Source organism: Streptomyces lacaronensis (genome assembly GCF_047337785.1).
In the GTDB taxonomy this organism is placed as follows: domain Bacteria; phylum Actinomycetota; class Actinomycetes; order Streptomycetales; family Streptomycetaceae; genus Streptomyces; species Streptomyces lycopersici.
Genome location: NZ_JBLHDK010000003.1, coordinates 57,672 through 114,070 on the forward strand (window position 1 = coordinate 57,672; position 56,399 = coordinate 114,070).

A 56,399-nucleotide genomic window follows, 5' to 3' on the forward strand; every position below is an offset into this window, starting at 1 on the left:
GCAGTCGGCGCGGTGTCCAGGTGCTGACCCGGGCCTCAGAGGGTGGGGTGCTGGTCGCGGACAGGACTGAGCGACTCCAGCAGCGAGGCGATGTGCAGGAGGGTCGACTCGGCATGCCAGTTGACTGCCAGTTGTACGCCGATGGGCAGGCCGTCGCTGCTGGTGCCGAACCGCATGGACAGGGCCGGGAGGCCGGTCAGGTTGAACGGAATGGTCGCTGTCTGGATGTGGGTGGCGTCCACCGTCTGGCCGTTGAAGGTGAACCGGGTGAGCCCGTGTTCGTGGGCGGGGATGGGCAGGACCGGGAGGAGGAGTGCGTCGTACCGCTGGAAGAACTCGGTGAAGGCGTCCCGGAGACGCTCGATGCCCTGTTCGGCCAGGACGTAGTTTTCCACGGAGGTGTCGGGCCCGGCGAGCATGGACGTGGAGACCTTGGCCATCTGGTCCTCGTGACCATTGGTGACGTCCCGGAAGGCCGGCTTCACCTCCATGACGTGCTGCCGGTTGAAGAGGTCGAGAGGGTTGTCCCGCTCGAGCGCCGGGATGCTCACCTCTTCGACCTGGACCCCGGTGCCCTTGAGGGCTTCGGCCGCCGACCGCACGGTGGCGGCGACCTGCGGGTCGATCGGGCCGAGTCCCGAGTCGACCAGCCAGCCCACGCGCACGGGCCGGTCCGGCGACGTGCCCAGTCCGGTGTCGAATGCACGCGGGACGGTGGCGAATCCGTCGGCGCCGTCAGGGCCGGAGAGCACCGAGTAGGCCAGTGCGAGGTCGCGGACGGTGCGGGCCATCGGGCCGACGTGCCAGTCACGGCGCGGCACCCGCGGCCAGACCCCGGTCATCGGGATGCGCCCGTGCGTTGCCTTGAGGGCGACGATGCCGGTGTGCGCGGCCGGCCCGCGCACCGAGATGGCCAGGTCGCTGCCGAGCCCGAGCGGCGACATGCCGGCCGCGATCGCCGCCGATTCCCCGCCCCTGGAACCGCCGGACGTGCGGTCGAGGTCCCAGGGGTTGTTCGTCCTGCCCGTGAGGAGGTTGTCGGACTCGGTCGAGTACGAGAACTCCGGGAGATTGGTCTTCGCCAGGAGGATGCTGCCCGCGTGCTTCATACGGGCCACGCTGGTGGCGTCCGTGTCCGGGACGCGGCCCGCGAAGATCGGGGAACCGCGCTGGGTCAGCACCCCGGCGGTGTCGAACGAGTCCTTGACCGTGAACGGCACGCCGTGCAGCGGTCCGACCTCCACGCCGGCCGCCACCGCGGCGTCCGCTGCCTTCGCGGACTCAAGAGCCCCGTCGGCGAGCGTGACGATGGCATTGACCTTCGGGTTGGTGGCCTCGATGCGATCGAGGTGCGCCCGCACCACCTCGACGGAAGAGACCTCTCTGGTGCGGATGAGCTCGGCGAGTTCGCTCGCGTCGCAGTGGATGAGGTTGGTGGTCACGGTGATGGCCTCCTGTTTTAGACCGGTCCACTAGGCGATGGGACCCGCCGCCTGGACCGGTGCGTCGCAGACGGTAGGGGGCTTGTCAGGTGTGGAGGACCTGGCGAGTGACAGTCATGGCCCGGTCGAGATGGTGCGCACTGCGATGAATCTTCGCCATCATGCTCGCCCCGAGCCACAGGTCGTAGAGAGCCTCGGCCGTCATGCGAGGGCTTTCGCCGACGGACACGGACCCGTCCGTGATGCCGTCGGTGATCATCTGCTCCAGGCGGTCGACGATCGCGGCGGTCCCGGCTTTCGTCGCCGCTCTCATCACCTCGGAGAGGTCGGAAACCTCCGCGCCGAGCTTGACGACCAGGCATCCGCCCTGGCAGTCGTCCGCGGCCTGCGTGTCGTAGAACCTCTGCCAGTAGGTCATCAAATGCTCGGCGGAGCTCTTGCCCTTGTCGGCGAGGATGCCGTCCATGGTCGCGAGGTAGTCGTCGAAGTAGCTCTTCATCATCGCCTCGCCGAAGGCGTCCTTGGAGGCGAAGTAGTGGTAGAACGACCCCTTTGGGACACCGGCCGCGGCGAGGACCTCGTTGATGCCGACCGCGGCGTAGCCCTTCGCGGCCACGATCCGTCGGGCGGCCTCCAGGAGGCTCTGGCGCGTCTCCACCTTGGTGACTGACATGTGTAGACCGTAGCAGCAGATTAGACCGGTCGTCTAGAGCGCTGAAGTCGCTCTATGAAGAGCTGCTGCTGTTCGGGAGCGGAGGGCTCGTCCCTCTGTCGAGATCGCCCGGATGCGGCATACGCCGTGCTCATGCCATAACCCGGGCGAACCCCGAACGCCTGACCGGCGGCGATGCCCCCATGACGCGACAAGGAGCGATCACAAGACCGGCGGAACGCCGGATCCCGCCCCTAGGCCCTGTCTCCTCGATCTAGCGAGCCTGAGTTGCCACAGGTCTGCCTTCTGGGTTACTTTCGATACGCAACCGTAGCGTATCGAAAGTAGGTGTAGGCGTGGCCAGTGCATCGAGTGGCTCGGGAAGTGTTGGCATGGTTCGGCCGCCCGTCACGGGACGGCCGCGTGACACCAGCCGTGACCTGGCCATTCTTGATGCGACGCTGACGCTGTTGACCGAGGTGGGCTACGAACAGCTGTCCATGGAAGCGGTTGCGGGCCGTTCGGGGGCAGCGAAGACGACGATCTACCGTCGCTATCGTGACAAGGCCGCGCTGGTCGCGGCCGCGGTCGAGCACCGCTCGCATGCCATGCCTCCTGAGCCTGACGCAGGTGACCTGAGAGGAGACCTCCTCGGGCTGGTCACCTGGCTAGGCCAGCAGATCGCGGGGCAGGAGATCGGCCTGCTGGGGGCGTTGTTCACCGGGATGCGCAGCGATGCGCGTCTCGCGGAGGAGATGCGCCGCATTCTGCGTCGCGACGAGGCCGCGATGACCGACGCATCCCTGCGGAAGGCGATCCGGCACGGAGACCAGCTGCCCCCCCGGGCAGCCGAACTCTTCGCCGAGGTCGCCCCGGCCGTGATCGTCCACCGCATCGTGATCGCGGGCGAGCCGTGCGACGAGGCGTTCATCGAGCACCTCGTCGACGACATCCTCCTGCCGCTCCTGCGCAGCCACTGACACCACCCCGCCTGCCCCAGCGCACCGCGGAAACGGAAGGAAGACCCTTATGATCGTCGTCACCGGAGCGACCGGCGCCCTCAACGGCGCCACCGTCGAACACCTCCTCCAGCGCCTGCCCGCCGAGCGGATCGGCGTCAGCGTTCGCGATGTCGCCAAGGCACAGCACTTCGCCGACCGCGGCGTGCGGGTACGGCAAGGCTCCTACGAAGACTCGGCCGCGCTGCAGCACTCCTTCGAGGGCGCCGAGCAGGTCCTGCTCGTCTCCTCCAACGACCCGCACGCCGATGCCGTCGCCCTGCACCGTGTCGGCATCGAGGCCGCTGTCGCGGCCAGAGCCGGGCGCATCCTCTACACCAGCCACCAGGGCGCCGGCGCCGACAGCCCCTTCCACCCGGCCCGTGACCACGCCGCCACCGAGCAGCTCCTGGCCGACTCGGGCGTCGCCTGGACGGCACTGCGCAACGGCTTCTACGCCCACAGCCTCGCCTGGCTGCTGGGCCCCTGGCAGCAGACCGGCACCATCGCCGCCCCGGCCGACGGACCGGTCTCGTGGACCGACCGCGCCGATGCCGCCGAAGCGGCAGCGGTCATCCTGGCCGGCAACCGCACCTTCGACGGCCCGGTCACGCTCACCGCCGGCCAGGCCGTGACATTCGACGACGTCGCCGCGATGGCATCGGCGGCCAGTGGCCGTGAGGTCACGCGCGTGACGCTGGACGACGAGGCATGGATCGCGGACAAGGTCGCCGCCGGTACTCCGGAGGCGATGGCGCGAATGACGCTCACCACCTTCCAGGCCGCCCGCGAAGGCCGCTTCGCGGGCGTCGATCCGTTGCTCGCCGAGCTGCTGGACCGCGAGCCCCGCAGCGTCACCGACCAGCTGGCGGACACGAACGCCGCCTGAAAGAGGAGGCAGTGGCGTGCTCAGCAGGGGGGATCTCACCGATGACGAGTGGGCAGTGCTGGAACCTCTGCTGCCCAAGAGCAACAACCGCTGCGGGCCGCTGGCGGAACCACCGACAGGTGATCAACGGAATCATTCACCGGTTGAGTACCGGCTGTCAGTGGCGTCAGCTGCCCGCTCGCTTCGGCCCGTGGCAGACCATTCACAAACGCCACAGCCGGTGGTCTGCCGACGGCACCTGGGAGCGGCTGCTCCAGCACGCCCAGGCGATCGCCGACGCAGCCGGTGACATCGACTGGAACATCAACATCGACTCCACCTCGATCCGGGCCCACCAGCACTCCACCGGCGCCCCGACCAATCCGCCACCAGTACCTCCGGCTGCCTCAAAAGGGGCCCTGCAAAGATCAGTTCACCTGCGCGCGCACATGCGCCTGTCCCTGGCGGAGGCGGCGCGGCAGGCGAAGCACTCGGCCGTTCCCGCGGCGGCCTGACCACGAAGATCCACCTCAGCGCGGACGGCAAATGCCGCCCGCTCTCCCTGGTCCTCACGCCCGGACAACGCGCGGACTGCACACATTTCGAGCCCGTCATGAACAAGATCCGCGTCCCCCGGCTCGGCGCGGGACGGCCACGGCGACTGCCGGACAGTGTCGGCGCCGACAAGGCATACAGCAACAGCCTGATCCGTTCCTACCTGCGACGACGCGGCATCCGACACGTGATCCCGGAGAAGAGCGACTCCAAAACCGCACGCAGACGCCGAGGCTCGGACGGCGGCCGGCCTCCCGCCTTCGACAAGACCCGATACAAAGCCAGGAACACGGTCGAGCGAGCGATCAGCAAGATCAAACAGTTCCGAGCCGTCGCCACCCACTATGACAAACGCCGATACATCTACCTCGGCACCGTCACAGCCGCCGCGCTCCTCATCTGGCTCCGCTCATGATCGAGGAGACAGGGCCTAGGCGTCGGAGCCGAGTACCCGCTTGAGCTCGTCGAGTGTCTCGTCGACGAGTTGGGGCAGCTCCCGGTCCGGGTGCTCGCCCCAGTACTCGAACGCGACCCTGAACGCGGCGAGCGCGGCCTCCGCGGTCACGCGCGCGACACGCTCCTCGGCCCCGCGTTCGCTCAGCGCGCCGGTGACGGTCCTGGCGACCGAGGCGAACGCCATCAGTTCGCGTTCGCGCAGTTCAGGGGTGGTGTTTATCAGTTTTCGCCGATCCCGCGCCTCGTCGCGGCGCAGTTGCAGAGCGGCAGCCGCGATGTTCATCCCCGAGGCGGCGGCCTTGACCGCGGGCCAGGCGGCCGGCGCCGCCGCGATGGCCTTTGCGACGCGTTCCGTGAGCTCGTCCATGCCGACGAACAGCACTTCGCGCTTGTCCGGGAAGTGGCGGAAGAAGGTGCGGGTGGTGAGGCCTGCGTGCCGGGTGATCTGCGCCACGGTGGTCTGGTCGAACCCCTGCTCCAGGTAGAGCTCGATAGCCGCCCGTTCCAGGCGGCCGCGGGTGTCCGGCTCCCATCGTCCCATCTGCGGCTCCTCGCCTCTGTCGCTGCCCGCCACCCCGTCCCTCCGGGTGCGCCGACGTCACGACGACACTCACTGTCATAGCGTAGCGGCGGGTGGGGCCTTTCCCCTAATGGGCAGCTCGGCGTGGTGGGTGAAACCGGCGACGGTACGGATCGCCTGGCACCCCGAGCGGCAGCCTTGCGTGCATGATGACATCAAGTGTCATCGTGGCTATGGTGATGACATCGGATGTCGTCGCCCTGGATCTCCGGTGCGTGCGGCTGCGTACGGACTCGGTACGGCCATGCCCTGCCAGTCAGTCGGGAAGGGAGTCCCCTCATGCGTGTTTTCGTGACCGGCGCGACCGGATTCATCGGTACGCCCCTCGTGAAGGACCTGCTGGACAACGGGCACGAGGTGCTCGGCATGGCCCGCACGGACGACGGTGCCGCGAGGCTGGCGGCGGCGGGCGCCGCGGTGCACCAGGGCAGCCTGGCGGACCTCGACAGCCTGCGGAAGGGCGCGGCCCAGGCGGACGGTGTGATCCACCTGGCTTACCTGCACGGCATGGGGCACATGCCGTTCGGCACCAGGCTCGGGATCCTGCTGGGCGGCAGCCCGCGCGCGATCACCGGCCGGTTCGCGGCGGCGGGGGCGGGCGCGGACCGCAAGGCGATCGACACGTTCGGGTCCGTCCTCGCGGCCACCGGCGGACCTCTCGTCGTGGCGTTCCCGACAATGACGCTCGCATCCGGCTCCCTCATCACCGAGCGCGAGGCACCGGACCCGACCTCGCCCGGCGCGGCCCGCATCGGCTCCGAGACGGCGACACTGGCCCTGGCCTCACAGGGGGTGCGGGCGTCGATCGTGCGGATTCCACCGACGGTGCACGGCGACGGGGACAAGGCCATGGTTCCGCGGCTGATCACCGCGGCCCGCAAGAAGAACATGGCCGGCTATGTGGACCAGGGCTGCAACCGCTGGCCCGCCGCGCACAAACAGGACGTCGCGCGGCTGTTCCGGCTGGCGCTGGAGGACGGGGCGGCCGGATCGAGGTACCACGCGGTGGCGGAGGACGGCGTGCCGATGCACTCGATCGCGGACGTCATCTCCAAGCGCCTGAACGTGCCGGCGCGGTCGCTGGCGAATGAGGAAGCGGCCGGCCACTTCGGCTGGCTCGCGGCATTCGTGGCCCGGGACAACCACGTCTCGAGCGAGCTGACACGCAAGGAACTCGGCTGGCGTCCGACCGGCCCCGACCTGCTCACCGACCTGGACCGGCCCGAGTACTTCACAGTGCGTTGAGACGCCGCCGGCGGCGTGCGGCCCAGGCCACGCGCCGCCAGGAGCTCCGGCCGGGAAAACCGGAGGGAAGCGCGCACGAAACGACAGAGTCGGTGACTGAACGTTCCCTCATGGAGACCGTGTCCGGAGGGATAGTCGACCTCGAGCGACCACCCGGCCCCGGCGTGCCGGACGGCGCGGCCACCAGCAGATCATGGACGTGTTCGAGCGTGAACGCCGACCGCTACGCGCCCGCGACCTGCGCCTCGCGCCGGATCCACCCGTGATGCCCAAGCACGTCGCAGGCACCCGCGCGAAACTCACAAGCCTGGTCAGCCTCGGATTCCTCGACGAGACCGAACCCGGACTGTTCGTACAGCCCGGCATTCAGGCTCCGGCCGTCCCCGCCGACCGGCAATCCTGATCCAGCCCAACGGGCAAAACGGAAGGCTCGCTTCTTGTCCGCTGGGCTCGCGCGTTGGCGTCAGGAACGAAGGGTGCGCAGGCCGGTGCGGATTTCGCTGACGAGGGTCTCTGGCTGTTCCAGGGCCGCGAAGTGCCCGCCCTTGTCGGCCTCGCCGTAGTGGATCAGATTGCTGTAGGTGTCTTCGATCCAGCTGCGCGGCACGCGTGGGATGTCCTTCGGGAAGACGGTCACCGCGACCGGGAGCGTCACCTTCGGGCCGGCGAAGGTGAGCGATCTGTTCTCCCAGTAGATGCGGCCGGAGGACGCCGCGCTGTTGGTGAACCAGTAGAGGGAGATCGTGTCGAGGATGTCGTCGATGCTGAGGGCGTCCTCGGCGAGCCCGTGGTTGTCGGTCTTGGACTGGAACTTCTCGTAGATCCAGGCCGCCTGGCCGGCCGGGGAGTCCGCCAGGGCGAATCCGACGGTCTCCGGCTTCGTGCCCTGAAGGTGGTTGGACCCTCCGAGTTCGCCGGTGTAGAGGGCGAGGGTCTCGACGGCGTCGCGCTGTTCGGGCGTGAGGGTGTCGGGCATCTGCGCGGGAAAGGCGTACTGGGTGTTCAGGTGGATTCCCGCAAGCCCCTCAGGTCGCGTGGCCCCGAGCTCGGTGGTGACGACGGCGCCCCAGTCGCCGCCTTGCGCGGCCCATCGCGTGTAGCCGAGTCGCTTCATCAGCTCCGCCCACGCGCTTGCGATGCGCGAGACGGTCCACCCGGTCTGCGTGGGTTTCTGGGAGAACCCGAACCCGGGGAGCGAGGGGACGACGACGTCGAATGAGTCGGCGGCGTTGCCTCCATACGAGACCGGATCGGTCAGCGGGCCGATCAGATTCAGGAAGTCGAGGATCGAGCCCGGCCATCCGTGCGTGAGGATCAGCGGCATCGCGTGGGGGTTCTTGGACCTGACGTGGATGAAGTGGATGTCCAGCCCGTCGATCTCGGTCAGGAACTGGGGGAAGCGATTGAGCTCGGACGTGAGGCGCCGCCAGTCGTAGCCGCGCTCCCAGTAGTCGACGAGAGCTCTGGCGTTCTCCACGCGAACCCCTTGCGACCAGTCGCCCACCGTTTCCGGATCCGGCCACCGGGTTCTGGCCAGTCGCTGCTTGACGTCGTCGATCTCCGATTCCGGGATCGAGACGGTGAACGGGCGGACGAGGGCCGAGGCAGGCGGCGTCGGTGCGGTCATGGCCTTCTTCTCCTCTCCTGAGCTTCGAGGCGTGGCGCAACTCTTCACTGCACACGGGTGTACAGTCAATCTCACTGTACACCCGTGTGCAATACTGGTGCCGTGTCCGCCCAGTCCGCCCGCGTGCGCTCGATGATCGAGACGCGCGATCGCATCCTCGACGTGGCCCTCGATGTGCTGGGCGAGAACCCCGACGCCGGAATGGGGGAGATCGCCTCCGCTGCCGGCGTCGTCCGTCGTACGGTCTACGACCATTTCCCCTCGCGCCTCGACCTGGTCCGGACCCTCACGGAACGGGCCGTCGCCGAGATGACGGCCGTACTCGACGAAGTCAACGCCTCCGGCGCGGAAGCGGACGCGACATGGGTCGAATTCGTCGCCCGCCTATGGCCGGTGGCGCACCGGTACCGAGTGCTGCTGGCGCTGCGCCGTGGCGAGTACGGCGAGGCGATCCACGCCCTGCTCGGGCCGGTCGACGAACTCCTCGCCGACCTCGTGAAACGGGGCCAGGACGGCGGCGTGTTCGCACAGCACCTGCCGGCGGGCCTTCTGAGCCAGGTCGCCTACGGCGTCGTGTTCGCCATCGCGGACAGCGACCGGTCGAACGGGACCCATGGCGCCCGAGCGGCGACGATCACGAGCCTGCTGATGCTGGGAGTTCCCGAGACACGCGCCATCGCTCTCGTGGGCGACCGGCCCTGACCCGCGGCACGTGAGCGGAGTCGCGGATTGTCCCGCTCCGGACACGACCCGGCACCGCACCCCACCAGGAATCCGGTGAGAACAGCGTGATCGCGACGATGCCGACGGGCCTGCACCGAGGGTGTCCGCCGCTCGGCCCGGATCGCGCTCGTTTCACCGGTGACGGCGGTGTCCTGCCGCTCGGCGGGGCCCGTTCGGGTCGCCGCCGAGCGGCATGAGGTGGTCGAAAAGCCAGGCGGGCTCGATCTGCGGGATGCCGTCCGCCTCGTGCCGGACCCGCAGGACGTCGACAAAGGTGACCTGCGCCGGGACGGAGAAGACGACGACGGGCAGATTGCGGCCGGTCGTCGGCGCCGTGACCCGTACCTGCAGGTCCTGGCCGCGGTCCGGGGCGGCCAGTGCGATCGGGCTGACAGAGACCACCGGGGTGGTGAAGCCGTTGCCGCCGGCGGCCGACGTGGTGTCACTCGTGAGTGAATGCCCATCTCGGACAAGCCCAGTGGGCCGTGCTGCGCGATGTCTGGCATCATGGCAATCGGAGCGCTGCTCCGGATCACGATACGGAGCAGCGCTCCGATTTGCAACTGGGGAGATTCTCACGATGTCCACGGCCGACACGCCGCCAGCGCCTTCAGGCCGCCAGCGATCCGACGTCCGCCGAAACGAGCAGAAGCTCCTGGACGCCGCCGCGGCCGTGTTCGTCCGTATGGGGATCGACGCTCCCGTGCGGGAGATCGCCGCCGAATCGGGCCTCGGCATGGGCACCATCTACCGCCACTTCCCCACCCGGGCGGACTTGGTGGTCGCGGTCTTCCGACACCAGCTCGACGCGCTCGCCGCTGCCGCCGACAATCCCGCTGCCGCCGACACGCCCTATGAGGTCTTGCGGCGGTGGGTTCACCGGTTCGCCGACTTCCTGGTCACCAAGCACGGCCTCGCCGAGGCGCTGCACTCGGACCAAGCCGGATTCGAGGCCCTGCACAACGAGTTCGTCGAACGCCTGCTGCCCGTGCTCGACCAGCTGTTGAAAGCCTCTGCCTGCGCCGGCTGCACACGCGCCGACGTACGGGCCTACGACTTCATGCTCGCCATCGGCAACCTGTGCATCGGAGTCGAAACTTTCCCCGACTACCAGGCCCGCCACATGATCGACCTGCTGCTCGCCGGCCTCACCCAGACCGCCCCGGCACCGAGCTGACTTAGCGTCAGCGCGGATCGGCGCGGTGGTGCACCTCGTGCTCGACCGGATCGCCGTCGATGGCTCCGTCACCAAGGCACCAGGGGCGGTGAGGTCGCCGGACGTTCACATGTCGACCGTGGCAAACAGGGGCTCAAACGCTCAGGCATGACGGATGGTTACGGAATTCGGCTGGGCCGCGTGCTGGCCGGAGCCAACCGTCACGACTCCCCGCTCCTCGCCTCGGCTCTGGACTGTCTGGACGACCTGGGACTTCTGCCGGACGACGTCACCGTGCACCTGGACGCCTGCTACGACTCTGGCAAGACCCGCGCCCTGCTCGACGAGCGTGGCCTGCACGGCCGCATCGCGCACAAGGGCGAGAAAGCACCGATCCAGGCAGGTCAGAGGTGGCATGTCGAAGGACCCACGCCTGGCAGAACGCCTTCTACCGCCTCGCCCGCTGCTACGAGCGCCGGGCGACTGCCATCGACGCCTTCTTCGACCTGGCCGACACCATCATCACCGTTCGTAGCCTGATTCGAGGCATAGACCACCCACCGCTGGGACGATCGCCCGATCCGCTGCCGATGAGACCGCGCCCATCTGGGGACCTCTCGTCGGCGTTGGCGGCGAGCTGTCGTCGGTGGTCGGTACGCCGGGCTGCGGGCCATGGGGGTCGAGTGCGTCCGCCGACTGCTATCCCGGGGGTGCCGTCTTCGGTCATGGTCTGGGTGCCGATGACGCTGAGGAGCCCGAGCCGGTCGGCGGCGTCGCTGCCAGGAGCGGCGGTATAGGCGACGATGCGCAGATCGCTGCCGGGAGCCGTCAGCACGTCACAGTCGAAGGTGATTGCGCCGACATCGGGGTGATGGACGGTCTTGGTGTCCGACTCATGGACGCCCACGATGCCCGTGTCCCACAGGCGTACGAAGTCGGTGCTGACCCCCCGCAGGTCTTTGATCAGGGAGCGCAGGCCGGCATCGGCGGGGTAGCGGGCGGTCGCCGCCCGGAGATCTCCGACCACGGCCGCCTCGAACAGGGCCTCCTGCTCGGGGGTGTGGCTGACCCGGCTGGGCAGACCGGCGAAGTGCCGCCAGACGATGTTGCGCTCGCGTCCGCGCAGCGCGGACAGGTCTCCGAACAGGGCCGCCCACAAGGGGTTCCACAGAATCAGGTTCCAGGCGGCGTCATGCACGCTCAGTGGTGAGCCGTCCAGCTGGTCGAGCAGCCTTCGGACCCCCGGTGGGACGTGGGCCGACAGTTGCCCGGGGCCCGGCGCCGGCTGGCCCCCGAGGAGGTACAGGTATCCGCGCTCGGCTGCCGACAGCCGCAGGGCACGGGCCAGCGCGGACAGGACCTGCGCCGGCGGGGAAGTGGCCCGGCCCTGTTCCAGGCGGGTGATGTAGTCCACCGGGAGGCCGGCGAGCTGGGCCAGTTCCTCGCGGCGCAGTCCGGCGGCACGACGTATCCCGCGCGCGGGCAGTCCGACCGTGGCGGGGGCGATCCGGTCCCGCCAGCCATGCAGGGCTCTGCCCAGTTCCCTGGATTTGCTCACCGTCCCAGTATCGCGCCGCCGCGCCTGGACAGCCTGGTACTGCTGGTCCACTGGCTGAGGCGGGCACTGCCTGTTCGTCTGCGGTGCGCCGACGATGGAGACATCACCGACCCACCGATCACCGGAGTGAGCACATGACCACCACATTGATCACTGGAGCGAACAAGGGCCTCGGTTTCGAGGCGGCTCGTCGTCTGATCGAGGCCGGGCACACCGTCTATGTCGGGGCACGCGATGCCCACCGCGGTCGAACGGCGGCCGAGATGCTCGGCGCCCGCTTCGTTCAACTCGACGTCACCGACGAGGATTCTGTGAAGTCTGCAGCCGAATTCCTCCGCGCGGACGCGGGCCGTCTCGACGTCCTGGTCAACAATGCCGGGATCGTGGGCGCGCGCAAGCCGGTCGGCGAGGTCACCGGGGCCGACATGCTGACCACGTACGACACGAACGTCTTCGGCGTCGTGCGGGTCACGCACGCCTTCCTGCCGCTGTTGGAAGCAAGCGACGCCCCGGTCGTCGTCAACGTCAGCAGCGGCCTGGGCTCGCTGGCGGCATGCGCCGACCCGAGCCGGGTGGAGTTCCAGGTGACACTGCTGGACTACAACTCGTCCAAGACCGCGCTGGTCATGGTCACCTCGCAGTACGCCAAGGCGTTCCCCACCGTCCGGTTCAACGCCGTCGACCCCGGCTACACCGCCACCGACCTCAACGGCCATCAGGGCACCCAAACCATCGAAGAGGGCGCGGAGATCGTCGTCCGCATGGCCTCGATCGGCGCCGACGGCCCGACCGGCGGCTTCTTCGACAAGTCCGGCCCGGTCGTCTGGTAGCGGTCCGGTCGCTGATGCGTGGGCGATGGCAGCCAGCGGGTCGTGTCGTCCGCTGGCTGCCCAGGAAACAGCGCGGCAGATTGGTCCCAGAGCGGCTCGGTCAGCCACGATGGCAGTACAGCACAGATATCCCCGGTGCTCACCGAGCGTTGCAACTCCAGGATCACCAAGATCTGTGCTGGCTTCGCTGACGGGGGCGCCCCGCGCCTGTCTGCGCGACCTCTTGGCGTCAGCGCTGCTCGCACGCCTGCGCGGGTTCCAGCGGGTCACGAGCCAGCGCATCCCGGTGTTCGTGGAGAAGGGCGAGCAGTGGTGGGCAAGCTCCCAGCCGTTCTTACGGCCGAGTGTCCTTGTACGTCGTGATGCGCACGCGCGCGGTGAACGCCACCTGGTCCTCCTTGAGGTCCGCGAGGTGCTCGACGGTCGCTTCCCGGTCGCGTAGGACGTAGAGGTGTGTCAGATCGAGGTCACGCGGTCTCGTTCATCCGGCCGAGGAAGTTCTTCATCACTTCTCCGTCCACGACATGAAACTGCTGCACACCAGCGAGATTCGGATCGTGAGGTCGAGATAACGGTGGCCATCGCCGACCGGATCACTTTCCGCTGCACGCTGATCCAGACCGGAACCTAGCCCTACCGCTTCCAGGCCACACAGGACTCCCTCTTCGCTGCTGCGGACTGACGCTTGTCGGCCTACGGGTGGAGGTCCCGCGACGTTCAGATGAACGTGCTCAGCGCCGAACGATATAGCGCGCTCGGGCTGTACGTGTCGGACAGCAACGGGTCACGTGTCAGGGATCCGGGCGTCGAAGTCCTCGACGCCGGTCAGGAAGTCGTCGAAGGCGACCCTTGTGCCGCGGCCGCCGTCCACCTCCGCGATGTCGTCCAGCATCGCCGCGACGTTCTCGTACGCCCCCACCAGGTCACGGCCCTCATCGTCATTCGCCCTTCGTGTGCAGTTCCCACGGCTGCATGCCGAGGACATGCGCGATATTCCCCTGCATCTCGACCGCGGACGGCAACGGACGCCACAGCACGGACAGTTCGATGATCCTGCCGTCCGTGTCGAACCGGGCGTAGTCCATCCCGTGGACCACAGTGTCCTCGATCTGCAGCCGGAAGAATGCGGACTGGTGGGCCTCGCCGCTGAGAACCTCCTCCGTGGTGAGGTCGCCCAGCGCGTAGACGGCCTGCAGAACTTCGGCGACGGCGTCGCGGCCGGTGACCGGCTCATCGAGGATTGGGCTGTTCAGCACCACCTTCTCGGCGAGGCACGAAGCGACGGCGTCCTTGCCTGCGCGGCCGTCCACGCACGCAAGGAGGGACTCGAAGGCGGTGCGTTGCTGAGCGGATGTGGTCATGGCTACTCCTTGATGTGCGAGACCAGCGGGAGCGGGCCGGTTTGCCGACCGGGTTCACCGCGGCTCGTGGTGGCGATGGGCCCGCGAGGCCGGCGGCATGCCTTGGTGCTCCCGTCGAAGGGGCGAGCGGTGGGGTCCGCCCGATACGGGCGGCTACCGTGCGGCACTGTCCGGGTAGGCGGCGACGGCCCGCACCTCCAGGAGGAACCCGGGCCGGGCCAGGCCGCTGACCCCGATCATCGACCAGGCGGGAAACGGCTCCTTGACGAAGCGCTTCTTCGTCTCCAGGAAGCCCGCCAGGTGCTCCTGCATGTCCGGGTGGTAGCTGACGACCTCGACGAGGTCGGACATGGCCAGCCCCTCGATCCGAAGGACCTCCTCGGTCCGGCGCAGCACCCACTCGGTCTGCTCCTCGATGGTCTCCGGCAGGCTCCCGTCGGGCCGGTACCCGACCTGGCCCGCGATGAAGAGCAGGCCGCGGGCGCGGACCGCGGCCGAGTACTCGAACCGGGCGAACCCTCCGGTCGTCGCTCCGAAGACCTCGGAGTCCTCCGGGATGGTGACGGTGTACGTGCTCACTGGGGGTGGTCCTTATGTTGTGGACGGGTTGCGGGGGTTCCGCCCGCGGCGGTCGGTGCGGGTTCGGGTCAGCTGCCCCATCGGGAGGAGAGCGCGGCCTCTTCCATGCGGGTCCGTCGAGGCGGGTTGCCGCGCTCGCGGAGCAGTTCTCCGCCGACGGAGTAGCGCGGCCCGTTCGCGGGGTGCCTGGCCGCCTGGGTCGCCATCGCCTCCACGATCGAGCTGACCATCGACAGACGGGGATAGGCCTCGTGGATGGCGCGGGCCTCCTCTTCGGTCACGGCGTCCGGGACGGTCCCGGGGCCGATCACGCCCCCGAAGTCGACGCAGATCCCCTCCCGCAGGAGCAGGCTCAGCGCGCCGCGGCGTTCTGCGATCTGGGGCGTGGTGTGCAGGGCGATGGCCTCCCACACGGCATCCACCTCGGCGGCGGGCAGCCCCTGTGCGGTGAGGAACTCCGCCGCCCGGTCGGCGCCCACCACCTCGAACCGCTGGAAGTGTTCCCCCTCCGGCGCCAGCCCGAGGTCATGGAGCACACAGGCGAGGAGGAGCAGCCGTTCATCGTGATCACGCCCGGCGGCCATCCCGAGGGTGCGGGCCACCAGCCGGGCGAACAGGTAGCTGCGGATGCTGTGGTTGGCGATGGACGCCGGTTCGGCACCCACCGCCAGGCTCAGCGCGGCGCGGGCCAGCGGGGTGTCGGGCAAGGACGTGATGTCCTCGCCGTTCGTGTCGCCCCTCTCGCCGGGGGCCGGCGCGGACGGTGGCTGCGGAGCGGTTCTGGTCATGCCCCAAGCGTCTTCGCACCGTCTGGCCGCCGCGAGTGGCAGAAGTGCCTATCTTCGTTAGAATACTGCCATGCCCGTTCACCGAGTCGTCGTGCTCGCGCTGGAGGGGATGGCCCCTCTCGACCTGGCCATCCCTCTGCAGATCTTCGCCCCGCGCGCGGAGACCCCGTACGAGATCTCCGTGTGCGGACCCGAGAGTCCCGTAGCCACGAACAGCGGCTTCGCGATGGCCATCACGAACGGACTGGAAGCCCTCGACGCCGCCGACACGCTGATCGTGCCGGGATTCGCCCCAGGCGTACTGCCGCGGCCGTTCCCGGAGGCGGTGCTCGACGCGCTGGTAACGGCCCACGGCCGGGGGCGGCGCGTGGTGTCCATCTGTACCGGTGCCTTCGTGCTGGCCGCGGCCGGTCTGCTCGACGGACTGCACGCCACGACGCACTGGCAGTACACCAACGAACTCGAGCGCGAACACCCCGCCGTGCACGTCGACCGTGACGTCCTCTACGTCGACGAGGGCGACATCCTGACCTCGGCCGGGGTGTGCTGCGGCATCGACCTGTGCCTGCACATCGTCCGGCGTGACCTGGGGGCCGCGGCGGCCAACCAGATCGCCCGGGGCATCGTCGCCGCTCCCCACCGGGAGGGAGGCCAGACCCAGTACGTACCCGCGCCCGTCGCGGACGCCGGCGACACGGCGCTGGCCGACACCCGGGCCTGGGCACTGGAACGCCTGGGGGAGCCGCTCACCGTGCCCCAGTTGTCCCGGCACGCCGGTATGTCCGAGCGTTCCTTCATGCGCCGGTTCGTCGAGGAGACGGGCACGACGCCCCTGCAGTGGCTGATGGCCGCCCGGATGGGGCTGGCACGCGAACTGCTGGAGGCCACGGACCACTCCGTCGACGTGGTCGCCCGCGACTCGGGCCTGGGCTCGGCCGCCAACCTGCGGCTGCATTTCCGGCGCACACTCAACACCACGCCCACCGCGTACCGGCGGGCCTTCAGCCGCCGTGTCCCACCCGCCCGCACGTGACGGCCGCTCAGGGCACAGGGGGGAGTGGAGCAGCGGCGGCTTACAGCGTACGGAGACGCCCGCCTCGGGGCGCACCAGCCCGACGAGCTTGAACTGAGCAGACGCTGAGCGGCGATGCCGTGCGTGTGCGGCAGTGCCACATTCCGGCCAACGCCACCGAAGGCGACGGTGACACCGGGTTGCGGCGAGATTCCTCGGTGTCGCTCGAACCGGCCGGCGAGATTTTCGACTCACGCGAAGCACGGATCGCCCACCTCGAAGCGGAGAACACCAACTCAGGGATCGGCTCGCCCGATCTGAGCAGAGGATCGACCTGCTCGCTTCCGCACCCAGGCCCTGGCTAGCATCGCCGCCCAGTATGAAGAGATCGTTCGACTCCGCGAAGCCCACCGACTCAACCCAGGGCAGCCGCCTGCCGCCACCCAGAACCACCGTCATCGGTACTCAGGTTGAACGCGCGGTGTCCGGTGGCTCGATGACCTACCGGTCTCGGCGAGGCTGTCTCGGTCATCGATCAGGTGAGGCCGGTACTGGATCCTCTTGTGGCCGAGCGAGGGCCGGAGTCCGCTCCGGAGGGCGGGATCACCGATCGCCGGGGCTGTGGGAAGCGCGAGCGGCCGGGCGGGGCAACCCGGCGTTCTTACGTGCTCAGCAGGCGATCAGAAGGCCTTCGAAACTCCGATGAGAACCCCCACCACCGCCTCACGCCGCCCCGGCGATCCGTCACAACCCCGCTACGTCGACCAGGCCGACCAGCGGGTGCCCGGCCGTGCGGGTCGCTTCTTCCAGCGCGGCACGGACGGCCTCGGTGACGTGTTCCAGCCGGGTCGGGTCGCGCTGTATTGATCACGGACGTTGTCGACGGTGGGCAACTGCCCCTCGGCTTGAGCTGTCGCCGGTCGTTGCCGTCCTGGACAAGTTCGCAGGCCAGGATCAATCCGTCGGCCCCGACGGCCAGCTGGGCGTTGTAACCCTGCAGAGCGCCGCCGTCGGGCCCTTGCATCTCCCTCAGGTGCGGGGAGGAGTTCCCTGCGGGTAACAGCTGCACGATGGTGGTGGGACCATCTCCGCGGGTGCGGGGAGCAGGTACCGGCTGGCGTCGAAGCGCGCGAAGGCCCGGGACCATCTCCGCGGGTGCGGGGAGCAGACTCCGTGACCTGCATGTCTATCTGGCATCAGGTCCCTCCCGAAGCACTTTCACGAAGTCCGGCATTCCAGGCATATTCATTTCGAGATCCACACCGCAAACTCTTCGGCTTCGACACCGTCCAAATCATTTCGCAAGAACATGAGGGCCCCGGCACCTCAGTCGCGTCGCTCCCCCGCCATGGCCTGAAACGACACGAAGTAGCAACGCCGCCCCAACACCTACGGAGGCCCCGCCGCAGGGCACCACAGAGGCCCTTCTACCTCGGCCCTTCCTCACTCACACTGGCAACTTGGTGAGGTAGCTGCGGAGTTGAAGACCCGCTTTGGGGAGACGACGTCTCCATCGTCACGTTACCGATCCTTGCCGAGCGCACCATGGACACCAACATCCGGGACCTGGCCGCCCCAACGTGTAGTCGCTTCCGTAGCGTCTCAGCTGAGATCGGCCGCTGATACGTCTGCCAATGCCACGCATCCTCTGCCACCGCACGCTCCAGAAGACCGTCCCCATCAGCCCCGAGTTGACCGAGCTGACCATCTTCCGCCAGGACCTGGCCATACCGCTGGTCGCCATCGGCGCTCTCCTGCTCGACCATCACCGCAACATGATCTTCGGGACACTCCGGGACATCTACCCTCTCGGACTCACGTGACGCCCGCCCGGGGGCACCATTGATGGCCTGCAAAAGCCCCGGACCCACCTCTGCCCAACCGATCAACAGCAACGGCCCAACCGCATCGAAAGCAGCCTTGCCATTCTGACCCGCCAGCAGTGGATCCGTCACATTCAATGCCAAAGTCATCAGACTGGAGAAGACCAACAGCCGACGCGCCGGCCGGAGCTGCTCCCGACCCGCACCCTGCAGCGCGAGATACCGCGTACCCAGCAGCAGCCCCAGAACAGAAAGATCCACTGCCGGGGCCACCAAGGGCGCCACCCACGGCGGCACGCCCAACCGCAGCGCCAGAGTCCATACGTTGCCAAAGCCAAACAAGAACGTCAGACCCACCACCGCCGCCATGATCCCCGTCACCGCCCGAAGCGTGACCGCCCGCTCGAAAGCAGCCCCCGACCGGCCACCGACGCGTGTCGGCCTCTCACCATTCATCGGCCCGCTCCGCCCCACGACACGGGTACGAAACTGCCCTTGATCACCAGCCTGCCGACCAAATTCCGCAGGTCAGTGGGGTCATCCTTCTGCGTAGTGCCCTGCCGGGGGCGCATCGTTACACCCTGCATTCCCGCAGGTCAGAGACGCCATACGACTACCTGTGGGGCTACCTATGGCACCAGGACACAAGTGACCGCGCACAGACCCGGTCCCGCCGCACAACCTGTCTTCGCCTCGCGTCTCCGCAGGTCAACAAGGGTGGATGAGAAACGTCAGCATCGGCTCTCAGCGTCGCAGGTTCGAACCAGAGGGGGTAACTTCAGCAAGCGGTTGGTCACCCACCGTAAGGTGCACAGGTCAGAATGAGCCAGCGCCTACCGCTCGCATGGCGATGGCCCGAGGCCTGGTTCCCGGCCCACCGCTCCGTCCTCGCCATGAGTGGTCGACTCGGAAGCGCTGCTCTGCTCTCGCTGCTGCGCGACCCCGCTCACCACATCGCGCAATACGGTCACCTGCTGCCGAGCCAGAGCTTCCGCTCCCGGACCCTGAACCATGTCGACACGGAACTCGAAACACACATCCCGACGGCGACCGGCGCCAGTCGCACCACCCGGGCCACCCCGGCCCAGTGCGTCACGATCGTCGTTCACAACTACCAGCCTGCCCGGCCGCCCGCATCCGGACCCGACAGCAACACGAAAGCCAGCCCAAAGAGTGAACCGCCCGGGTGAGGTGAAGCGCGTAAAGGTCAGAGCCATGGCAGGGCTTCCTACCCGCCCGAGCTGCGCAAGCGTGCGGTCGCCGAGATCCGCGGCGATTACCCGACCGAGTCGACAGCGATCAACGCCGTCGTCGCGAAATTGGGCATCGGCTCGCGCGAAACGCTGCAGATTCGGCTTCGTGAATCCCGACTACCCGCTTCGCGTGGGCGTGACGCCGAGCGGCTCCTGCAACGCCTGGTATGGATCATGCCGAACTGCTTGTTCGTCATCAGCCGCAACCGTGCGCGATGCCGGCACCGCACAGAGCGTCGCCAATCACAACGCTGAGGGCCTGGGGTCAGTTCGTCGACGGAGGCGGCCTCCAGTCAATCCGGCCGATGTGCGGCAATTGAGAAAACACCGTCACGCTCGCGCACCTCAAGCACCTTCAGCTGTTTCTCGACAGGGAGCGCGCGATCGTACTGGTCGTCCGTGCCATGAAGTCGAGTGGCTCGAGGCTCCTCAGCACGATCGGCAGCCTCAGCCTGTGCCGGTCCCTGCTACGAGCCGGACTCGTCGACCGCTTCCGGGTCGTGATGTTCCCGGTGATCACCGGGGCCACGGGCGAAGAACGCATCTACGACGGCTATCCGGACGTTGCCCTCGAGATGATCGAGCACCGCACCTTCGACGGCCGCATCCAGCTGGTCGAGTACAAGCCCCGCGTGCTCCAGCACCCCCCGCTCGACGTCCCTGCGTGACCTCGCCTCGTCCGCCGGTCTGGACGGCCGCCAGGCCGGCGCCGGCGGGCGCGAAGCAAGACCTTCGCCGCCAGGACGTCCTCGCCTCCCTCCGCACTCCCCGTACCACAACAACGATCCCCAAAGCCGGAAACAACAACTTATTCCCGACAGCCCCTTAGCATCAACGCGGTGGTCACTCCCGAACTCGCGCCGAGAGTCCAACCAGCTGTACTACGGTGCCCTCAAACAGAAGACCACACCCCAGGCGTAATCGTTGATCGCCAGTGGCACACGACAGACTTGCACAGCACCGCAGTCCAGCGCCATCAACGCCGCGCCCGGCCGCCATCAGGCTGCATGACCAGCGCGGACGTCGTTCTTGGCGCCTCCATATTTCGGCGCCCCCATCGGTCAGTCAAAGAACCTCTTGACGCGCTCCAGGCCGTCGATGAGCGTGTCCACTTCGGCAAGTGTGTTGTAGATGTAGAACGAAGCACGAGTAGTTACGGGAACACCTAGAGCTCGGTGCAGTGGCCATGCGCAGTGATGACCCACTCGAACCTCAACGCCCTGTTCGTCGAGCACTTGGCCAACGTCATGTGGATGGACGCCATCCATAGTGAACGACACTGTGGCCCCACGATCCTCGGCGGTTTGAGGGCCGATGACATGGACGTACGGCAAGGCTTTGATTCGGTCCAACGCGTAGGCAGTCAAAAGACGTTCGTGCTCATACACGGTGGGCATGCCGATGCCCGACAGGTAGTCAACAGCCACGCCGAGACCGACGGCCTGAGCTGTCATCGGCACACCGGCTTCAAAGCGCTGAGGTGGCGGAGCGAACGTGCTGTGGTCCATGAACACTGTTTCGACCATGGAGCCGCCGGTGAGAAACGGTGGCATCGTTTCAAGAAGTTCACGTCGCCCCCACAGAACACCGATCCCGGACGGCCCCAGCATCTTATGACCAGAAAAGGCTAGGAAGTCCACATCAAGAGCGCGCACGTCGACGGGCATGTGGGGCACAGATTGGGCAGCGTCCAACACTGTCAAAGCACCGACCGCGTGCGCCCGCGAAATAATCTCCGATACGGGGTTGATCGCGCCGGTGACGTTCGACTGATGGGTCAAAGCCACGATCCGAGTCCGCTCAGTCAGCAGGTCATCCAGACCGGACAGATCCAACCGACCATTTTCCGTCACCGGAACCCAATTCAGCCGAGCGCCGGTCCGCAGACACAACTGTTGCCATGGCAGGAGGTTGGCATGGTGTTCCATCTCGGTGACAAGCACCTCATCACCCGGTTTGATACGGAATCTCTCAGCCTCAATCCCGGCGATGCCCGAATTACTCATTGAGTAGGCGAGCAGATTGATCCCCTCAGTCGCATTCCTGGTGAACACGACCTCGTCGGCTTCGGCGTTCAGGAAGGAGCCGATGCGCTGCCTGGCGCGCTCATACGCGTCTGTTGCTTCATCCGCCAGCGTGTGGACACCACGGTGCACTGCGGCATTGTGCTGCTCGTAGAACTCACGCTCAGCATCCAAGACGCGCAGTGGCTTGTGTGCCGTAGCCGCACTGTCCAGGTAGACCATCCGCCTGCCGTCACCGATCCTGCGTTCCAGGATTGGAAAGTCCTTGCGTAGTAGCGCGAAGGTCTCAAAGATGTCTGCCATAACTCAAAGTTTTCTACGAGGCGTCACCGTCATCGTACTTCTCTCATGGATCCCGACATCGACTTATCGGGGCAGGCTCCGACCTTACGGACCACGAGTGAAGCTGCACCGGATTGCTGGCCGGGCCGATGATTCTCCCACCCATGGGACAAATGGCGCTTCAGCAGTTGACCCGGTGCCTCGCTTGCTTGTTTACCCATCAACACACGCCCTGTCCAGTTCTACCGTCCGTTTCCCGCCCGATCCGCCAATCAGGCGTCCGCCCCCAAGGAGAGGCCCTCCGCCGCCGGTGCGCTTCGACAAAGATGTGTTGTCCGACCAGGTGGGCGACCTGATCGTCTCTTCACACCGGGTCCTACATGGTCAGTTTGAGGAGGCGTATGCAGAAGCAGAGGGCAACGGCGAGGCCGAAGAAGGCCAGGTAGTTGCGGGGATCTCCCGCAGCCCCTCAGGAACAATCCAGCTCCACGCTTTCCGCCCCATGACCAACCCAACGAAACCATCGCACGGACCACCCTTGACCGTCGGCGTCTCGGTTCCCCAACGTCCACGCCGCAACTACCTGGTCTTTCCCGGCCTCGCCGCGGCCATGTCCTGCTCCAACGCCTTGCCCGAATGACCCACAAAGCACTCAGCTTGACATATAAGTCAGCATCAATGCCGTATGGGTCATTTTACATGACACTAAAATCGACACGACCCTCTCGTCGAGCGTCCTCAGCATCCGCTCCTACACGCGACTCGGACGGAGATCGGGCTGAAAAGCATCTAACCGTCATCGACAGACGGCGTCAAAATAAGATAGAACTATACCGAGCCATGCGTCTCCCTCTCCCCCCACATCCAAGGAGGACGCCATGTGCAAGGTCTGGTTCGTCACCGGATCATCCCGTGGATTCGGTCGCCAATTCGTGGAGACCGCATTAGCCCGCGGAGACAAGGTCGCCGCGACAGCCCGCAACACCGAATCCCTCGCGGACCTACGGACCGCCCACGACGTGGCCCTTCTGCCGCTGACACTGGACGTGACAGATAGGGCTGCGGTGTTCGAGTCCGTGAAGCGAGCGAAAGAGCACTTCGGACGCCTTGACGTGATCGTTAATAACGCGGGGTACGGACTTTTCGGCGCCGTTGAAGAACTCAGCGAGCAGGACATCCGCGACCAGTTGGAGGCGAACCTTTTCGGCTCCCTATGGGTGACACAGGCAGCACTTCCATACCTGCGCCAACAACGCTTTGGTCACATTCTCCAGATCTCCAGTATCGGTGGGATCGTAGCGTTTCCCGGCCTAGGCGGCTATCACGCCTCGAAATGGGCCCTGGAAGGTATCACCGAGTCGCTGGCCCAGGAAGTGGCCGGTTTCGGCATTAAGGTAACCCTTGTTGAACCTGGCGCATTCAGCACCGACTGGGCCGGCTCGTCCGCAGCAAGGGCCAAGCCTATATCCGCTTACGAGGAGATCCGAAAGGTGTTGGCCGCAGCATCGAGGGTATCCGAGCAAGGTGACCCGGCCAGGGTCGGGCCCGCACTGCTGAAAATCGTCGATGCCGAGAACCCTCCGCTCAGGGTCTTCTTCGGACCAGCTCCCCATCAGACTGCCAAACGCGCCTACTCCGAGCGGCTGAAAACGTGGGCCGCCTGGGCAGACCCGACTGCGTCGAGCAACAACACAGAGGCTGACTGCACGAGCCAGCACGATACGATATGAGGCCCCAATACAGTCATAAGAGATCTGTCTCCAGCCTGTCGAACACGACACCGAAGAGGTCGACCTGAACGTCGGCAAAAATTGGCCCGCCAGGGCAGCGTACTCACCCCCATCGACAATAGGGGCTTCAACACGTAACTGCGCCACAGCCAGCTGAAGCTGCAAGCTGGCTTCGACGAGTCGGGCGCAAAATTCGGCACCACCCTGATGATCGCGGGCCAACCTGCCTCGCTAGGCGCCCTGCCCCTGACTGGCACCAGAGCGCAGACCCGCGCCCCGGCATCGGATCAAGGACCGCCATCCTGGTGGTCACCGTCGGCGGCGCCGACTTCCCCACCGTCGCCCACCTCGCCCCCTGCGCCGGACTCACTTCCGTCACCAAATCGGGCCTCGAACCATGCCGAACACGCCCGAAGCAGCAACCACATGATCAGCCCGGGGTGGATTTTTTGGCTGAGGCCATCTTTTACGTCCTCTATAGCTACACGCGAGCGTGCTCGATGTCTGGGACCCGCCGCTATGTTCACCCTAGTAGTACAGAAAGGGGACCTCTTACACCTTGCGTAATTGATTAGCACAAGCACAGGTAGTTGACTCGAGCACCTAAGCTCTGCGAATATGTCATGGACACGATCCACTGACCGGCGAACCCGGCAGAACCGTCTGCATGCGGGCGAGCCCCGTTGCATATAGCGCTCCCTCACGCCGAACGCCTAACGGCCCCTGTGGCACGCAGGTCATGCCCAGTCACAATCGTGATCGGCACCACCTCGCAGAAGCATTGAACGATGGGAGATGTCGTGGAAAAGAGTGCGCACGCCTTACCTTCAACCGTACCTGCGAGTCGCGTCTCAGCCTGGGGGAAGGCCCTACGTCTCGTGCGACTCTTTCGCGATCACCTACCCGACGGCCCACATCCACTGCGCGAGGTTTCACAATTATCCGGAATGACACCATCGACCACGTGTCGCGTCCTAGCTGCCGGCGTCAGCGAGGGGGTGTTCTACAAAGGAGGGGGCGGGACCTACGGCCTGATCGACGCACAGACAGATAGCACTTCCAGGACGCAACTCCAACCACTGCATCAGCTTTCCGCCGACGTTCATCGGGTACTGGCAACGCTCCATCACCGCACCAAACGAGTAGCTCTCCTGCACACTGCTGTCCTGCTTGGGGATGAACCACTGAGGAAGTGTGTAGGCATACGTGAAAGCAGCTCTGACACATTTTCCCGGATGCTGCGGAGCGACAGCGCGGCTACCTCAGACCTGGATGCCGCCCCCCTGCAGGCGGACGCCCCGGGTCAAGTAGTGCTCGCTCACCTCAAAGAAGGTCAGCCTCTTAACCGGCGGATGCCCAGAATTCGACTCGACGCGCCCTTGCTTCAACCATACTTACGGTTGAGCGACGGTTTATATGCCCGCACTCGGGCACCAGTCTCCGGTTGGGACCTGATCTCCGCGGTGGTGTGGCGTGGACAGATTCCATCGGGATCCGTCAGTTTGGCCATCCAATCAAATCAGCCAGCCACGGAAGAACGGGACTATGCCAGCATGCTCATGCATGTGGCGTCCCGACTGAGCACTCTTTCTTGACGCGCCCGCGCCTGCGAGATTTCCAGCCCCTCTCGGAATCAGAAAGAGGGCGGGGACGGTGAGCAAGGCGCGCCGTAGTTATCCGCCGGACCAACTTCGGTGGCCCAGGGCGCGAGTGCACGCAACACGCTGGTTATGCAGGTGGTGTAGTCGCGGTCAGCGGCTAGACGGGCCCCCGCTTCACGGAAGAGGTCTATGGTGCGTGAAGGAGCGCTCAAGGCACGCTGGACAGCTCCGGCGAGGTCAACTGGATCACCGGGGCGGCAGGTGTAACCGGTAACACCGTCCAGGACCGTCTCGGAGAGCCCACCTGCGGTGGTGGCGATGACCGGAGCCGCTCCGGCCACATATGCCTCGAGAGGTATCCGACCTAAGGGCTCGATGCGGGAAGGTATCACCACGGCGCGCAATCGCGGGTCGTGGAGCAGCCCGGGAAGGCCGTGCTGATAACGTGGCCATAACGTCGCGTCGAGGCCGAGCTTGCGAATTCGGTCGTCTAAGTGGCGCTGGTACGCGCTGAGTTGGCTATTGTTATTTGTAACAGCGGCCAGCAGCAGGTGAGGAAGCCGGACGGCACGCTGGCGCAAGAGTGTCAGCGCGTCCAAGAGATCATCCCACCCCTTGTAGGGCTGAGCTCGCCCCATAGCCAGAAGGAAGCCTCTCCGTGCGGCGAGGGGCAACTGTGGGGCGGCGGAAAGCGGGATGTCATCGTCCGGTGTGAGCCCTCCCGGTACGTCGAGTAGCCTCTCCTCAGGCACGCCGCAGGACGCCAGGATCGCGCGCATGTGGACACTAATGGCTCCCACTCGGGCGCCGTGTTTGATCCAGCCGTCCAAACCCTGCTGCTCCCATTCCCGTTCGCTGGGATCGGCGTGGTGAGCGGCAGTGGAACGAGGCAGGTACAGCAACTCCCAATCGAGCGAATTGGGCAGCAGCGGGCCGAGACCGGAGAAAAGGCGGTCGATGGCTATGAGCGCACCCTGCGGATGGCTGGAGGCGAGTTGGTCGACGATCGAAGCGGTGTCAGCGACCAGTGGCCGGAAGGTGGCCAAAGAGCCAAAGTGTTGTCCACCGAAGTTTCCGTCACCCAAGGGGTAGACGTGGTAGGGCACATCAGCGAGTTGTGCTTGAGCGACACGGTGCCAACGCGGCTGGTGCCACCCGTGTCCGTTGAGGAAACGGACTGGGAGCACGGCTAGTTCCACGCCGGCGGCCAGGCTCCGGGCGATGATGCTCAGCAAGGCCCGATTGGACCGCCCCGCTCCAGTGGCGGCTCCATACCAGCCGTCATGCAGAGCTATGGTGATCAGTGGCTTCGGCACACAGTGTCCTTCCAAAACCTGCGAAAACGACAGGGGCACATGAGATCCGGCAGTACGCCGCATCTCTGATCGTCGTCAAGTTTTTTTTCCATGGCTCGCACCGAGCACCGGGGAGTGCGTTCTCATCGCCGATGCCAATCCGGGATGGCGTCGACGCAGCCAATTGGCGAAGTCGCTTTCTCTCCACGAGTGCACGGGATGGTATCCCATGAGCTTTTTCGCTTTGTCATGGGACAGCAGAGTCATGTGCCCGCGGAGATTTTTTTTCAGCGTCATTCCCGGGAAATGCCGAGCGATCAGCGCGGGCGTGTCCAGCGTCGAGCATGTTTCGGCGCCGGTGACAAGGAACACCTCGTGGTCGAGCGTCTCGTTCTCCACCGCGAGAACGAAAGCTCGTGCGACGTCTCGAGCATCCACGAAGCCCCAAAGCGTACGGCGTGCTGAGGGAGGCCCGGGGATCTTCTGTGCCTCCGGTTCAAGCAGGGCTCGCAGATAGGTGCCCCAGAGGCCTTCTACGGTGACGTCCCGCCCCCAGCCGGCGGTGCCCATCGCGCGCGAGGTGCCCGGGCGATCCACGTACCACGTGTTGTGGACGCGCAGACATATGGTGCGAATCCCGTACGCGCGTGTGTACCGAGCGCAGACCAGTTCTCCAAGGAGCTTGCTGAGTCCGTACGGATCATGTGGCTCGTTGGGATGCTCCTCGTCGATCGGCAGGTACCGCGGCACCGGGTCGCCGAACGCGAAGCCCGTGGCGGCTCCGGTCGAGGCGAAGACCACCGTGTCCACTCCCGCTCTGACGGCTTCCTCCAGCACGTTGACCGTGCCGCTGACGTTGACCTCGGTAAGCTCGGCGGGAGTTGTCCAGTTGGGGCCGGGCACAGCAGCCAGGTGCACGACGGCGTTCTGCCCTGCGAACGCGCCCTGAAGGCCACCAGGAGCCCGAATATCACCATGGACGAACCTCACTCCGAGCGCTCTCGGGATGTTACGGCCGACGCAAGTAACGTGATGACCAGCTGAGACCAATTCTGGAATGATGTAAGTGCCGAGCGTGCCGCTTCCACCGGTTACCGCCACATGCATAAGACGTGCCTCCCATCTCGCTCGTCAGGGGCGTGTGGAGTCGAGGAACTCCTTGCTGCGCTTCAATGCGGCCAGGCATTCATTCCATGCTGGCCAATTCGCGTCAAAGGCGATCTCTACGCTCACTGGTTCCTCGAATCCCGCAGACTCGATCCGCGACAAGAAGGCATCCACATGGAGATCTCCGTCCCCCAGAGGCGGGAACCACATGTTGCCCGGCCCTCCTTGATGGTCTTTCAGATGTACGTGGCCGAGTATGGGCAAGGCAGCGGTGACGTCGTCCTCCGGACACGCCCCGGCGAGGAAGCTCGCGTTCCCGGTGTCGTAGTTCATCCGAATCCATGGGTGGCCGATTGCGGAGATGAGCCGTGCGGCCTTCTCTGCCGTAGCCATCCGGTGGCTATGGTTCTCCAGGCACAGGCCAACGCCGAGTTCTCGGGCCTCGTCGGCCAGACAGAGTATGTTCGTCTTGAACGCCGCCCAGGCTTCCGGCCCGTCCACTCCGTCGATGAAGCTGATCAGAACCCGGGCGCCAACGTCCTGGGTGGCCCGAAGGATGCGACGGTGCCGCGCCAGCCCCTCCGCCGTGTGCACGTCGCCGTGCCCGCTGACGCTCACCGCCCGCATCCCGTGCCGTTCCAGCAGCCCTTCGGCACGCCGCACCGCCGACGGCGACAGATCGTCCGGGTCCAGATGCTCCACATTGCCTTTAACCGCGCTCAGTTCCACATTGGTGAAGCCCGCTTCGGCTATGCCCTGGACCGCTTCTTCCAGGGAGTAAGGTTTGAAGCAGATGGTGGAAGCCGTTTTGATCCAGCACATCCGGAATCCTCCTCAAGCCGTGTGGGTAAGGCCATCCCCGTTCGAGATCATCGTCGGTTCTTCTCGCCCGCTCCAGGCACCATCCGCTGTAACACCCGGTCGGCCAGTGCCGTCGGGATTCCAGGCACTACCTCCATCCCCTGCTTTCCGTCCAGAACGAGCGTCAACGCCCCTCGTGCCTTCTTGTCGCGAAGCATGAGTTCAATCAGCGCCGGTACGCTCACTCCGCCTGGCAACGTGCTGTGCAGGCCGTATCCACCGATGATGTCGTAGTGTTCGATGACACGCCTGCGTGGAATCCGGCTCATTTCCTCGGCGATCAGGGCGGCGAAGATCATTCCTACGGCTACCGCCTCGCCGTGCGTCAGCTCATAGCCGGTCGCCAGCTCCAGTGCGTGTCCCAGCGTGTGGCCGTAGTTCAGCAGGGTCCTGGCTCCGTGATCACGCTCGTCCCGCACGACGACATCGGTCTTCATGGCGATCGCCGAAGCTATCTGCTCCTCTAGGGGGCGGTTGCCCAACTCCACACCCCCCACCAGTTGGCAACGGGCGATCTCGCCCAGTCCACTGCGCCACTGGCGGGCGGGCAGGGTCGAGAGGAAGTCGGTGTCGCACAGGACGGCCGCGGGGTGCCAGTAGGCTCCGACAAGGTTCTTGCCCTCCGGAAGGTTGACGCCGGTCTTTCCGCCCACGCTCGCGTCAATCTGGGCCAGCAGTGTGGTGGGCAGGTGGATGACGGCGGTGCCGCGGTGGTACAGAGCCGCGGCGAGGCCGACAGTGTCAGTCACGGTCCCGCCCCCGACCGCAACCACGACATCCAGTCGGGTGAGGCCTTTCTGCGCAAAGGCACGACACATCGCTTCGACACCCGCCAGCGACTTGGCCGCTTCCCCATCCTCCACGGAGAGATACTCGGCTGGCACACCGTCGGTTCGAAGCCGCGGGCCGCCCGGTCCGACGACGCCTTTACGGGCGGCTATGACCACCTTGCCGGGGCGCAGATCGCCGAGCACGAGCCGCAGGGCGTTACGTACGCCGCTGCCGATCGCGACGGTGTAACTCTGTCCGGGCAACGGCACGTCCACCAGACGGACATGTGGTGCTCGGTGTAGCCGGAGGTCCCACGAGCCCGAAGCGTGCTCATCCGACGCGGCACGCGCGGCATGTCCATTCGCCGTTCCGCTCATGGCTCCTCCGAGAGGTCTCCGTGACGCTCAGACATCCGCACGCGGGGCAGTAGCTCATCTGCGGCCAGCGACAGCGTCGAGTGGGCTTCCTCGAAGGGCACAGGAAACAGAGCGACGGAAGTGGCGCCTGCGTCGAGCAGGTGGTTGATCTGGTGGGCGCAGTCTTCGGCATCCCCGGCGATGGCGAACTCATCGATCCATGCGTCGGGCATCTCGTGTGCGATCCGGTCGACCGATCTCAGTGCCCTGATCTCCTCGCCGATCCCCAGGATTTCCGTGTAAGGCCAGCCAGCCTCACCAACAATCTTCAAATAGGGAGCGAGGACCGGTCGTAGAGCCGCCCGGGCGTGGGCTCGATCGGAGCGGAGGCACAGGAAGGAGAAGGCCGGGAAGCGGTGTCCTTCCACCGGGCGGCCCGCCCGGACTCGTCCATGCCGTACCTGTTCCACCGCCCAGGAGATGAAGGGTGCGCTGGACATGGAGCCGAGTACCGTGCCGTCCGCGATCTCTCCGGACAGTTGCAGGGCCTTCGCCCTGATCGCTCCCATGAACACTGGTGGCAGGCTGGGCGAAGGGTAGGCGAGTCGCACGTCTCCGAAGGTGAAGCGGCCCGATTCGGTGATCTCCTCGCCGGAGAGGAGTCGCGACACTCCGCGGACGTATTCCCTGAGGTACTCGACCGGGTGTTCTATCTTGAGCCCCATCCTGCGCAGGGCCGGTGGAGCGCCGAGTCCGATACCGGGCCATAGCCGGTTGCCGTACGCATTGGCCAGTGTCGAGCACTCCATGGCGAGTAGCGCTGGGTGCCGGGTGATCGCAGAGACCACACCGAGTCCCACGGGAATCCGATGGGTGGCGGCAAGCGCTGTGGCCGCACTGGAGATTCCCCCGGTGAAGAAGTAGTCCTCGGGAAGCCACAGCTCGTGGAAACCGAGTTCCTCAGCAAGGGCAGCGAGCCGAGCGGTCTGGTCCGGGGACAGGTGTGTCCCCAGGACGACGCCAACTGGGGCTGTCGGACCTGCCGCGGTCACGAGGCGTCCTCATCCCACCATCGCAACTGGCCCGGCAGGGCGTCGAGCTTGTCCAACCTCAGATGCGCTCGCTCCGCATCAGCGGTCCGGGCGTGGATGTGGCCCCATGGGCCCCTCCGGACGAACACGGTGACGAATCCAGCCCGCAGCGCTGGGAGGACGTCGTGATCCACCCGGTCACCGACGTAAGCGATCTCGCCGGGGGCGAGACGACAGGTTCGTGCGACCCGGTCGAAGAACCCGGCATCGGGCTTCTCGACGCCCCACCGTGCGGAAGTGGCGATGAAGTCCACCGGGAGGCTCAGCTTCTCCAGCAGGGTGTGGCGGTGTTCCAGCTGGTTGCCGGCCAGGCCGACCAGGTATCCGCAGGCGCGGAGCTCCTCAAAGCAGGAGAGCGCGTCGTGGTGAAGGTCTTCGAGACCGAACTCGTCCGGTTCCCCTGCGGACATGCGCTGGGTTCGCACGGCTTGCGGGTCGATGTGGCCATGGTCGAAGAGCGCGAAGACCTCGTTCATGTGCGTGCCTCGCTCGATGACCGAACCGAACGCCGCGAAGAAGGTCGCTTCAGGCACCCCGAGCCACCGAGCCCATCCGGCCCACTGACGCGTTTCGTCGAACACGGTGCCACCGATGTCGAATACGACGGCCCGCACCGCCGGTCGAGTCGAGTGCGTCGGCGTCGGCGTCGGCGTCGGAAAGCGCGACATCGACTTCACCCCGCTTCCTGGGCGTTCACGGAGAAGTAGAAGTCACCTTCGAGGTACAGGCCGTCGAGCCCCATTTCCAGAAAAGCCCGGATCGCGTCGTCCGGAGATTCCACGATCGGCTCGCCACGTCGGTTGAACGAGGTGTTGAGTAAGATCGGCAGACCGGTGAGGCTGTAGAACTCACGCAGCACCTCGGCCAGGAAAGGGTCTGAATCCTCGTCGACGATCTGCACCCGGGCGCTTCCGTCGACATGGACGACCGACGGCGCCTCCAAACGACACTTCTGGTTGGCTTGGGCCACGACAAGCATGTAGTAGTCCTTCGCCGCGGCCGGGAAGAAATACTCATCGAAGTGTTCGGTGAGCACTATCGGAGCCAGCGGACGGAACGGTTCGCGATGCTTGATCCGCCGGTTGATGCGCTCCCGGGTCGCGGGGTCCCTCGGGTCCGCGAGGACACTGCGCCCGCCGAGAGCCCGGGGGCCGATCTCGGAAGGGCCGTTGAACACGCCGATCACCTTCCCTTCAGCCAGGGCCTTGGCGAGGTCCGCCGCCGAGGTGACGCGCGTGTCGAGAGCGAGCTGCCGATAGTGCGCGGCCGCGGCGGTCCTCCGCTCCTGTGCGCTGTAGAGACGCCCGGGGCGAGCGATGTTCGGTATGAGTGGCTTATTGGCAAGGGTCAGCTTCACGGGGCTGTCCTCCGCCCTATGACGGTCCAGCCACAGCGCGCCGAGAGCGATACCGGCGTCACTGGTGTGGGGAGGGACGACGAGCCGGGCCCGGCCGTCCAGGCGGTCGGCAAGCACTCCGTTGGCCACGCTGTTGAGCCCACACCCGCCGGCGATGCACACCGCGTCGAAGCGAGGGTCGGCCACCAGTTCGTAGCAGTGCATCAGTGTGCGCGTGAACAGGGCCTGCACGCTCGCGGCCACGTCGGCCCGCACGGTGAAGCTGCACTCTTCACGCTCCAGCACCCGTGTCACGGTCTCCTGGAACCGCAGGTCGTACGGGTCGAAGGCGAAGACGTGGTTCAGGTCGTCGCCGAACGAGGTGAAGTCGAGAAGCAGGTCCAGGAACCGCGGCCTGCCCCATGGGGCGAGGCCCATCGTCTTGCCGGTTTCGAGTGGGTGGAATCCGAGCATGGCGGTGATCATCTCGTAGAGCAGGCCGATCGAGTTCTTGGCGCCGGTCGTGAGGTCCACGTACTCCAGAAACCCCTGACCGCGTGTGGCCCCGATGGGGGTGAGATCGCCGTTCTCATAGGTGAAGAACGAGAAGGTCTCCCGCTCGACCGAATCGAAATTCGGCAACACCTCCGGATTCACCTCGGCACGCTGGGCGGCGGAGCACGGGGAGCCCATACCGTCTATGACCATGATGACCGCGGACTCGGTCGGCTCGAGCAGCATGCCCACGGAGGCGGCGTGGGCCAGGTGGTGAGGGTAGATGTGCACGGGTATGCCGTCGAATCGCGCCCGTGCCCGGTGCGGCAGCAGGTCACAGGAGACCACGCGGCTCAGCTGGTCACGCGAGATATTCGCGGTCTCGAGGCAGTAATCGACGCAGGAACGAGACGGGTCCTCGTACCAGAGGGGACGGACGTACTTCTTCCTCGTGACCCGCTCCGCCTCGATGGCAACCTGTATGTCCGTTCCACGGGCGAGTGCGGCCGCGAAGTCGTGTGAGGACCCCCCCAGTCCCAGGACCCATTCCTCCGACGGAGCGGTAATGTCCATAACGAGCCTTCCCTAATGCACTGTCGCTGAGGTCAGTGGAGAACGTCCTTGCTACCGGGACGCGTCCGTGCGAAGGCCGGCCGGGGTTGCGTGGAGGCGTGTCATCGGACCACCTCATGCCGGATCTTGCGAAACGCGGTAAGAACGTCGTCCACGCCGGACTGACCGCCGAGGAGCACCCGGTGGTGCAGAAAGACGACGTCTTCGCCAGCCTGCTCGGCGTTCGGGCAGATCCCCCCGGTGTATTGATCCCGATAGGCAGTAGTCATATGGAATGCTGGATGAAGTGGTCGGGCCGGTATACCCTCGGCAGTGAGCGCGGCAGCGAATTCGTGTCTCGTCATACGCCGGGACATAGTGGGGGGCAACCTGAACAGGATGTTGTACCAGGCCGCCCGGGTGACTCCCGGCGCGGTGCGCACCGGCAACGCCAGGCCCTCTTCGGTGAGCGCCGTCACTAGCGCCTGCCCCGCGGCATGGCGACGTGCCCACAGCTCATCGTAGGATTCCAGCTGAGCGATCAGGATGCCCGCTTGGAATTCCGTCATGCGGTAGTTGGAGCCGATCAGTTCATGACTGGGCTCCATCACACCACGGGCTCGGCCGCAGTTGCTCAAGAGCAGCAGCCGTTGGAGCAACTCCGCGTTGGAGCCGACGGTCACCGCACCGCCTTCGCCGGACGCGAGAAGTTTGTTCGCGTGGAAACTGTGCGTGCCCAGTGTCCCGAGCCCCCCGACTCGCTGCCCTTCCCACTCGGCTCCGGTGGCTTGGGCACAGTCCTCAATCAAGGGGATACGAGCCCCGGCCGCCATCTTCCCGATGGCTGACATATCGACGGGATTCCCAGCCAGGTGCACCGGCACGATCGCTTTGGCAGCGTCCGTGAGCTTCCTCTCCAGATCAGCCGGGTCCATGCCGAGCGTCTCCGGATCGACGTCCACCGGCACAGGGATGGCACCGACCAGGCTGGCCGCGGCAGCGGTCGAGATGAATGTCAGCGCGGAGACCAGCACGTGGTCGCCCGGACCGACGCCGAGGCCGCGCAACGCCAATTCCAGGGCGTGCGTCCCGTTGGTGACGGCCACAGCACCCAGCGCACTGTGGAAGGAGGCCAGTCTGGCTTCCAGCTCCTCCGCGAGTCCATTTCCCGACTGCCACCAGTGCTCGCCGTCGAGGATTCGCTCCAGCACCTCCTTGGTCCCTTGCGGTGCCTGGGGCCACGGGGGAAAACCGCAGGTCCGTACCGGGCGCCCGCCCAGTACGGCGAGTCGGCCCACTCCTGTGTCTTCGGTGCGGCTCATCGAGCTCCCATCTCGGCGGTCTGCGGTTACTCGCTCTCTTCTGTTCCCGAAGGAGCCGTTCGGGGTGCTGGCGCAAGGCGGCGGGGCACTCCCCAGACCTCAGCCGTTTCCGGGGAGCCGCGAATCTCCAACACGACCGCTGGTTCATGCGGCGAGGCGTTGCGCACGACGAATCCGCAGGGCGGCCACTGGGTCAGCCATTGGCCGTGACTGACCATGTGCTCTTCGTCGAGCCACTCAACGCAGACGACGATGCTGCCCTCGAGGACGAGCCACTTGGCACTGCCCCGCAGCAGCGCTCGAGGAGTCAGCTCCGCGCCCGGAGCCAGCAGCCAGACGGTGCCGGAACTTCCCTCGCCCTCCAGGTGCCAGATCCCACGCTTGCGCACCGCGGCCCGCTCGCCCTCCTCGACTGGCAGACGCCAGTGCCCGGTGGACGGGTGCAGCCCCTCCGCGGGATGGACCGGACTCCCCCAGAGTTCGAAGTCATGGATCTGACAGACGTAGCGGCCATTGCCTCGCCTGCGCAGCCGCGTTGCCTGGAACTTGACGTACCGGCCCGCCGCCTCGAACTCCCAGTACTGGGGATGGCTGTGAGGCCAGATATGGCCGCGGACCCGGAGTGCCAGATCCCACCGCACCCCGTCACGGCTCACCGAGATGTCGAAGTCGGGTGGTAGGCACTGGTGCAGGTCGGGTTCGACGAGCCAGTCGCGCGGGGTGATCCCCACCGCGCCGAAGCGGTGTGCCCTGAACGTGTCGAGAACGAGCCAGGGCTGGTGGGGGGCGTCTTGGCTGGACGAGCTCCAGCCAAGTCCGGGCCCCCGGGGGCTGACGGCCGAAGGCTCGCTCCAGCGACCGTAGCGGTAGCTGCCGCTGGACTCGGTGACTTCGACCGGGGCGATCCTCTGGTCGCAACGTGAGCTGCTGTGGGTCAGCGCATCCGTGATGGGACCGATCGGGAGCTTCCCGTCGAACTGAGCCACCACCGCACCGTTTCGCAGGACCTGAGCAGCCGGCACCGTCCGCAGCGCACTGGCTCGCCACAGGGGTTCGTTCATCGCCACATCGATGAGCTCGCACTCCGCACTGATCCCGAGACCGGCGATTTGCCGGCACCGTGTGACGGAGTCGCCGTCCCACGACGCGTAGAACAGGCGGATAGCGACTTCGCTCACGGCTGCCCCCTCTGGCTGGTCCGGGCGTTGACTCCATGTGGTGGTCTGGGCAGAACGGCTTGGCTACAACCAGCGCTTCAGCGCCCGCTGGTCCCCGCCGGTGGCCTCGACGACCTCGCGCAGCTTGTCCAGCGCAAGTCCGCGATCCAAGGCCGAGCGACAGAGGGCGAAGCCCGTGGGGACGTCGGGAGCGACGCCGCCCGCTTCGGCGATCAATGCCGCGTTCAACGCGAGCGCGTCCCCGTAGGTCCGGCTTCCTTTTCCCGCGAGGGTCCGCACAGTTACGGCGATGTCTTCGGTGGTCGTACCGCGTGCGAGCAGCTCGTCGAGTCGTCCGCTGCCCGCCAGATCGAGGCCCGCGGAGGGCGCGAGGTCGAGCTCAACATCGAACCGGTGCTGTTTCGGCAGCGCCACCCGGCCCTCCGAGACAGAGCACAGATGAGTTGTCCCGAAAGGGAGCGCCTCGTCGAGTCGCGCGTCGCCACTGCGGGAGGAGACGACAGTCCCCCGCTCGCCGGCGAGCTCGAAATGATCTACAACCTCCGCGCTGGTACGGACGTTCCAGTGTGTGAGGCCATACATGAAGGCGTCTGTCCGGATGGGCGCGAGCAGTGGCCATCCGAACATCAACGCGTGGGGCGCCACGCACGTGCCCTTGTAGGTGTCGAAGAACATAGGGGCCATCGCGTCACCGCCACGGAAATAGCCGTAGCCAGTGCGATTCAGTACCTCCAACATGGCGTCTTCACCGAGCTCAAGATTTACTCCCAGCAACGCAACGAGCTCGATCGAACTCGTGATGCGTGAGGTGCAGTTAGCACCGATCTTCGCCACCGCGGCCCCTGCCGCAGCGGCGAGCAGCGAACTCGGGGTGGAGATGTTCAGGCAGCGGATGCCCTTCTTCCCGCTGCCCATGAGGGTCACCACACGGCCCCGATCCGGCAACGCCTCGACATACGTCCGATTCCGGTGATGCCCCTCCCGCTCCAGGAGCACGTCCCAGAGGGCAACCACCTCATGGGTCCTCGGTCCTCGCTGCATCAACGCCGTGGATAGGGTCGCGCACAGGGCCGCGCGGATGCGGACATCCTCGACGTCCAGAAGCGCGTCGAAGGCCAGACGCAACTCCGCGCGGTCGAGGTCTGCCTCGTCCATGACCGTCCGGTACACAGCGTCACGGACCACTTCGGGAACCTTCATCGACGTGCTCCTTCCAGCCGCGGCCCTGGAGCGGCTAGCGGGATGTCCCCGGCGATGGTCGTCCGGTACATGGTCCGCCGCTCACGATCGACGTCGTACGGGGTAGGGCCCGCGTGTAATGTGCTGCGGTTGTCCCAGAGCAAGAGGTCGCCCTTACGCCAGGTATGCGTGTACACGAACTCCTGAGCCGTGGCGTGCGCCACCAACTCATTGACGAGAGATTGACCGGCCTGTGGCTCCAAGCCGATCACTTCGCTGATGCACATGTTCCCGATGAACAGTGACCGTCTCCCGGTAACCGGGTGGACCCGCACCAGAGGATGAGTAACCGGGGGAGCCTGCCTTCGCTGCTCCTCGGTGAGCGGCAGCTTGGCCGGGTTCGAGGCACGCAGTTGCTCGTTGAGATGGTCTAGGCTATGTACCGCCCTGAGCCCGAGGATGCGCTCCTGGGTAGCCGTCGGCAACGCGTCCAAGGCTGCTTCGGAGGCGGCGAACATCGTCTGTCCACCGGTGACGGGTGCCTCCAGGCAGTACAAGGCCGATCCCAGGCTGGGCCGTCGGCTCCAGGAGTAGTCGGCGTGCCACTCGGGGCGGTCCACGTCGTAGAAGTCGAACAGCCCTCTGCGCACGCCGCTGGTGTCCACCGCGTTGCTGATGACCAGAATTTCGGGGTGTTCTGGCAGGAGGTACTGTTTGAGCACATGGACCTCCAACTCGCCGAAGCACCGGCTGAACCGGATCTGGTCCTGCGGACTGATGTCCTGCTCCCGGAAGATGATCACCGAGTAGCGGTGGAAGGCATCAGTGATCTCGCGCATGGTGCTTTCGTCCAGTGGGCTGGCTATGTCTACGCCCTTGATCTCGGCACAGAAGTGTCGCGAGAGCGGCGTGATCTGACTGCTCACGGATTCTCCAGCTCCTCTTCAGCCTGGTGGCCTTGGTCAACTCACACTTCGGAACGCACCGTCCGTGTGATCTGCCCGACGTTCTCATCGGCCGCGGCGAGGACCCTGATCGCGTCGACGGCGATGGCCAGTTCGTCGCGGTGGAATTGCTGCCGGTGCAATCCCTCGAAAAAATAGTCGAGTTGAGCGGCGTACTCCTCTTGATCCCGCTGCTGGTGGTGGATCAACGGCTGCCACAGCCGTGTTTTCCGGTCGGCGACAGCAAGCGGTGGATTCGGCACCGTCTTCCGGGCGGGGCTCCATCCAAACACTGTGTGCAGCCGGCAGACACCCTCTGACCCGACGAGCAGCAGTTCTATCCGGTCGTCAGGAACCCGCGCCGCCCAGGAAACCTCGATGTGCGCGGCCGCGTCGTTCCCGAACACCATGTCGATCAAGGCAGTGTCCGCCGCGTTGCCGCCGAGGATGTCGCCCTCTTCCCCGGAGTGCCATGAGGCGACGGCTGACCTCGCGTCACCGGACAGCCGCAACCGCGCCGCAGTTACCGACGTGGGGGTACGCCATCCAGTCAGCCACAACGCGAGATCTACAAGATGGCTTCCCAAATCCCACATGACGCCCTGCTCCACGGCTCCGGGGCTGGTCGGGATGCCCTGGGAACGCAACCACGATGCGCGCAGGTACATGGGAGTCCCGATGACCCCGCTCATCACCTCCTGCCGCAGCCGCTTGGTGTCGCGCCTGTGGCGATTGGTGAGGCAGCAGAACAACGCGAGGCCACGTTCTCGGGCGAGATGCTCCATGAACTCGGCGTCGGCGGCCGATACGGTTAGCGGCTTCTCACACACAACATGCTTACCGTGCCGCAACGCTTCGACCACCGAATGCGCATGGTCACTAGGCGGGGTGCAGACGAAGATGACGTCCGCCTCCGTCGCCAGCAGGTCGTGAAGGGACTCGAAGCCGACGACGCCGTAGTGATCGGCCGTCTCCTGCGTCCGAGACGCATCGCTGTCGTGGACTCCGATGAGCGTGGCGAACGGAGCAGCGTCCAGATAAGGCAAATGCACGGTCCGCGCGATCCAGCCGAGCCCCAAGACCGCGATCTTCCATAGCCTTCGCGCCCGGCACGCTCTACTCATGTCCGCCGCCCACGGCTCGTCCGCCACCGATCACAACACTTCGAGGAGCCCCGGCGCTCCCCGCACGCCACGTGTCCAGCGCGCGCTCGAGGTCGGCCACGCTGTCGACCGACTCGTCCGGACCTGCCTCCCGCAGACCCTCGGGTGTTCCGATCCCCCAACCACAGGCCACGGTCCGAACGCCAGCCCGTTTTCCGGCGAGTACGTCAAACGCGGCGTCGCCAACCATCACAGTGAGCTCTGGGGGAACGGCGAGACGATCGCAGATCGCAAGCACGGCCTCGGGGTCAGGCTTGGCGGGGAGACCGTCCGAACTGGTGACCACGGTATCGAAAAGGTGCAGCACGGCGAGGCGATCGAGCAGTTCGACCGTACGCTCCCGGTCCTTTCCGGTGAGGATCGCCAAGCGGCATCCCCCGCGGCGCAGGAGCTCACACAGTCTCAAAAGACCGGGGTAGAGCCGGATCTCCCCGGCCCGTGCCCGAGATGCCGCGCGGAAGGGCTCCCACATGGCCATGGGAAGGTCGAGAACCTCCAGGATGCGGGGAAACGACTCGCCGAGAAGACCGAAGAAGTCCTCCAGCGGAGGGTCACCCTGCCCGACCGTTTCGGCATACGCCTGAAGAAATGCGGCCTCCATCGTGGCCCGAGAGTCGACGAGGGTACCGTCAAGGTCGAAGATGACGAGTCGCTTCATGCGGTAACCTGCCTCGTTCGTGCCGCGGCAGCGAAGTGGTGGACGCCACGGACGGCGGACTGATCCGACCAGGGAGAGATCCTTGCAGTTCTGCCAGTGCCGACCGGCTCGCCTAGGAAGTGGCCTGGTCCATGAGGGAATCCAAAATCGGCAACTCTACGGTCGCTACCCCCCTGGAGCCACGGAAAATGGTGAGAACCCGACATCTGCAAAGCGGTACCCGCACTAGATTGGGGCAAATTTTCCAGCCTCGCTTCCGAGATTATCCTGCAGAGCTTCCATACGGGGCCGGTAAAACCCAACCAGCGCCTCGGCCATGGGTCAATGGCAGCGTTGCACGATATGAAACAGAGCGGACAGCGTTGCACGTTGTGAAATACCAGCGCACTGGTGGATGACACATGAGACCGGGCTGCTACCTTAGTGATGCGCTTTGCGGAAACGGTGCCGGATTTCTAGCTCTTGACAAAGGTCGGATACCCGGATATGGACGCACGCGTATTCGTTGAACCTCAGGAAGGCAGCACCTATGAGGCTCTGCATGCCTCGGCAACTGTTGCCGAGGCATGCGGGTTCTCAGGGTTCTTCTGCTCCGATCACTACGTGAGCCAGGGGGGTGGCAGGGGGCTTCCCGGGCCGTGCGATGCATGGACCGTACTGGCCGGATTGTCTCGGGAGACCATCAGCATCCGGCTGGGCACCCTGGTATCTCCGGCTACCTTTCGCTCCCCTGGGCAACTCGCGGTGATCTCCGCCCAGGTAGACGCCATGAGTGGAGGGCGCATCGAACTGGGGCTGGGTGCCGGTTGGTGCGCCGATGAGCACATGGCCTGTGGCATCCCCTTCCCTTCCGGCCGCGAGAGATTCGCCCGCCTGGAAGAGCAACTCGATATTCTGACCGCCTGGTGGAGCCTTCCGGCGGGACAGTCTCTTTCCTACTCAGGTCGCCACTACCAGTTGACCAACTCACCCGCCCTGCCCAAACCCGTACGACCTTCCGGACTTCCCCTGATCCTGGGGGGCAGAGGAAATCGGCGCACCGTGCAGCTTGCCGCACGTTTCGCCACGGAATATAACGTGCCCTTCACCGATGCGGCCCAGGCTCGAGACCTGTTCAGACGCTTCGACCACGCCTGTGCGCATTATGGCCGCGATCCGCGACGTCTCGAGCGATCCGTTGTAGTAAACATCTGCTGCGGTGAAACCAGCGCGGAATTGAATCGTCGGCAGTTGCTGGTGCAAGGATTACGCGGAGCATACCGCCCCGACGGGGTGTGTTGGGGAAAGCCGGGTGACGTCGTCGATCAGGTTTCCGCTTATGCGGAGGCCGGAGCCGGGCGGATTTATCTACAGTTTCTGGACCTCTTCGATACCGACCACCTGAAGCTGGTGGCGACAGAGGTTCTTCCCCGTCTTCCGTGAGCCGCAGGAGTGCCGCCTAGAGCACGCCGTCCAGCCGACGCGACACCTGTTCACGAAAGCTTCGACCCGAGATGCGAGGTGAACCATGAAGGCTGAGCCCACATCAACCGAATCGCACCAGGACCGGGCCGCCCCAGAAACAGTGGAGCTGACTGACGCCGGTCCCAGGGCCGTCTGGCGAGACTATCGGGAGTCCGGCCTGGACCAGATGATCAAGAATACATATCTCTTCATGACCCTGGACGCGTGTGCGCGCGCCGGGCTGCTGGACCGGTTGAGGGAGGGACAGACCGCTTCGGAGGAGCTCTTCGAGGGCATGGACCGCAAGCTGGCTGAGTCCGTGGTCCGCTACCTCGAGCTCCAGGGCGTGGTCGAGGACGGGAAAGAGGGGGCCTGGCGGCTCACCGAACGCGGCCAGTTGCTGACCAGCGAGGCGTCACGCGCCATGCTCGGTTTCTACGGGGAGGCATATGGCCCGGTGATCTCGCGGGCGGCGGATCTCCTGGTGAGCCAGGCGACCTACGGCCGGAACGTCGCGCGTGACACCGCCGCACTCGGCCGTCACAGCGCCACGCTCTTCCACCGCTTCCACACCCCGACGGTGCTGAACGCCCTGGGCGACATTGACGCACAGTGCATTCTGGACGTCGGGTGCGGGGCAGGCCGGCTCTTGGTCGACGCCTGCGCACAGAATCCGAACCTGCGTGGCGTGGGTCTCGACATCTCCCCCGACGCCATCGACGTGGCACGCCAGTTGGCGTTCACGGCTGGAGTCGACGACCGCCTGGAGTTCGTGGTCGGCGACGCGTTTCACCCCGAGTCGTGGCCGGCCGTCTGCCGAGAGGCTGACACCCTTGTGGCCGTGGGTGTAGTCCACGAGTTCTTCCGTGAAGGCGAAGAACGTGTAGTCGCACTCTTCGACACCTTCGCCGAGCTGCTCCGCTCGGGACTCAAGGGCTTCATCCTGGGTGAGCCCCAACTGCGCTACGACAATGCGGAGGACGACTCCGAGTTCTTCCTCGTGCATGCCCTCACTGCCCAGGGCTTTCCCCTGCGGCGCGAGCTGTGGCTCGACATCCTCGCGCGTACCCAGCTGCGCTGCCGACGGCTCCTCACCCGCCCTGAAGCCGGCCAGCGCCTTGTGTTCTACGACCTCGTGCCGACCTGAATCCATACCTCCGGGAGTGTGCATGCGCGAGCTGCGGGACAAAGTAGCCGTCGTTACCGGAGCGGCGAGCGGGATTGGGCGTGCCCTGGCCAACCGCCTAGTGGCGGAGGGCATGGCGGTTGTTCTGGCCGACATCGATGCCACCCCGCTTGTCGTGGCCGAGAAGGAACTGGCCTCGGGAGGGAACCGGGTGCTGGCTGTTCCCACTGATGTGACCCGGCCTTCGGCGGTGACCGAACTCGTCGATGCTGCGGTCGATCGCTACGGGGCCGTGCATCTGGTGTGCCTCAACGCGGGCGTTGCCGCCCCGGGTGGGGCGGGCGCTGGAGGAGGGCCGCTGTGGGCGAGTCGTCTCTGTGACTGGCATTGGCTCCTGGAGACGAATGTGATGGGAGTGGTACACGGCATCCAGGCTTTCGTCCCTCTCCTCCTGAGGCAGTCCGTTGAGGCCCACCTCGTGATCACCTCGTCGGCGGCGGGGCTGACGACCGGGCCAGGTTCGATCTACGCGGTATCGAAGCACGCCGTCACTCGCCTGGCCGAGGGGCTGTACCACGAGCTCCTCGACACGGGTGTGCCCGTGGGAGTCTCAGTGCTGTGCCCTGGCACCGTGGCTACGGAGCTCATGAAGGCCGAGCGCAACCGCCCGGAGGGCTTTCAAGAACCCCTGGACGCGGTGGCGCTCGAGCACCGGGAACAGCTACGGGACCACTATCACCGTCGGCTGATCCGCGAAGGGATGCGCCCCGAACAGGTCGCGGACAGCGTGGTGGAGGCCGTTCGGCGCAACCAGTTCTACGTACTGCCCCATCCGGAGGTGAAGGCACAGGTTCGCCGTCGCTGTGAGGACATCCTGGCGGGTCGCAACCCGGCACCGGTCGAGCAGGGGCAGGGGTGACGGCTCACGGCCCCGGCACGGAGACGGCCGTGACATCGACGGTTGCTCACGACCGGCCACACGCAGATCGAACGGAAGAGGAGCCTGGTGAATTCAGGTCTGTGGCATGTTCGCAATTCCTGGCGAACTCTGCCGATCTCACAGCAGCCCCCCTGGCCGTGCCGGCAGCAAGTGCGGGACGTCTGTCAGCACCTGGAGCGACTGCCCCCCGTCGTCCAGCCGGAGGAATGCCGAGAGCTGCAGCGGAAGATGGCCAGAGCCGCCCGCGGAGAGGAGTTCCTCCTGCAAGGCGGTGACTGCGCGGAGACATTCGATTCCGTGCAGCCAACTCGCATCCGCAGGAAGACGGACGTCCTGCATCGTGTGGCGCGCGTTCTCGCTGACTCCATGCAGCTCCCCGTGACCGTCATCGGGCGTATCGGGGGTCAGTACGCCAAACCACGTTCGCACCGGTTCGAGAGCCGCCGCCTGCCGGACGGGAGAAGCGTGAAAGCCTTCTCCTATCTCGGTGACGCGGTCAATTCAGCGCAGTTTGACAGCGTGGCCCGGATTCCGGACCCCCAGCGGCTGTTGCAGGCATACTACGCCTCGGCCCGTACCGTCCGTATCCTGAGCTCTGTTTCGGAGAGGCAGGTATACACCAGCCATGAGGCACTACTGCTGGACTACGAGAGCTCGCTGGCCCGCTGGGACGACGTCAGCGGTCTGCCATACGGTCTGTCCGGCCATTTGCTCTGGATCGGGGAGCGCACCCGTGCGCTCGACGAAGCGCATATCGAGTTCGTCCGTCGGCTGGGCAATCCTATCGCGGTGAAACTCGCCGCGTCCGTTACGCCCGAGGACATCGTAAGGCTCTCCGAGCGCTTGGACCCCGCCCATGTCCCGGGGCGTTTGACTCTGATAACTCGGCTCGGGGCACGACGGATACGCGAGGTGCTCCCTCCTCTGATCGAGAGGATGCGCAAGGAGGGGATCAACCCGGTCTGGATGTGTGATCCGATGCACGGGAACACCCGCACGGCGGCGAGCGGGCACAAGACCCGTGATTTCGACACGATGGTCGAAGAAGCGGTTGCGTTCCTCGAGGTGCACAAGTCTCTGGAAAGCGTTCCGGCGGGCCTGCACCTGGAAGTGACCGGGGATGATGTGACCGAATGCGTCGGCGGTAGCTGCGGCATCACAGAGGAAGGCCTCCCTCTGCGCTACGAGAGCGCCTGCGATCCACGCCTCAATTCCAGTCAGGCGATGGAGTTCGCGACGGCGATAAGCAAGGCGATAACGGAATCGACGCCCGATGAAAGAGGATTGGATGTCTGCGCGTGGTGAACTGACTGTCAAGGATCTCAACCCGTACATCGGCTCGGAGGTCTCAGGTATCGACCTCGGACAGTCGGTGAGTCCGGAAACACGTGACCATCTGCTCGATCTCTTACACGAGCGCAAGGTGCTGGTGTTCCGTGATCAGCGTCTCACCCCCGGGCGGCAAGCCGAGTTCTCGCGCATGTACGGAGAGCTGGAGATCCATCCACTCCAGGAATTCTGTGTGGCGGGGCACCCCGAAGTTCTCATCATCAGCAATATATTTAGGAACGGCAGAAAGGTCGGGCTGTACGAAGGCGGACAGGTCGACTGGCACGTGGACCACGGCACATCACCGCGTCCCAGCGCGATGTCATTCTTGTACTCCGTCACCTCTGCGCAGGTCGGTGGCGACACGTTGTTCTGCGCAGCTGATGCCGCGTACGACGCGCTACCCGATGAGTTCCGGGCACGCATCGCCGATGCGCAAGCGGTGCACAGCATGTCCTTTCTGTTAGAGCAGCGGCGACAGGCGGACGACGAAGTTCAGCCGGACAGCATAGAGGAACGCCGAAGCGCCATGCCGGACGTCGTCCACCCGCTGGTGCGGTCCCACCCCGTCACGGACCGCAAAGCTCTGTTCGTCAGCTCGATGACCATAAGGGAGTTGCGCGGCATGAGCCCGGAGGAAGGCCGGAGCATCTGCCGACAGCTGCTTGAGCACGCCACCCAGGGCACGTACGTGTACCGGCATCAGTGGCGCGACGGAGACCTGGTGTGGTGGGACAACCGGACGGCGATCCACACCGCCACCCCGTGCGACCGGGATCAGTACCACAGGCTGTTGCACCGGACCACCGTGATCTGAGCCGGCCGATGCCCAGGCGGAGTGGGAGAACTCGGCCGGCCACGACATATTCACCCGACCATCGGCACAGGACCGGAGTGTGATGTCATGGCGGAAATAGTCTTCGGAACCAATATCGCCTTTGCCGCTAAACGCTGGCCCGAGCCGGAACAGTGGGTCAGGGTCGTCAAGGATCTGGGCCTACGGCACGTGGAGTTCTCCTTCGACGTGCTGGACCCTCTTCTGGCTCATGACCTGGACTTGTACAAGCGTACCCGTGAGGTGTGCGAGGACAACGGCATCGTCATCTCCTCCGCCACCACTGGTACCAGTGTCTTCTTGCTCAACATGCTGGCCGATACCCGCCCCGGTATGCACCGGCGAGCCCAGCAGTGGTATGAGCAGGCGATCAAAGCAGCATCACATCTCGGCGCCAAAGGTGTCGGGGGCTATATGGGAACGCTGACACTCACGCAGATGAGGGACCGCGAGAGCCGTGGGCAGGTGGTGCGGCAGATTCGCAACTCGGTGTTCCAACTGGCCGGGCTAGCCGAACGAACCGGTTTGGAGTACATCGCCTGGGAGGTGCAGCCCACCCGCCGCGAGTATCCGGTGAACATCGACGAGACCCAGGATCTCATCGAAGCGGCCGGCGTAGCTTCTTTGCCGATCAAGCTGTGTCTGGACGTCGGGCACGCGTGTCTTCCCAGTGGATCGACAGAGGATCGCGACCCCTATGCCTGGCTAGGCAGGTTCGGTAGCCACACGCGAATCGTCCAGCTCCAGCAGACGGACGGGGCGCAGGACCGGCACTGGCCCTTCACCGCGGAATTCAATCAGAAGGGTATCATCGACCCGGCGCGGGTCCTGAAAGTGGTCCGTGAATGGGACACCGACCAGGTGGATCTGATGCTCGAGATCGGGTTTCGCCCAGATGTTCCCGAGGACAAGGTGATCGACGATCTGCGGGCCTCCGTCGACTTCTGGCGAACACATCTGGAGGCGGGGGTTGCCCGATGACCGACACACCCGTGCACTCACGCTCGTCCTCAGGTCCGGCCAGGCGGTTCCGAGACCGCATCCGGCAGTTGGAGCGGTTCAATGCCTTCGTCTCCCTCACGGACGAAGACGGCTCCGGTCCCATGGTCGCCGTCAAGGACGTCATCGACGTCAAAGGTGCGGTGACCACCGGCGGCAGTGACCTCCTTCCCGATGTACCGGCGCAACGCGACGCCCTGGTGGTCGCCGCGCTGCGCGATGCGGGGTGTGCGGTCATCGGAAAGACCAATCTTCATGAGTGGGCCTTCGGCCCGACCAGCATCAACCCCTTCTTCGGTGCCGTTCACAACCCCCGTGACTTCGCCCGCGTGGCCGGGGGATCGTCCGGCGGTTCCGCAACCGCAGTCGCACTCCGCATGTGCGACTGGGCCATCGGCACGGACACCGGCGGATCCGTTCGCATCTCGGCGGCGTTGTGCGGGGTGACGGGTTTCCGTCCCACGGCGAACACCCTTCCCACCGAGGGCATAGTCCCGCTGAGTCCATCCCTCGACACCGCCGGGCCGATGGCCGCCGACGTGCGGTCCGTGATCACGGCTCTGGAAGCGATGCGCGCCGCGCCTTTGGACGTCAAGGAGGTCCCCCTGCGCGACCTTCAGGTGGCAGTGCCCGACACATGGGTCCGGGAACTCGACACGGAGACGGAGCGCGCATGGCGCCGGGCAGCGTCCGGGTTTTCACGCATCCCGTTCCCGCCGAGGAACGTGCTAGCTGATACTGGCCGCACAGTGCTCTACGCGGAGGCCGCCGTCGTCCACCGAGAGCGGTTCCGGCTGCACGCTCACCGCTACAGTCCGGACGTCCGTCGCCATCTCGAGGAGGCGCAACGCATCACAGAAGGTGACTATGAGGCCGCGAAGCGACGCCTTGGCGACCTGCGGGGCCAAGTCACCGATGCGATGGCCGGATGGGATGCGATTGTCCTACCGACCACCGCCTGCGTCGCCCCACGCATCGACGCCGTAACATCCGGAGGCAAGCTACAGGACCTCAGGGAACCCATCTCTCGTTTCACCATGCCGTTCAGCGCCACCGGTCACCCTGCAATTACCTTGCCCGTCCCGGGTGACGGTATGCCGGTCGGCCTCCAAGTGGTCGGGCACTTCGGGCATGACGCGCACGTGGCATCGGTGGCTCTCGCTCTGGAACGTGTTATGGGGACCACTGTGATCTGACACTCCTATGTCCCCACCGCCGAGGAGGCCGAGGTGCGAGAGTTCATGGCGGCGCCATGTTCCGAAACAGGCGGCGATCTACCGGAAGGCCCTGGCTGGGATGCGTCCCGCGCCGAGTTGCAGTGGGTGGACATCTACGAGGGTGTCCTTCACCGTGCCAGCGCCAATGGCGTTCGCCTGCGCGAGGTCCGGCGCTACCACACCGGCGTTCGCCTCGGGGCCGCGGTACCCGCTTCGGAAGGCGGGTGGCTGCTGGCGGTCGCCCGTGGGTTCGCCCACCTCTCGGCCAACGGGACGCTGACCTCTTTACACGAACTGGACGCACACCGCGGCGACAACATGCGGATGAACGACGGTGCCTGCGATCCGCAGGGCAGATTCTGGGCTGGCAGCCTCTCCTACGACAAGTCCGCTGGCGCCGGCACGGTCTACCGTATGGATCTCGACGGCACCGTCACTCCTGTCCTCGGCGGCGTCACGGTCTCCAACGGCATTGGCTGGAGCCCCGGCGGGGACACCATGTACCACGTCGACACAGCGGTTGGGACGGTTACCGCTTTCGATTTCGACGGCGACGACGGACGGATCGGGCGTCGTCGCCAGCTGGTGAGGATCGACCCCCGTGAGGGCGCGCCCGACGGTCTGGCCGTTGACGATGACGGCTGCCTGTGGGTGGCGCTGTGGCGCGGCGGCCAGGTGCGGCGGTTCGACCCGACCGGGCGGCACTTGGCCACCGTCCATCTTCCCGTCACGAAGCCGACCGCTTGCACCTTCGGCGGTTCGAATGGCCGTACGCTCTACATCACTACAGCACGTTTCCGGCTTCGCGCCGAAGAACTGGCCGCGCAGCCCGACGCGGGCCGCCTGTTCATGGTCGAGGCGGGTGTTTCCGGCCCAGCCCGCTCCTCATATCGCGGCCTACTACGCACTGAACACCGAGGCTGAAATGACGGCCATGGCAGGCTGCGGTGCGGGGGAAAGTCATTCGGTTCCGGAGCATAGCCGTTCACCACATCCTCCCCGAAAGGGTGAATATGACATCTACGAAAAAACGCGGTCACCCCTCGACCGGAACCACGGACGAGCGTACGCTGACGCCACCCGACGGCGAGACCCTCGCATTTCTCAGCGAGACGGCCCGCGAAATACGGAGCACTATTCTCGAACTAGCCGCAAAATGCCCCGTTCACTTGGGTGCGGCTCTCTCAGTCACCGACGTCCTGACCGCATTATACTTTCGCCGCATGCACTTCGATCCGGCCAACCCAGAGTCTCCTGAGCGCGATCGGCTCATACTCAGCAAGGGACACTCGGCATTTGCACTCTACGCCGTTCTCGGGAAACTTGGCATGATTTCGACTGAAGAATTCGAGTCGGTCGGCTCACCGGACCAGCGTCTTTGTTGTCATCCTACCGAGAACGTCACGGGGATCGAGCTGGCGACTGGGGCACTCGGCCATGGCCTGTCGGTGGCCGCGGGTATAGCACTCGCCGCCGAGTTGGACGGGCGTGACCACCGCACGGTGACCATACTTGGTGACGGGGAACTCAACGAGGGGTCGGTCTGGGAGGCGGCAATGTTCGCCGCCTCCCAGCGCCTGGGCTCCCTCGTCGCCATCATCGATCGGAACGGTTACCAGCAAGAAGGTCCTACCGAATCGGTTCTCCGCCTCGAACCGATCGATGAGAAGTGGCGGGCGTTCGGATGGCAGGTCCTGTCAATCGACGGCCATGACTTCCAACAACTGTGCACGGCACTCGACACCGCCTACTCTGGCAGCGAGATACCCACCCTGCTGATTGCGCACACCACAAAAGGGCATGGCGTCTCCTTCATTGCGGAAGACCCGGTCGCCTGGCATATGGGCAGACTCACCGAACCGGAACTCCGCAAGGCTCTCCGAGAAATTCAGACAGACGGATCACAAACTAGTACCGAGAGGCCGATATGACTGAAACCAAGGCCACTCTGACCCGACCAAGCCGAGAAACCGAGTCGATGTGGCAGGCGTGTGCTCCTGCCGTCGCCGCCCTGGGTGCAGAATTTCCGAATCTGGTGGGCCTGGGGCCGGACAGCCGCTCCATCTTCTCGGAATTTTCCTGCCACTCACCCGAGCGTTTCATCGACGTAGGTATCGCCGAGTCTAACCTCGTGGGTGTGGCAGCCGGTCTCGCCCGAGCGGGCAAAAAAGCCGTGGTCGCTTCGCTGGCATCTTTTCTGGTACGCCGGGCTGCGGAGCAGATCCGCAACGACGTCTGCAACCAGGGAATGGACGTCACTTTTATCGGCATCGGAGGCGGGCTCGCCTGTGAGGAGTTCGGGACAAGTCACCATGTGATCGAGGACACCACCGTGTTCATGACCATGCCTCATATCCATGTGTTCACACCCGCCGACGCCCCCGAGGCGATATGGGCGGTGCAGACGGCCGTCCGAACAGCGGGCCCAGCGTATGTACGTCTCGGGGCGCGCACCGATCCGGTGATCCACACCACCGGCGACCGGTTCGCGCTGGGCGAGCCCGAAGTGCTGCGCACCGGAACGGAAGCCGTTATCTTCGCCAACGGGATATGCGTGTCGGAGGCCCTATCCGCTGCGGCGGAACTCAGCCGACATGGAGCCGACTGCGCCGTCGTCAACGTCGGTTCGCTCAAACCACTGGCGGCCGGGGCTATCATCCAAGCGGCGCGGGGCAAGCGCGTGGCCGTGGTCGTGGAGGAACACGCGCGCCCCGGGCCGCTCGCGGCGTTGGTCTCCGCATCACTCCTCCGGCAGTCATTCAGTGGAGCAATGACCAGCCTCGCCATAGAACCCCGCGGGGTGGCGGCAGGCTCTCGCGGCAAGCTCCTCTCGTCCTTTGGTATCGATTCGCCGTCGATTCGGGACGCCGTGCTGCGAATGCTTCGGCGTGGTGACACTCCACGACGACCCGCCTAGGAAAATACCGAACGGGCCCTTGGAAGACGTGGCCCACGGCCCAATGCTCGGCAGAATGGGGTGGGTTTGGACTATGCCCCCGAGGAGGGAACAATGCGCGCCTACGCGTCGCTAATGAAAAACTCCACAGCACGCAGACTGATCGCGGCTACAGCAACCGGCAAGTTCGGCTACGCAACCTTCCCTCTGGCAATGGTACTGCTGGGCCACGGCCCTTCCGGCTCGTTCGTCGACGCGGGCCTGGCCGCCGCGGCGTGGAACATCGGCGGAACCGTGACAGCGCCGTTCCGAGGCCAGGTCGTCGACCGCTACGGCCATCGTCTGCCGCTGACCGCCTTCTTCCTGGTGACCGCCATCGCCATGGCGGGCCTGACCACCGTCTCGGACATCTTCCCCCTGGTGGCTTTCGGGGCACTCGCAGGGGCGAGCGCACCTCCGATCATGGCAAGCGTCCGCCCATTGTGGACCCACGTCGTGGACCAACAACTCGTACGAACCGCCTACGCGCTGGACGCGGTGCTCAGCGAATTGGCCAAGGTGTGCGGGCCTCTGATCGCGGCAGCCACAGCGGCTTGGTCGCCGAAACTGGGAGTCGCCACAGCCGGCGCTCTCCTCTTGATCGGTACGTTCTTGTTGATCGGACGCCCCCTGCCCGAAACGGCCCCGAGACTCTCGACGACGAGCGCCATAGGAGCCATGGCAGCCACACCTGGCCTGCGTCTGCTGCTCGCGGTCAACACCGCCACCGGATTATGCCTCGGCGCACTGACCGTTGGCCTTCCCGCCCGAACCTCCGAGAACGGATCGGCGGCAGACTCGGGGTGGCTGTTCGCTTGCCTCGCAATCGGAAGTGGGCTCGCCGGCCTGTGGTTCGGTGCCCGTCGACATCAGATCGCACCAACGGTCGGCTACCCCATCGGCTGTCTGTGGCTCACTCTCGCACTGGCCTCGGCTGCCTTCGTTCCGGTGGGGGTACCGCTGGCGGTCGTCCTCGTCGTCGCAGGTGGCGCCCTCGCCCCCATGACCGTCTGCCAGTTCGAGCTGCTGGACAGGCATGCTCCGCGAGGCACAGCGGTCGCGTCCATGATGTGGATGGTCTCAGGCGAGGAACTGGGCAGATCGGTCGGATCGATAGTGGCGGGCCTCCAAACACAGGCCGTCGGGGCATCGCTGGCTGTCAGTACCGCGGCCGCGAGCGCGGGGATAGGAGCGATCGTCCTGTCCGTGCGGCGCGGCTCCCTGGAATCCGCCACCGGAAGTCCGACAGCTTGAGTCCAGAACGAGCCGGCCAAGACGATCGCCGACAGGCGTCAGCGATTAGGCCACGGTTCGCCCGGTGCGCTGTCGGTGCTGAATCTGCTGAGGAGACGACCCGTGACCACCGAATCCCAACGGGTGCCACCGGACCGCGACACACACGGCCAACGAGCCCTGGCCCTCCTCCGGCTCAGTCTCGACGCCGCGCAGGCCAATCCCCGCCGAGAAGAGCCGATGGTGGAATTGGTCATCGTCCTGACGGAGGCCGCTTCGCTGGCCGCCGAGGCGTTCGTACGGCTGGGGGACTGCCGTACCGAATACGCTCCGGCCCAAGACAGCTGTGTGACCTGCGCCCTGCGGGATGCCGTAAACCACATCCGAGCGGCCGCAACCACGGCCCGCTTTGCACTGGTCTCCAGCATGGGCAGAGAGCGTGAAGGAGGCCATTCGACGTGTTCTGGGGAGAAGTCATGCACCCGCGACAAGGAGTCGCACATCTAGGTGCTAGATATTACGTCCATGCAGGTCAGCCGCGCCGGTGGGCTAGAGAAAGGTCAACACGATCGCTGCTCTCCTCCCGTGGGCCAAGATCGGGTGTAGCGCGTCCGCACCATCCAGCAAGATGCTTGCCTGTGCTGCTGCGACTCCTCCACCTTTCCATGTCGACCGTGTGCAAGTTCGTACAATTCGTGCTGATGAGCGATCGCGACAAGGACCTGGAGATCCTGGCGCTGCGCCACCAACTCGCCATAGCGCTCTGAACGGTAGTCCGTCCGCAGCTGACCTGGCCCCACCGGCACTCTTCACGGCCCTGCTACGCCGCCTCCCCCGAGCACGGCTCCGTCAGCTCCGCCTGATGGTCTCTCCAGCCCCTTGCGCTGGCACCACGACCTGCTTCGCCGCCACGCCAAGGCCTCCTGTCCAAACCGATCGGCGATCACGCACCGTCCCCTCCATACAGGCCCTGATTCTGCGCCCCGATCGTCCAATCGCCGCCACGCCCACCTGAACGTCCGCCGACACAACTGCCGCAGCGGCATCCTCCACGATTACCAACATGTCGCATGACCTGCACGAACGTGATTATCCACACCTACAAGGTCAACACATCATCAGGAAGGATCACTCATCTATCCAAGCTCATTCGTCTGCATCATCAACCCGAGGGCGAAGGCGAGAAGTCAAATGCCCGGCTCCAACAGACGATGCCTCGATCGCAAGGCGGTCCGTCCTTGCCGAGCGCACCATGGCCACCAGCATCCGGGACCTAGCCGCCCCAACATGTAGTCGCTTCCGTAGCGTCTCAGCCGAGATCGGCCGCTGATACATCTCCCAATGCCGAGCATCTTCCACCATCGCCCGCTTCAGAAGGTCGTCCCCACCAGGCCCGAGCTGACTTTCCTGATCATCTTCGTCCGGAGGCAGGACACGCGATTCTTCAACGTTGAGGCTGTCGGGCTCAGCCATCTCTACAACGTGTCCCGCGGGGAACTCCCGGGCTTCTGACCTCTCAGGCTCAAGTGACACCTCACTCGCGGCACCACCAATGGCCTGCAAAAGACCTGGGCCAACCTCTGCCCATCCGATGAGCAACAGCGGCCCGACTGCGTCGAAAGCGACTTTGCCGTTCTGGCCGGCAAGCAGCGGGTCCGCCACGTTCAACGCCAACGTCATCAAGCTGGAGAAGACCAACAACCGACGCGCCGGCCGGAGCTGCTCCCGACTCGCACCCTGCAACGCGAGGTACCGCGTACCCAGCAGCAACCCCAGCACAGAAAGATCCACTGCCGGGGCCACCAGAGGCGCCACCCACGGCGGCACGCCCAACCGCAGCGCCAAGGACCATACGTTGCCGAAGCCGAACAAGAACGTCAGCCCCACCACCGCAGCCATGATCCCCGTTACCGCCCGAAGCGTGACCGCCCGCTCGAAAGCAGCCCTCCCCCGGCTGCTGGCGTATGTCGCCCCCTCGCCAGTCATCGGCCTGCTCCGCCCCAGGTGACGGGTTCGAAGCTGCCCTTGATAACCAGCCTGCCCATCAAATTCTGCAAGTCAGTGGGGTCATCCTTCTGTGTGGTGCCCTGCCGGGGGCACTACACCTCCGACCCCCTTCAACAGGGTCGTCGACAAAGCCGATGGCACGGGGTTCGATCGCGCTTGCTGCGGAGACGTGCCACTGCTGGCCTTGCCTCGGCCGCATGGAGTCGCTTGGCACACTATTTTTTTGCAGGCATGAGTCTGCCTCCCGGTATGAGGCGTCCAGCACCGCGTCAGCAAGGTCCGACATCTGTCCATCTCCCCCGTCAGCACAGCTCGGCTGGATCGGGAGTGTCAGCCGTATCGAGTTGTTCACATTCACTACACCGAATGGCGTTTCTCCCGATTGCCGTGCGCGATGTTCTGCCGCCCGGTAAGCGGTGGGTATGGCCGAAATGGATCAGCACCACAGAGGCGAACGCACTCGCGAGCACGGTTCGCACGCCAACTGGACTCCGGACGGCGCACCCCCCACCACGTGCATGGTCGAAGGCGGGGGGCGCAGCGGTCCTCTCAGGATGGAGTTCAGGGTCAGGCTGGCTTCTGGTCAGCTTGGCGAGGAGATCGCGAAGGTTCAGACAGCCGTATTCCGCGACGTCCTCCTCCACTTGTCAGCCAGGCGAGCCGAGAAGTGAAAGGCCGCCCACTGCCGTTCACGCTTCCCGCCGCCCAGGTACTCCCTTGAGGCCATGCGTCTGATCGGCACGCCTGGATGAGGTGTCGGAACGGATCATCGCCACCAGCATGCGTGACCGTGCCGCGCCGACGTGCAGTCGTTTGCGGAGTGTTTCCGCGGAGATGGGCCGCTGGTACGCCTCCCAGTGACGGGCGTCTTCCTGCCGGGCGCGTTCCAGCAGCTCATCACCATCCGGCTGCCGTTCCATCTCAGTCGTAGTTGGAGAGGAAGCACTCGTGGTCCGGTCGTCTTGCGGCAAGGCCGCTGTCAGACCGGAGTCCTGTTCATGCTGCGGCGTTATGGATTTGCGTGCCGCCGAACCTTGCCGACTGGTGGTGGCGAGTGCGTGGAGGAGTCCAGGGCCTACCTCTGCCCATCCGATGAGGAGAATAGGACCGACCGCGTCGAACGCAGCCTTGCCCAGGTCTCCTGCGATCCGCGGGTCGGCAATGTTCAGTGCCAGGGTCATGCCGCTGGAGAGCACCAGCAGCCGCCGGGCCGGACGCAACTGGTCCACCGGTGCACCGTGCAGGGCGAGGTATCGGATACCGAGCAGCAGGCCGAGGATGGACAGGTCGACCGCCGGGGCGACCAGCGGGGCCACCCACGGGGGCACGCCCAGCCTCAGTGCCAGGTTCCAGACGTTGCCGAAGCCGAAGAGGAAGGACAGGCTGACGACGGCCGCCATCATGCCGGTCACCGCCCGGACCGTGGCCGCGCCGTCCGACGTACCGTCAGGCTCCGGCACGGTGCGGGTAAGGGGGTCAGACATTCTCGCCGATTCCCATCCGCTGGTGGGTTTCCTGGGCGCGTTCGGCGGCCGCGCTGGCGCCGTAGTGGCGGGGCATGTCCTCCGACATCCAGCCCATCAGCAGCATCAGGTCGCCCGAGTCCCCGCCTGCCCGTTTCCACTCGTGGGCGAAGTTGTGCCGCCACCGATGCGCATGCACACCTTTCAGCCCGGCGGAGAGGCCGCGCCGCTTGATCATGATCTTGATGCCGTTGGGTGCCAGGCGCTTCCCGCCGCGGTCGGCCAGCCACAGATCCGGCAGCTCTGCGCCCTTGCGCTTGGCGCGGGCCCGCAGATACCGGCTCACCGCCCGCGCCGTCTTCGGGCCGAACCGCACGCGGCGGTCGCGGCTGCCCTTGCCGTGGTAGTGCACCGAGTCGGTGACCAGGTCGATGTCCTCCAGGGTGAGGTTGCCGACCTCGGACAGGCGGGCGCCGGTGTTGTAGTAGAGCCGGATGATGGCCTCGTCCCGCAGTTGGAGGAACGCCTTGCCCTTGCAGGTAGCCAGCACCTTCTTGGTGTCGTCGTCCCGGATGACCGGGATCAGCTTCTTGACCGTCTTGGGCTGGCGGACGCGTTCCATCGGGGAGCGGTCGATCTCCTCCTCGTCCAGCATCAGCCACTTGAAGAACTGCTGGAGTCCCTTGTGCTTGTTCAGCGCGGTCGACGCCGACCGCGTCTCGATCATCCAGCCCTGGAAGGCTTCGATGTGGGCGCGGGTGACCTCGGTCGGGTCCTCTGCCGCGTCCTCCGCCTCGAGGTCGGGAGTGGCGTTCTCGTTCAGGTAGCGGGCGAGCTGGGCGGCGGCGAGGAGGTAGTTGTAGCGGGTGGTCTCCGGGTAGTTGCCCGACCGCAGCGAGCGGTCCCAGTCGCGCAGGAAACCCTGCCAGGTCTTGGGGAGCCCTGCGGTGATCTTGTCCAGGTCCAGAAGCGGCATGGAGAGAAACCCTCCGAGTCAAGGTGTCGGTGAGCGGCGTGCTCGACCTCGACGCGGGAAACGGGAGCGCGAAAAGAGGGCCCTCACAGGTGTTGACCTGCGAAGACCCTCCGCACCGTCGGGACGACAGGATTTGAACCTGCGACCCCTTGACCCCCAGCCGGAATTACGGCGCTTTCCGCAGGCGAAATACGTGCGGTAACGCCTGAGTTGTGCGGGGTCGCGCACACCGTGTGGTCCCCAAATGGTCCCCACGACTACGCCTCCACAAGCGAGCTTCGCATTCACTTCCATCATGCACCGCTTAGCAACATTGGACAAAAGCCCACCCGGGAGAGGAATGTGCGGGCGCACCCCGGCCTGCCACATGGCCGTGGCGACGAGTAGCCGTACGCCGCCCGAGGTGCAGCGACGGATATTCCAGCCAGATTGCGCGGTCGGCCCA

General features: G+C 65.6%; 54 protein-coding genes and 5 pseudogenes (1 of these 59 only partly in view). 31 read left to right on the plus strand and 28 right to left on the minus strand.

What is annotated here, in order from left to right:
- Positions 1-27, plus strand: the final stretch of a protein-coding gene (locus tag ACMTAK_RS01160) for a hypothetical protein (RefSeq protein ID WP_361260034.1). The gene continues 138 nt to the left of window position 1, outside the view; 27 of the gene's 165 nt are visible here — the last part of the coding sequence; its start codon lies off the left edge, out of view; its stop codon occupies positions 25-27.
- Between the two features lie 8 nt (positions 28-35).
- Here the strand turns inward: ACMTAK_RS01160 and ACMTAK_RS01165 are convergent, their stop codons facing one another.
- Complete coding sequence (locus tag ACMTAK_RS01165; RefSeq protein ID WP_413804389.1) at positions 36-1,442, minus strand: amidase; 1,407 nt, start codon at positions 1,440-1,442, stop codon at positions 36-38.
- A gap of 85 nt (positions 1,443-1,527) precedes the next feature.
- Positions 1,528-2,115, minus strand: a complete 588-nt coding sequence (locus ACMTAK_RS01170) for a TetR/AcrR family transcriptional regulator (RefSeq protein ID WP_413804390.1) — start codon at positions 2,113-2,115, stop codon at positions 1,528-1,530.
- Between the two features lie 371 nt (positions 2,116-2,486).
- Between ACMTAK_RS01170 and ACMTAK_RS01175 the strand changes: the two genes are divergently transcribed.
- From ACMTAK_RS01175 to ACMTAK_RS01185, 3 genes and pseudogenes are all read left to right on the plus strand, one after another.
- Complete coding sequence (locus ACMTAK_RS01175) at positions 2,487-3,074, plus strand: TetR/AcrR family transcriptional regulator (protein ID WP_413804391.1); 588 nt, start codon at positions 2,487-2,489, stop codon at positions 3,072-3,074.
- A gap of 49 nt (positions 3,075-3,123) precedes the next feature.
- Positions 3,124-3,981: an NmrA family NAD(P)-binding protein gene (locus tag ACMTAK_RS01180; protein ID WP_413804392.1), complete on the plus strand. Its 858-nt coding sequence runs from the start codon at positions 3,124-3,126 to the stop codon at positions 3,979-3,981.
- Between the two features lie 16 nt (positions 3,982-3,997).
- Positions 3,998-4,930, plus strand: a pseudogene (locus tag ACMTAK_RS01185) (IS5 family transposase).
- A 15-nt stretch (positions 4,931-4,945) separates the two neighbouring features.
- On the opposite strand, the gene ACMTAK_RS01190 reads toward ACMTAK_RS01185, so the two are convergent.
- On the minus strand, positions 4,946-5,512 hold the full coding sequence (locus ACMTAK_RS01190; RefSeq protein WP_413804393.1) for a TetR family transcriptional regulator: 567 nt from the start codon (positions 5,510-5,512) through the stop codon (positions 4,946-4,948).
- A gap of 318 nt (positions 5,513-5,830) precedes the next feature.
- On the opposite strand from ACMTAK_RS01190, the gene ACMTAK_RS01195 reads away from it, so the two are divergent.
- Both ACMTAK_RS01195 and ACMTAK_RS01200 read left to right on the plus strand, forming a co-directional pair.
- A complete protein-coding gene (locus ACMTAK_RS01195; protein ID WP_413804394.1) occupies positions 5,831-6,796 on the plus strand; it encodes an SDR family oxidoreductase in 966 nt (321 codons plus the stop codon).
- A 193-nt stretch (positions 6,797-6,989) separates the two neighbouring features.
- On the plus strand, positions 6,990-7,199 hold the full coding sequence (locus ACMTAK_RS01200; RefSeq protein WP_413804395.1) for a hypothetical protein: 210 nt from the start codon (positions 6,990-6,992) through the stop codon (positions 7,197-7,199).
- A gap of 60 nt (positions 7,200-7,259) precedes the next feature.
- Here the strand turns inward: ACMTAK_RS01200 and ACMTAK_RS01205 are convergent, their stop codons facing one another.
- The gene (locus ACMTAK_RS01205; RefSeq protein ID WP_413804396.1) at positions 7,260-8,423 is read right to left on the minus strand and encodes an epoxide hydrolase family protein; all 1,164 of its coding nucleotides are present in this window, start codon (positions 8,421-8,423) and stop codon (positions 7,260-7,262) included.
- A gap of 102 nt (positions 8,424-8,525) precedes the next feature.
- Here ACMTAK_RS01205 and ACMTAK_RS01210 point away from each other — a divergent pair, with 102 nt between their 5' ends.
- The gene (locus ACMTAK_RS01210; protein WP_413804397.1) at positions 8,526-9,125 is read left to right on the plus strand and encodes a TetR/AcrR family transcriptional regulator; all 600 of its coding nucleotides are present in this window, start codon (positions 8,526-8,528) and stop codon (positions 9,123-9,125) included.
- Between the two features lie 153 nt (positions 9,126-9,278).
- Here ACMTAK_RS01210 and ACMTAK_RS01215 read toward each other — a convergent pair whose 3' ends face one another.
- The gene (locus tag ACMTAK_RS01215) at positions 9,279-9,548 is read right to left on the minus strand and encodes a hypothetical protein (protein WP_413804398.1); all 270 of its coding nucleotides are present in this window, start codon (positions 9,546-9,548) and stop codon (positions 9,279-9,281) included.
- A 178-nt stretch (positions 9,549-9,726) separates the two neighbouring features.
- On the opposite strand from ACMTAK_RS01215, the gene ACMTAK_RS01220 reads away from it, so the two are divergent.
- Positions 9,727-10,323, plus strand: coding sequence for a TetR/AcrR family transcriptional regulator (locus ACMTAK_RS01220; protein WP_413804399.1), 597 nt, complete (start codon positions 9,727-9,729; stop codon positions 10,321-10,323).
- Positions 10,324-10,348: 25 nt separating this feature from the next.
- A pseudogene (locus ACMTAK_RS01225) lies at positions 10,349-10,896 on the plus strand (transposase); the annotation flags it as partial.
- Between the two features lie 127 nt (positions 10,897-11,023).
- Here the strand turns inward: ACMTAK_RS01225 and ACMTAK_RS01230 are convergent.
- Positions 11,024-11,860, minus strand: a pseudogene (locus ACMTAK_RS01230) (helix-turn-helix domain-containing protein); the annotation flags it as partial.
- A 134-nt stretch (positions 11,861-11,994) separates the two neighbouring features.
- Here ACMTAK_RS01230 and ACMTAK_RS01235 point away from each other — a divergent pair.
- Positions 11,995-12,690: an SDR family oxidoreductase gene (locus ACMTAK_RS01235; protein WP_413804400.1), complete on the plus strand. Its 696-nt coding sequence runs from the start codon at positions 11,995-11,997 to the stop codon at positions 12,688-12,690.
- Between the two features lie 4 nt (positions 12,691-12,694).
- On the opposite strand, the pseudogene ACMTAK_RS01240 reads toward ACMTAK_RS01235, so the two are convergent.
- Positions 12,695-12,806 (minus strand): annotated as a pseudogene (locus ACMTAK_RS01240) (IS5/IS1182 family transposase); the annotation flags it as partial.
- A 59-nt stretch (positions 12,807-12,865) separates the two neighbouring features.
- Here ACMTAK_RS01240 and ACMTAK_RS01245 point away from each other — a divergent pair.
- Positions 12,866-13,132: a hypothetical protein gene (locus ACMTAK_RS01245; protein WP_413804401.1), complete on the plus strand. Its 267-nt coding sequence runs from the start codon at positions 12,866-12,868 to the stop codon at positions 13,130-13,132.
- Positions 13,133-13,474: 342 nt separating this feature from the next.
- Here ACMTAK_RS01245 and ACMTAK_RS01250 read toward each other — a convergent pair whose 3' ends face one another.
- The 4 genes from ACMTAK_RS01250 to ACMTAK_RS01265 all read right to left on the minus strand — a co-directional run bounded on the left by ACMTAK_RS01250 (position 13,475) and on the right by ACMTAK_RS01265 (position 15,418).
- The gene (locus ACMTAK_RS01250) at positions 13,475-13,609 is read right to left on the minus strand and encodes a hypothetical protein (RefSeq protein ID WP_413804402.1); all 135 of its coding nucleotides are present in this window, start codon (positions 13,607-13,609) and stop codon (positions 13,475-13,477) included.
- 19 nt (positions 13,610-13,628) lie between these two features.
- Positions 13,629-14,051, minus strand: coding sequence for a nuclear transport factor 2 family protein (locus ACMTAK_RS01255; protein ID WP_285554705.1), 423 nt, complete (start codon positions 14,049-14,051; stop codon positions 13,629-13,631).
- Positions 14,052-14,204: 153 nt separating this feature from the next.
- Entirely contained in the window at positions 14,205-14,630 is a 426-nt protein-coding gene (locus tag ACMTAK_RS01260; protein ID WP_413804403.1) for a RidA family protein, read from the minus strand.
- 68 nt (positions 14,631-14,698) lie between these two features.
- Positions 14,699-15,418: an HD domain-containing protein gene (locus ACMTAK_RS01265; protein ID WP_413804404.1), complete on the minus strand. Its 720-nt coding sequence runs from the start codon at positions 15,416-15,418 to the stop codon at positions 14,699-14,701.
- 70 nt (positions 15,419-15,488) lie between these two features.
- On the opposite strand from ACMTAK_RS01265, the gene ACMTAK_RS01270 reads away from it, so the two are divergent.
- From ACMTAK_RS01270 to ACMTAK_RS01290, 5 genes and pseudogenes are all read left to right on the plus strand, one after another.
- Positions 15,489-16,451 carry a GlxA family transcriptional regulator gene (locus ACMTAK_RS01270; RefSeq protein ID WP_413804405.1) on the plus strand — a complete coding sequence of 321 codons (963 nt, stop codon included), beginning with the start codon at positions 15,489-15,491 and terminating at the stop codon, positions 16,449-16,451.
- 681 nt (positions 16,452-17,132) lie between these two features.
- Positions 17,133-17,297 carry a hypothetical protein gene (locus ACMTAK_RS01275; protein ID WP_413804406.1) on the plus strand — a complete coding sequence of 55 codons (165 nt, stop codon included), beginning with the start codon at positions 17,133-17,135 and terminating at the stop codon, positions 17,295-17,297.
- Positions 17,298-18,064: 767 nt separating this feature from the next.
- Positions 18,065-18,253 carry a hypothetical protein gene (locus ACMTAK_RS01280; RefSeq protein WP_413804407.1) on the plus strand — a complete coding sequence of 63 codons (189 nt, stop codon included), beginning with the start codon at positions 18,065-18,067 and terminating at the stop codon, positions 18,251-18,253.
- Positions 18,254-19,074: 821 nt separating this feature from the next.
- Positions 19,075-19,443: a hypothetical protein gene (locus ACMTAK_RS01285; protein WP_413804408.1), complete on the plus strand. Its 369-nt coding sequence runs from the start codon at positions 19,075-19,077 to the stop codon at positions 19,441-19,443.
- A gap of 449 nt (positions 19,444-19,892) precedes the next feature.
- A pseudogene (locus ACMTAK_RS01290) lies at positions 19,893-20,174 on the plus strand (dihydrofolate reductase family protein); the annotation flags it as partial.
- A gap of 393 nt (positions 20,175-20,567) precedes the next feature.
- On the opposite strand, the gene ACMTAK_RS01295 reads toward ACMTAK_RS01290, so the two are convergent.
- Positions 20,568-21,833 (minus strand): cysteine desulfurase, encoded by a 1,266-nt coding sequence (locus tag ACMTAK_RS01295; protein ID WP_413804409.1) that lies wholly within the window; start codon positions 21,831-21,833, stop codon positions 20,568-20,570.
- Between the two features lie 289 nt (positions 21,834-22,122).
- On the opposite strand from ACMTAK_RS01295, the gene ACMTAK_RS01300 reads away from it, so the two are divergent.
- Both ACMTAK_RS01300 and ACMTAK_RS01305 read left to right on the plus strand, forming a co-directional pair.
- A complete protein-coding gene (locus tag ACMTAK_RS01300; protein ID WP_413804410.1) occupies positions 22,123-22,452 on the plus strand; it encodes a hypothetical protein in 330 nt (109 codons plus the stop codon).
- Between the two features lie 238 nt (positions 22,453-22,690).
- Positions 22,691-23,542, plus strand: coding sequence for an SDR family NAD(P)-dependent oxidoreductase (locus ACMTAK_RS01305; protein ID WP_413804411.1), 852 nt, complete (start codon positions 22,691-22,693; stop codon positions 23,540-23,542).
- A gap of 1,633 nt (positions 23,543-25,175) precedes the next feature.
- Here the strand turns inward: ACMTAK_RS01305 and ACMTAK_RS01310 are convergent.
- The 13 genes from ACMTAK_RS01310 to ACMTAK_RS01370 form a co-directional block, all read right to left on the minus strand.
- Complete coding sequence (locus ACMTAK_RS01310; RefSeq protein WP_413804412.1) at positions 25,176-26,378, minus strand: glycosyltransferase family 4 protein; 1,203 nt, start codon at positions 26,376-26,378, stop codon at positions 25,176-25,178.
- Positions 26,379-26,534: 156 nt separating this feature from the next.
- Entirely contained in the window at positions 26,535-27,545 is a 1,011-nt protein-coding gene (locus ACMTAK_RS01315) for an NAD-dependent epimerase/dehydratase family protein (protein ID WP_413804413.1), read from the minus strand.
- 24 nt (positions 27,546-27,569) lie between these two features.
- Positions 27,570-28,367: a sugar phosphate isomerase/epimerase family protein gene (locus ACMTAK_RS01320; protein WP_413804414.1), complete on the minus strand. Its 798-nt coding sequence runs from the start codon at positions 28,365-28,367 to the stop codon at positions 27,570-27,572.
- A 47-nt stretch (positions 28,368-28,414) separates the two neighbouring features.
- Positions 28,415-29,452, minus strand: coding sequence for a 3-dehydroquinate synthase (locus tag ACMTAK_RS01325; protein WP_413804415.1), 1,038 nt, complete (start codon positions 29,450-29,452; stop codon positions 28,415-28,417).
- A gap of 98 nt (positions 29,453-29,550) precedes the next feature.
- On the minus strand, positions 29,551-30,585 hold the full coding sequence (locus ACMTAK_RS01330; protein ID WP_413804416.1) for an LLM class flavin-dependent oxidoreductase: 1,035 nt from the start codon (positions 30,583-30,585) through the stop codon (positions 29,551-29,553).
- Positions 30,582-31,292, minus strand: a complete 711-nt coding sequence (locus tag ACMTAK_RS01335) for an HAD family hydrolase (protein ID WP_413804417.1) — start codon at positions 31,290-31,292, stop codon at positions 30,582-30,584. Before ACMTAK_RS01335 ends, ACMTAK_RS01330 begins: the two co-directional genes overlap by 4 nt.
- A 5-nt stretch (positions 31,293-31,297) precedes the next feature.
- The gene (locus tag ACMTAK_RS01340) at positions 31,298-33,028 is read right to left on the minus strand and encodes a carbamoyltransferase C-terminal domain-containing protein (RefSeq protein ID WP_413804418.1); all 1,731 of its coding nucleotides are present in this window, start codon (positions 33,026-33,028) and stop codon (positions 31,298-31,300) included.
- A gap of 101 nt (positions 33,029-33,129) precedes the next feature.
- Positions 33,130-34,218, minus strand: a complete 1,089-nt coding sequence (locus ACMTAK_RS01345) for a DegT/DnrJ/EryC1/StrS family aminotransferase (protein WP_413804419.1) — start codon at positions 34,216-34,218, stop codon at positions 33,130-33,132.
- A 137-nt stretch (positions 34,219-34,355) separates the two neighbouring features.
- Positions 34,356-35,507 carry a discoidin domain-containing protein gene (locus ACMTAK_RS01350; protein WP_413804420.1) on the minus strand — a complete coding sequence of 384 codons (1,152 nt, stop codon included), beginning with the start codon at positions 35,505-35,507 and terminating at the stop codon, positions 34,356-34,358.
- Positions 35,508-35,570: 63 nt separating this feature from the next.
- Positions 35,571-36,707, minus strand: coding sequence for a hypothetical protein (locus ACMTAK_RS01355; RefSeq protein WP_413804421.1), 1,137 nt, complete (start codon positions 36,705-36,707; stop codon positions 35,571-35,573).
- Complete coding sequence (locus ACMTAK_RS01360; protein WP_413804422.1) at positions 36,704-37,612, minus strand: TauD/TfdA dioxygenase family protein; 909 nt, start codon at positions 37,610-37,612, stop codon at positions 36,704-36,706. The genes ACMTAK_RS01355 and ACMTAK_RS01360 overlap by 4 nt, the downstream gene beginning before the upstream one ends.
- A gap of 41 nt (positions 37,613-37,653) precedes the next feature.
- Positions 37,654-38,709 (minus strand): Gfo/Idh/MocA family protein, encoded by a 1,056-nt coding sequence (locus ACMTAK_RS01365; protein ID WP_413804423.1) that lies wholly within the window; start codon positions 38,707-38,709, stop codon positions 37,654-37,656.
- A 37-nt stretch (positions 38,710-38,746) separates the two neighbouring features.
- Positions 38,747-39,451, minus strand: coding sequence for an HAD family hydrolase (locus ACMTAK_RS01370; protein WP_413804424.1), 705 nt, complete (start codon positions 39,449-39,451; stop codon positions 38,747-38,749).
- 486 nt (positions 39,452-39,937) lie between these two features.
- On the opposite strand from ACMTAK_RS01370, the gene ACMTAK_RS01375 reads away from it, so the two are divergent.
- The 13 genes from ACMTAK_RS01375 (at position 39,938) to ACMTAK_RS01435 (ending at position 52,275) form a co-directional block, all read left to right on the plus strand.
- A complete protein-coding gene (locus tag ACMTAK_RS01375) occupies positions 39,938-40,873 on the plus strand; it encodes a TIGR03560 family F420-dependent LLM class oxidoreductase (protein ID WP_413804425.1) in 936 nt (311 codons plus the stop codon).
- Between the two features lie 85 nt (positions 40,874-40,958).
- A complete protein-coding gene (locus ACMTAK_RS01380) occupies positions 40,959-42,041 on the plus strand; it encodes an SAM-dependent methyltransferase (RefSeq protein ID WP_413804426.1) in 1,083 nt (360 codons plus the stop codon).
- Positions 42,042-42,063: 22 nt separating this feature from the next.
- Positions 42,064-42,939 carry an SDR family NAD(P)-dependent oxidoreductase gene (locus ACMTAK_RS01385; RefSeq protein ID WP_413804427.1) on the plus strand — a complete coding sequence of 292 codons (876 nt, stop codon included), beginning with the start codon at positions 42,064-42,066 and terminating at the stop codon, positions 42,937-42,939.
- Positions 42,940-43,026: 87 nt separating this feature from the next.
- Positions 43,027-44,265, plus strand: coding sequence for a 3-deoxy-7-phosphoheptulonate synthase (locus ACMTAK_RS01390; protein WP_413804428.1), 1,239 nt, complete (start codon positions 43,027-43,029; stop codon positions 44,263-44,265).
- Positions 44,249-45,106, plus strand: coding sequence for a TauD/TfdA dioxygenase family protein (locus tag ACMTAK_RS01395; protein ID WP_413804429.1), 858 nt, complete (start codon positions 44,249-44,251; stop codon positions 45,104-45,106). Before ACMTAK_RS01390 ends, ACMTAK_RS01395 begins: the two co-directional genes overlap by 17 nt.
- 87 nt (positions 45,107-45,193) lie before the next feature.
- Positions 45,194-46,105 carry a sugar phosphate isomerase/epimerase family protein gene (locus ACMTAK_RS01400; protein ID WP_413804430.1) on the plus strand — a complete coding sequence of 304 codons (912 nt, stop codon included), beginning with the start codon at positions 45,194-45,196 and terminating at the stop codon, positions 46,103-46,105.
- Positions 46,102-47,319, plus strand: a complete 1,218-nt coding sequence (locus tag ACMTAK_RS01405; protein ID WP_413804431.1) for an amidase — start codon at positions 46,102-46,104, stop codon at positions 47,317-47,319. Before ACMTAK_RS01400 ends, ACMTAK_RS01405 begins: the two co-directional genes overlap by 4 nt.
- Before the next feature lie 33 nt (positions 47,320-47,352).
- Positions 47,353-48,264, plus strand: a complete 912-nt coding sequence (locus ACMTAK_RS01410; RefSeq protein ID WP_413804432.1) for an SMP-30/gluconolactonase/LRE family protein — start codon at positions 47,353-47,355, stop codon at positions 48,262-48,264.
- 89 nt (positions 48,265-48,353) lie between these two features.
- Positions 48,354-49,271: a transketolase gene (locus tag ACMTAK_RS01415; protein ID WP_413804433.1), complete on the plus strand. Its 918-nt coding sequence runs from the start codon at positions 48,354-48,356 to the stop codon at positions 49,269-49,271.
- A complete protein-coding gene (locus ACMTAK_RS01420) occupies positions 49,268-50,257 on the plus strand; it encodes a transketolase family protein (protein ID WP_413804434.1) in 990 nt (329 codons plus the stop codon). The genes ACMTAK_RS01415 and ACMTAK_RS01420 overlap by 4 nt, the downstream gene beginning before the upstream one ends.
- Before the next feature lie 93 nt (positions 50,258-50,350).
- The gene (locus ACMTAK_RS01425) at positions 50,351-51,529 is read left to right on the plus strand and encodes an MFS transporter (RefSeq protein WP_413804435.1); all 1,179 of its coding nucleotides are present in this window, start codon (positions 50,351-50,353) and stop codon (positions 51,527-51,529) included.
- Between the two features lie 102 nt (positions 51,530-51,631).
- Entirely contained in the window at positions 51,632-52,015 is a 384-nt protein-coding gene (locus ACMTAK_RS01430) for a hypothetical protein (RefSeq protein WP_413804436.1), read from the plus strand.
- A gap of 131 nt (positions 52,016-52,146) precedes the next feature.
- Positions 52,147-52,275 (plus strand): hypothetical protein, encoded by a 129-nt coding sequence (locus ACMTAK_RS01435; RefSeq protein ID WP_413804437.1) that lies wholly within the window; start codon positions 52,147-52,149, stop codon positions 52,273-52,275.
- A gap of 379 nt (positions 52,276-52,654) precedes the next feature.
- Here ACMTAK_RS01435 and ACMTAK_RS01440 read toward each other — a convergent pair whose 3' ends face one another.
- From ACMTAK_RS01440 to ACMTAK_RS01450, 3 genes are all read right to left on the minus strand, one after another.
- Positions 52,655-53,407: a SpdA protein gene (locus tag ACMTAK_RS01440; RefSeq protein ID WP_413804438.1), complete on the minus strand. Its 753-nt coding sequence runs from the start codon at positions 53,405-53,407 to the stop codon at positions 52,655-52,657.
- A 797-nt stretch (positions 53,408-54,204) separates the two neighbouring features.
- The gene (locus tag ACMTAK_RS01445; RefSeq protein WP_413812764.1) at positions 54,205-54,918 is read right to left on the minus strand and encodes a SpdA protein; all 714 of its coding nucleotides are present in this window, start codon (positions 54,916-54,918) and stop codon (positions 54,205-54,207) included.
- Between the two features lie 73 nt (positions 54,919-54,991).
- Entirely contained in the window at positions 54,992-55,954 is a 963-nt protein-coding gene (locus ACMTAK_RS01450; RefSeq protein ID WP_413804439.1) for a tyrosine-type recombinase/integrase, read from the minus strand.
- Between the last annotated feature and the right edge of the window lie 445 nt (positions 55,955-56,399).

What these genes read in the sequence shown, in the direction of transcription:
- ACMTAK_RS01395 (WP_413804429.1), top strand. Translation starts at nt 44,249, where the DNA reads ATGTCTGCGCGTGGTGAACTGACTGTCAAGGATCTCAACCCGTACATC.
- ACMTAK_RS01275 (WP_413804406.1), top strand. Translation starts at nt 17,133, where the DNA reads ATGAGAACCCCCACCACCGCCTCACGCCGCCCCGGCGATCCGTCACAA.
- ACMTAK_RS01175 (WP_413804391.1), top strand. Translation starts at nt 2,487, where the DNA reads ATGGTTCGGCCGCCCGTCACGGGACGGCCGCGTGACACCAGCCGTGAC.
- ACMTAK_RS01285 (WP_413804408.1), top strand. Translation starts at nt 19,075, where the DNA reads ATGAGCCAGCGCCTACCGCTCGCATGGCGATGGCCCGAGGCCTGGTTC.
- ACMTAK_RS01180 (WP_413804392.1), top strand. Translation starts at nt 3,124, where the DNA reads ATGATCGTCGTCACCGGAGCGACCGGCGCCCTCAACGGCGCCACCGTC.
- ACMTAK_RS01385 (WP_413804427.1), top strand. Translation starts at nt 42,064, where the DNA reads ATGCGCGAGCTGCGGGACAAAGTAGCCGTCGTTACCGGAGCGGCGAGC.
- ACMTAK_RS01440 (WP_413804438.1), bottom strand. Translation starts at nt 53,407, where the DNA reads ATGGCTGCGGTGGTGGGGCTGACGTTCTTGTTCGGCTTCGGCAACGTA.
- ACMTAK_RS01305 (WP_413804411.1), top strand. Translation starts at nt 22,691, where the DNA reads ATGTGCAAGGTCTGGTTCGTCACCGGATCATCCCGTGGATTCGGTCGC.
- ACMTAK_RS01235 (WP_413804400.1), top strand. Translation starts at nt 11,995, where the DNA reads ATGACCACCACATTGATCACTGGAGCGAACAAGGGCCTCGGTTTCGAG.
- ACMTAK_RS01255 (WP_285554705.1), bottom strand. Translation starts at nt 14,051, where the DNA reads ATGACCACATCCGCTCAGCAACGCACCGCCTTCGAGTCCCTCCTTGCG.
- ACMTAK_RS01400 (WP_413804430.1), top strand. Translation starts at nt 45,194, where the DNA reads ATGGCGGAAATAGTCTTCGGAACCAATATCGCCTTTGCCGCTAAACGC.
- ACMTAK_RS01295 (WP_413804409.1), bottom strand. Translation starts at nt 21,833, where the DNA reads ATGGCAGACATCTTTGAGACCTTCGCGCTACTACGCAAGGACTTTCCA.
- ACMTAK_RS01190 (WP_413804393.1), bottom strand. Translation starts at nt 5,512, where the DNA reads ATGGGACGATGGGAGCCGGACACCCGCGGCCGCCTGGAACGGGCGGCT.
- ACMTAK_RS01340 (WP_413804418.1), bottom strand. Translation starts at nt 33,028, where the DNA reads ATGGACATTACCGCTCCGTCGGAGGAATGGGTCCTGGGACTGGGGGGG.
- ACMTAK_RS01375 (WP_413804425.1), top strand. Translation starts at nt 39,938, where the DNA reads ATGGACGCACGCGTATTCGTTGAACCTCAGGAAGGCAGCACCTATGAG.
- ACMTAK_RS01415 (WP_413804433.1), top strand. Translation starts at nt 48,354, where the DNA reads ATGACATCTACGAAAAAACGCGGTCACCCCTCGACCGGAACCACGGAC.
- ACMTAK_RS01195 (WP_413804394.1), top strand. Translation starts at nt 5,831, where the DNA reads ATGCGTGTTTTCGTGACCGGCGCGACCGGATTCATCGGTACGCCCCTC.
- ACMTAK_RS01355 (WP_413804421.1), bottom strand. Translation starts at nt 36,707, where the DNA reads ATGAAGGTTCCCGAAGTGGTCCGTGACGCTGTGTACCGGACGGTCATG.
- ACMTAK_RS01420 (WP_413804434.1), top strand. Translation starts at nt 49,268, where the DNA reads ATGACTGAAACCAAGGCCACTCTGACCCGACCAAGCCGAGAAACCGAG.
- ACMTAK_RS01445 (WP_413812764.1), bottom strand. Translation starts at nt 54,918, where the DNA reads ATGATGGCGGCCGTCGTCAGCCTGTCCTTCCTCTTCGGCTTCGGCAAC.
- ACMTAK_RS01380 (WP_413804426.1), top strand. Translation starts at nt 40,959, where the DNA reads ATGAAGGCTGAGCCCACATCAACCGAATCGCACCAGGACCGGGCCGCC.
- ACMTAK_RS01425 (WP_413804435.1), top strand. Translation starts at nt 50,351, where the DNA reads ATGCGCGCCTACGCGTCGCTAATGAAAAACTCCACAGCACGCAGACTG.
- ACMTAK_RS01335 (WP_413804417.1), bottom strand. Translation starts at nt 31,292, where the DNA reads ATGTCGCGCTTTCCGACGCCGACGCCGACGCCGACGCACTCGACTCGA.
- ACMTAK_RS01405 (WP_413804431.1), top strand. Translation starts at nt 46,102, where the DNA reads ATGACCGACACACCCGTGCACTCACGCTCGTCCTCAGGTCCGGCCAGG.
- ACMTAK_RS01220 (WP_413804399.1), top strand. Translation starts at nt 9,727, where the DNA reads ATGTCCACGGCCGACACGCCGCCAGCGCCTTCAGGCCGCCAGCGATCC.
- ACMTAK_RS01315 (WP_413804413.1), bottom strand. Translation starts at nt 27,545, where the DNA reads ATGCATGTGGCGGTAACCGGTGGAAGCGGCACGCTCGGCACTTACATC.
- ACMTAK_RS01205 (WP_413804396.1), bottom strand. Translation starts at nt 8,423, where the DNA reads ATGACCGCACCGACGCCGCCTGCCTCGGCCCTCGTCCGCCCGTTCACC.
- ACMTAK_RS01200 (WP_413804395.1), top strand. Translation starts at nt 6,990, where the DNA reads ATGGACGTGTTCGAGCGTGAACGCCGACCGCTACGCGCCCGCGACCTG.
- ACMTAK_RS01270 (WP_413804405.1), top strand. Translation starts at nt 15,489, where the DNA reads ATGCCCGTTCACCGAGTCGTCGTGCTCGCGCTGGAGGGGATGGCCCCT.
- ACMTAK_RS01450 (WP_413804439.1), bottom strand. Translation starts at nt 55,954, where the DNA reads ATGCCGCTTCTGGACCTGGACAAGATCACCGCAGGGCTCCCCAAGACC.
- ACMTAK_RS01170 (WP_413804390.1), bottom strand. Translation starts at nt 2,115, where the DNA reads ATGTCAGTCACCAAGGTGGAGACGCGCCAGAGCCTCCTGGAGGCCGCC.
- ACMTAK_RS01370 (WP_413804424.1), bottom strand. Translation starts at nt 39,451, where the DNA reads ATGAAGCGACTCGTCATCTTCGACCTTGACGGTACCCTCGTCGACTCT.
- ACMTAK_RS01265 (WP_413804404.1), bottom strand. Translation starts at nt 15,418, where the DNA reads ATGACCAGAACCGCTCCGCAGCCACCGTCCGCGCCGGCCCCCGGCGAG.
- ACMTAK_RS01320 (WP_413804414.1), bottom strand. Translation starts at nt 28,367, where the DNA reads ATGTGCTGGATCAAAACGGCTTCCACCATCTGCTTCAAACCTTACTCC.
- ACMTAK_RS01280 (WP_413804407.1), top strand. Translation starts at nt 18,065, where the DNA reads ATGCCACGCATCCTCTGCCACCGCACGCTCCAGAAGACCGTCCCCATC.